Raw genomic sequence first — 55,818 nt, forward strand, 5'->3', positions numbered from 1 at the left:
TTGTAGACCTGCTCGCCGTTGGAGTAGCCCTCGCCGGTGAAGTAGCTGAACAGGTAACCCTCGTAGGGCTCCGGCTTCGGCAGGGCGGGCACCGTGGCGGTGAAGTCGCGGGTCGCGGTGGCCGTGCCGTAGGTGACGGTCGCCGTCAGCGTGACCGTTTTCGACGGCTGCCCGGTCGCGGGGCGGTGTACCTCGCCGCTGGCCGAGATCGTCGCCGGGTCACTGGACACCCACGTTGCCGTCGCGGGGAGGGACACGTTTCCGCGTACGTCATCAAGGTTGTGGATCTTCAGAGCCTTGACCGCTGCCTCCGCGTTGGCCGCGTCGTCGAGTGCGGCCTTGACGGTGACCTGGAAGGTCTTGGTGCCCTGCGAGGCGCCGCGGCGCAGCGTCGCGGTGAGTGTGGCGTGCGCGTCCGGCTCGCCGGCGGCCGGGCGGAAGATCTTCCCGGCGTCGCTGATCACGTCACTGTCGCCGGAGCTCCAGGTGATCTTGGAGCCGTACGGGGCGGTCGCCGGCAGATTCAGATCAGCGGTGAGACCGCTCGTGTCGCCTAGGTCCAGTGCCGCGGCGTCGGCCGTGACCGACTCGGCGTTCGCGGGTGCGGCCAGAGTCTCCACCTCCGCCGGAGCCAGCGCCCGGTCGTAGACGCGGACGTCGCGCAGCCGGCCCTTGAGCAGCCGGTCGCCGTTGTAGTTGGACTTGCCGAAGTAGTTCGCGGTCGTGGTGCCGCCGCCGATCGCGCTCGGCAGGACGCTGATCGAGGTGTTGGTCGCGACCGCGACGCCGTCCTCGTAGAGCGTGCCGGTCGTGCCGGTCTGCGTGTAGGTGACCGTCTTCCACGCGCCGCGGACCAGGTTGTGACCGTCGGCGGGCCGGGTGTTCTGCTCGCCGGTCCAGTTCACCGGCGAGATCGCGCTCCGGTACGCGTTGCCGGTCGCCATCAGGTAGCCGTTGCCGTACCCGGTCGCCGTCTCGGTGTTGCCGAGGCCGTAGAGGAAGTACGGCGTCGCCTGGGACGGGTCGATCTTCACGTCGAACGAGACGCTGATCGAGTCCAGTGTCTTCAGAAGATCGTTCGGGGCCTTGATGTACGTGTCGGTGCCGTTGAGCTCGAGGCCCTGCGTCCCGGACCAGCCCGCGGTGCCGACCACGGCGCCGTCGCGGCCGTTGCCGGACGAGTCGGTCGCGACCGCGCCGCTCGCCTCGTCCAGCCTGTACCAGAGGACGAGGCCGTCGGCGGCGGCCGCGGCGGTCGGCGCGGCGAGCACGCCACTGAGCACGGCCAAAACAGTGAAGGGCGCTAACAATTTAGTACGGCGCGCGAAGCGCCTGCTTATCTGCATTTGTCTCCCTGCTGGAACAGCCGCGCCCCACCGTCCCCAATCGACGGGCGCGTAACGGGGGTGTTGCCAGAGTGTTAGCGCTCACAGCAGTGGCGTCAAGACTTTGTTCCCACGTCGATACATGCGCTAGTGGTCGAGACCGGCCCACTGTCGCCACTGCCGGATCGCCGGGCACAGCTCCTGCTCGCGGGCGTCGGACATCATCCGTACCCACATGCTCTGGTAGGTGACGTCCAGCGCCGGTGCCACCAGGTCCACTTCGAAGAGCATCCGGGTGGCCGAGGTGGCGTGACTCGCCATGGCCATCTCCCGCGCGCCCCGGGCCGCCCTCGGGTCACCGGGCCCGTCGAACGGGAACGTCACGATCAGCGCGATCAGCTCGTAGTAGTCGCCGAACGCGAGCATCCCGGCGGCGGTCGTCAGGTAGCGGACGTGGGTGGAACCGGTGACGGCCGGCGGTTCGGCGCAGAGCACGCCGAGGGCGTGGCGGCGCATCCGCTCGGCGTGCCGCAGCTGCGTGTCGCGCAGCTGCCGACCGGCCGCGGTCGAGGTGAGACGGGTGGCGTCCGGGCGGTCCACCGCGCGCAGTTGCAGCAGGTGCGGCTCGGCGAGATCGTCGAGAAGCAGAGTGGCGATCCGGGCGATCTCCGCGTCGGCCGGTGCGAGCGCCGGGTTCAGCCGGGCCTCCCGTCCGGCGATCGCGATCTTCAGGTCGGTGAGTGCCGCGGCCCGGCCGTCCGGCCCCGCGTCGGTCAGCAGGGCTCGCAGGCTACGGGTGGACCACAGTGCCATTTACCTACGCTACCGCCCGAAGCGTCCGTATTCGAGACTCATCTATGTATCGGTGGCGACAGGCGCGTCCGGCCTGGGTAGCCCTATTCTCGAAGATTCGGCAAGGTCGGTTCGGCAGGGCAGGGGGACACCGGTGGCGGCGGTGAGTGAGAACTCGGTCAGGCTGGCCGTGCTGATCGACGCGGACAACGCGCAGGCGTCGATCGTCGACGGGCTGCTCGCCGAGGTGGCGAAGTACGGGACGGCGCACGTCAAGCGCGCCTACGGCGACTGGACCGGGACCAGTCTGCGCAGCTGGAAGGATCAGTTGCTGGCCCAGTCGATCCAGCCGATCCAGCAGTTCGCCTACACGGTCGGCAAGAACGCCACCGACGCCGCCATGATCATCGATGCCATGGACCTGCTCTACACCGGCCGCTTCGACGGGTTCTGCATCGTCTCCAGTGACAGCGACTTCACCCGGCTCGCCTCCCGGATCCGCGAGTCCGGGCTGACGGTCTACGGCTTCGGTGAACGCAAGACCCCGAAACCGTTCGTGGCCGCCTGTGACAAGTTCATCTACACCGAGAACCTGTACACCGAGAACCTCGCCGAGCCGGAGTCCGTCCGGATCCCCGAGCCGAGTCCGGTGCTGGCCAGTGCCCATCTGCGCGGCGACACCAGTCTGATGAACCTGATCCGCTCCGCGGTCGAGGCCGCCTCCGGCGACGACGGATGGGCTCCGCTCGCCGCCGTCGGGCACATCGTCACCAAGCAGCGCTCCGACTTCGACCCGCGCAGCTACGGATACCCGAAACTGGGCGGCCTCATCACCGCCATCGGGCTGTTCGACATCGACCGGCGCGACTCCGCCGACGGTAAACAGGCCATCATCTGGATCCGCGACAAGCGGCGCTCCGGGAAGAAGACCGCTGAATGACCACCCGCGGGCGGCGCCGCGACGCCGAGGAGAACCGGGACCGCATCCTGCGGGCGGCGCGGACCCTGCTCGCCCGCCAGCCGGCCGCCAGCATGGACGACCTGGCGCAGGCCGCCGGGGTGGTCCGGCGCACGGTCTACGCCCACTTCCCGAACCGGGACGAGTTGCTCGCCGGGCTCGCCGACAGGTGCTCCGGGGATCTGCTGGACGCGCTCAGCCGTACCGACCGGGATGCTCTTGATCCGGAAGTCGCCATGGCCGACTTCGTGCGCACGCTGTGGACCGCGGGCGAGGAGTATCGCCTGCTGATCTCCCTGGCCGAGAGCAACCTGGGCATGGCCGGGATCCGGGAGCTGCTGCTGCCGATCGCGGCGCAGAGCTACGGGCTGCTGGAACGCGCGCGGGCGAGCGGGCGGTTCGCCACGCACCTGCCGCTGCCGGTGCTGAGCTCGGCCCTGCAGGCGATGAACCTGGCCATGATGCAGGCGGTCAACGACGAGCTGTGGACCGACGACGGCACCCGGGCCGCGGTCGCCGTGCTCGTCGCCGCCGGCCTGCCGTCGGCTCTCGCTGAGGAGGCGGTCAAGCGTGCTGCCTCACAAGATGTTGCACAGCGGTGAGCACGAAAACTAGCCTGCTCGGGTGAACACCGCGCTGGCCGTCATCGTCATCGTCTTCTTCGGCGTCCAGGGCATCGCCCGGCTCACCGCCTCGCCGGAGGAGCAGCGCGCCTCGGCGTACCACTTCGGCGTCTCCCTCTCCGAGTACCGCAAGACCTCCGCCCTGATGATCATCGGTGGTCTCGGGATCGCGGCCGGCCTGGTCGTGCCGCCGCTCGGCGTCGCCGCGGCCATCGGTCTCGTCATGCTCATGACGATCGTCGCCGGCCTGCGCCTGCTCTGCCAGGACGGTGCGCTGCGAGTCGCGCTGCCGCTCGCCGCCGCCGTTCTCACCGCGGGAACGCTCGTGTGGTGAGAATTGTCGATGGCGGCTCGGTGAACGCCATTGCGTCCAGCGTGGACGACCGGTACTCACTTCAGAGATGAAGCGTGTTCTCTTCACCGCACTCCTCGGCGCGGCCCTGACAGCCGTCCCGGCGCCCGCCCACGCGGGTTCCTCCGAGGTGCGTTTCGCGACATACAACCTGTCCCTCAACCGGCCCACCCAGGGCCTGCTCCGCGAGCACCTGGCCGACCCGGCCGTCGACGACGTCTACCGCCGCCAGGCCCGCAACGTGGCCGAGGTGATCCAGCGGGCCGCGCCCGACGTCGTGCTGGTCAACGAGTTCGACTACGACCCCGAGGCCGCCCGGCTCTTCGCCGAGAACTTCCTCGCCGTCTCCCAGAACGGCGCGCCCGCCCAGCGGTACCGGTACCGCTACGTCGCCCCGTCGAACACCGGCATCGCCTCCGGCTTCGACCTCAACAACAACGGCGTCATCGACACCACACCAGGCGACGGCTCGTACGGCGACGACTCGTACGGCTTCGGTCTCTTCCCCGGCCAGTACGGCATGGTCGTGTACTCGAAGTACCCGATCGACTTTTCTGCGATCCGCACCTTCCAGCACTTCAAGTGGAAGGACATGCCCGGCAGCCTGCTCCCCGCCGACTTCTACTCGGCCGAGGAGCAGGCGGTCCTTCGCCTGTCGTCGAAGAGCCACTGGGACGTGCCGATCCGCGTCGGCCGCAAGACGGTGCACTTCCTCACCTCGCACCCGACGCCGCCCACCTTCGACGGGCCCGAGGACCGCAACGGGCGCCGCAACCACGACGAGATCCGGTTCTGGGCCGACTACATCACCCCTGGGCGTACGTCCTCGTACATCTACGACGACCGCGGGCGTCGTGGTGGCCTGCGCCCCGGTGCGGACTTCGTGATCGCCGGTGACCAGAACGCCGACCCCGACGACGGCGACTCCACCGGTGACGCCGTCGAGCAGCTGCTCGACCACCGTCTGATCAACAGCCGGCTCGCGCCGGCCAGCGCCGGTGCCGCCGAGGCGGCCACACTGCAGGGCGGCGCCAACCTGACCCACACCGGTGACCCGGCTCATGACACCGCCGACTTCTCCGACACCGCGCCGGGGAACCTGCGGGCCGACTATGTGCTGCCGCGGGCGGGGCTCAAGGTTCGCGGGGGAGGCGTGTTCTGGCCGGTGCGGGCCGACCCGCTGTCGCGGTTGAGCGGTGTGTACGGGGCGGAATGGGCGCCGGTCAACGGCTTCCCGACCTCCGACCATCGCCTGGTCTGGCTCGACCTGAAGATCCGCCGCTGACCCGTTGGCGTCGTCCTGCCGTTTCGCGGCTCGCCCGCCTGCCGTAGCCCGGCCACCTGAAGCGTTACTTCAAGGGTGCGCCGGCTACGGCTCGCGGGCCCGGTGCCCATCATCTCTCGCGGGCGTGGCGCCCATCATCTCTCGCGGGCGTGGCGCCCATCATCTCTCGCGGGCGTGGCGCCCATCATCTCTCGCGGGCGTGGCGCCATCATCTAGAGAAAGGCGCGCCCGGCGGCGAGGCGTTCCGTGGTCAGATTCGGCGTGGCGAGGGCGTGGCCGACGAGCACCTTGCGGTAACCGGTGTGCTCGACCGCCGCCGCCAAGGTCAGGAACAGGTCGAACGCCTCGCCGGATCCCGTCGCACGGGCCCGGTAGGCGGCCGCCGCGGCGCGTAGTGCCGGCTCATCCGGTTCGTGCTCCAGCCCTCGGGCCGTCAGCTGCGCCGCGCCGGTGAAGTCGTCCTCCGCGGCGGCCAGGTCGGCGAGATCCAGGTAGAGCGACCAGTTCCCCGGATCCAGCTCGAGCGCCCGCTCGTAGCAGCGCCGCGTCGCCGTGCCGTCACCGAGATGACGATGGGTGGCGCCACGAACGACCGAGGTGATCATCAGTGGCTCGATCGCGTCGGCCCGGTCGCAGAGTGCGAACGACTCGTCGATCCGGCCGGCGAAGCGCAGCATGATCGCCATCCGGGCCATCTGCTCCGGGACCGGCTCACGGGCGCACACCGCCTCGATCGCCCGGAACCACGGCGTCAGCTTCTCACCATCCAGAGGCTGCCCGGCATCGGCGACGGCGATCGCGGCGTCGCCCATCCCCGTCGGCGACAGGCCCGCGACCAGGTCGTCGTCGAACCAGGGCGCATCCGCCCACGGTACGTCCGGCCGGTAACCGGTCACCCAGGCCAGAGCCGTGGCAGCGGCATCCATGTCGCCGGCCAGACGGGCGAGATAGGCATCAGTCAGGAGCCCGGCGAGACCGACCCGGTCGGCGCCGGTGTCCGGATATTGTTCACGGATCTCGGCCAGCAGCTGATAGGGCTCGAGGCTGCCCGGGTCCCGCACGACCGCACCGGCGGCGAACCTCAGGCCGGCCGCGGGCGAGCCGCCGCAGTGTGACATGACACGTGCCATCGCCAGGTCGCCCTTGATCGACATGGCTTGCACCGTACCGTGGACTGTCCGGTTGTGGGCACTTCGATCCGATGAGCATCGATGAGGGGGAGCCTGGTTCGTCATGGACGTACTTGTGGTGGGCGGCGGCATCGCGGGCCTCGCACTGGCGCGGGCGCTGCGCCGCCAGGACGTCCCGGTGACCGTGGCCGACGACGGTCCTTCAGGTTCGTGGTCAGGTGGCCTGGCGATCAACCTGCCCGGCAACGCGATCGCCGCCTTCGCCGCGCTCGGCCTCGCCGACGGTCTGGCCAAACTCGGCCGCCCCACCGAACGCCGCGAGTACCGGTCCATGCGCGACCGTCTGATCTTCTCCGTCGACGAGGACGCCTTCTGGGGGCCGGAGGCGCGGCCCCGATGCGTACGCCGTTCCGACCTGCTGGCCCTGCTCGCCGACGGCCTCGACGACACCATCCGGCGCCCGCTGCCGGTCACCGCGGTCCGCCCGGTCCCCGGAGGAGCCGACGTCGAATTCGGAGACGACACCCTCCAGCGGTACGGCTTCGTCGCGGGCGCGGACGGCGTCCGCTCCGTGGTCCGGGCCACCGCCCTCGGCGACTCATCCCACGCCGCGGACCTCCCGCGTCGCGGCGACTCGGCTCCCGGGCCGGCGTCTGATTCCATCCCCGGCCTCAGCCCCAGCCCCAGCCCCGGCCTCAGCCCCAGCCCCAGCCCCGGCCCTGGCCTCAGTCCCAGCACCGGCTCTGACCCCGGCCGCGGTTCCGGCTCTGGTCTCGGTTCCGGCTCTGGTCTCGGTTCCGGCTCTGGTCTCGGTTCGGGCCCTGGCTTCGGCTCCGGCCCTGGCTTCGGCTCCGGTTCGGGCCCTAGCTCCGGTTCCGGCCTTGGCTCCGGGGCTCGTGCCGCCGGGCGTGGACGTGTCACGCGACTGGCCCTGCTCAGTTCCGCGAGCTGGCGCTTCATGGCGCCCAACCCCGGCGTCGACTGCTGGACCGTCTGGTCTGGTCCCGGCGGCGCCTTCCTGCTCATCCCGGTCGATGATCATCAGGTCTACGGGTACGCCTCCGCCACCACTGGTGGCCCGGTCAGCGCCGACGAGTCCTGGCTGCACACCACCTTCAAGGACTATCCGGCACCCGTCCGCACCGTCCTGGACAGCATGACCGACCTCTATCACTCCCCGATCGAGGAGATCCGCACTCCCACCTGGTCGAACGGCCGCTGCGTCATCATCGGCGACGCCGCCCACGCCACCGCGCCGGTCTGGGCCCAGGGGGCGGCCCTGGCCGTAGAGGACGCCCTGGTACTCGCCGAACTGCTGGCCACCACCGACTGGGACGACGCCGGAGCCCACTACGAGCGCCTCCGCCGCGACCGGGTCACCCACGTCCAGACCGCGACCGACCGTTTCTCCCGAGCCGCCGCCCTGCCGTCCTGGCTGCGCCACCTGATCCTGCCCGCGATCGGCCCCCGCGCCTACCGCGACACCTACAACCCCTTGCGCCACCCGTTCCCCACCCCTTGACGGGGCCGTACACATGAACAAAGCGCCCAACCCCGGCCCGACCCTCGCTCCCCAACCTGCCGCCCCGCCAATCAGGGCGGCATGCGTGGTGATGTGTGGCGCGCGGGTGGGCGTGGGTCTCCACGCTGCCGGGGCCGGCGGTGTGCGTGGTGATGTGTGGCGCGCGGGTGGGCGTAGGTCACCACGTTGCCGGGACCAGACGGAGTGCGTGGCGATCTGCGGTGCGCCTGTGGGTATTGAGATTGTTGGCGTAGGTCTCCACGTTGCCAGGGCCGGCGGTGTGCGTGGTGATCTGCGGTGCATGGGTGGGCGTCACCACACATCGGACGTGGCGGCGCCCCGAAGATACGAGTCGAGACCGTCGCCATTGTCCAAGATCTGGCCGGTGGCCGGTGGCCGGTGGCTGGCGGTCGGCGGTCGGTCCCGGCATGTGGCGGCTGACAGCGGTCACCTCGCGGTGTGGTGCTGGTGGCGGTCGCCTTGGCGTGGGTCGATGCAGTGACGGTCGGCAGATGGCTGCTGTTATTGCCCGAAGTGCGGATGTTGGCGCCGTAGTCGCCCTAGGTGCGCCGTCAGCGCTGGCTGCCGACGGGCGGTTGCCCAACCGCGATTGCCCGATGTGCGGCCGGTAATCGCCGCCGAGCGATCGACACCGTCCCGCTTCGGCCCTCGGCGAGCGAAGCGGGCGGCGGTGTCGCCCTGAGCAGGCGGTGGTGACCCGAAGCGGGCGGTGGTGACCCGAAGCGGGCGGTGGCGCCGCTCGGCGCCGGCGGTGGTGTCGCCCTGAGCAGGCGGTGGTCACCCGAAGCGGGCAGTGGTGTCGCTCGGCGCAGGCAGCGGTGTGGCCTGAAGCGGGCACCGGTGTGGCCTGAAGCGGGCAGCGGTGTGGCCGGAAGCCGACGGCGATGTCGTCGCGGAAGGTCAGTTGGGGGTGAACAGGCCCTGCAGGCCGACGACGATCGCGATGATGCCGAAGACGGCGACGAGCAGTGCCGGCCCCGCGAGATCGGCCGGCGGCGGTCCGGCGACGCCACCGGGTGCGGTAGCCGCATTGGGGGCCGCACCTCCGCCGAGGCCGTCGGCGGCGTGGCCGGACGAGTCCGGCCCCGACGATCCGCTGGAGACGGCGGCCGGAACCAGGGGCCGGCGCCCGGTCAGCCGCTCCCAGGCGAGGATCACGCCGACGGCGATGCCGACGACCTCGAAGTGGAACAGGTGCGGCCCGGAGATCAGATGGACGATCAGGAAGTATCCGCCCGCGACCAGCGCCACGATGCCGATCAGCCAGCGCCATCCGGCGATGCGGGCGGTGAGACGGGCGATCACCGGGAAGCGTCCGAGCAGCGGGATCGCGAGCAGGAGACCGCCGACGATGTTGGCGGCGTCGAGCAGCAGAGCCATCAGCATGGCGTTGAGTCCTTAAATGAGGCGTCCCACCGTGAGCTTAACTTGGAGCGCTCCCAAACGCAGAGTCCGAGGCCGCTCGGTGGACCAGTGGGCGGGTCAGCCACGTGGCGAGCAGGGCGACGACACACAGGGCGGCCAGGCTGAGGTAGCCGGCGCGGAACGATCCTGTGACGTCCTTCACGACGCCCAGCGCGTACACGAAGACGAAGCTCCCCAGATTGGCGCAGAAGTTGCCGAAACCGCTGATGAGCCCGGCATTTCGATCGCCGAGGACCTGCAGCGGCAAGGCGAACAACGGCCCGAAGTAGACCTGGATCGCCACCGAGATCAGCGCGACCACACCGAGTAGCCCTGCCATCCCCGGCGCGTACGTGAGCAGGCTCAAGCCGACGGTGAGCACGGCCAGGGAACCGCCGATGACCAGGAGCGGCCGGTTGATCCGGTCGGACAGGTAGCCGCCGAGGTAGTTGACCGGCGCGCTGATCGCCGAGGCGACGGCGGCGACGAGTCCGGCCGACGCCAGCGATTGGCCACGATCGACGACCAGGTAGGTCGGCAGCCAGAACGTGAAGCCCTGCGCCACGGCCAGCCGGGTGAACTGGATGACGCCGGTGAGCTGCACGATCCTCTGCCGGATGAGACCCGGCAGCTCGGCGAACCGGACCGGGTCGGTGCGTGGTCGCTCGGGGGCCGGCCCGGCGAGGAACCGGTAGAGCGCCAGCGCGAGCAGGCCCGAGCAGGCGAACAGGATGAACAGCAGACGCCAGCCGAGCGGGCCGACCAGGAGCGGGCCGACCGCGCTGAGCAGGATGTTCGACGAGAACCCGCCGACCACGTAGAGGCCCATCGCGGTGGCTCGCCGGCCGGGTGGGAACAGTTCGGTCATCAGCAGCATGCCCGGCGTGAACACCAGGGCGCGGAAGAACCCGGCCAGTGCCTGATCGATCAGGAGCAGTGGGTACGAGTGGAGCACGGCGAAGAGCGCGGCCAGCAGGTTCATCCCCACCAGCCCGATGACGAACAGCCGTCGCGGGGTGAAGCGGTCGGCCAGGTAACCGGACGGGACCTGCATCAACGCGTACGTCAGGTTGCTCGCCGCGGCCAGCGTGCCGGCCTCGGTGAAGCTCAGGCCGAGATCGCTGCGGATGAGGGGCAGGAACAGGCCGATCCCGCCGAAGATCAGCCCGATCGTGCTCTGGCAGACGACCAGGAGGGTGATGACCGGTCGCCGGGCCCGGGTGTCGCTGATCGTCATCCGTGGATCGTAGGCACGTTTCCGGCGGACCGAGATGTCGTACCCGGCCGCTAGCGTGTTCCCATGCCCGATCCTGTCGACGTCCCCGGTTATCTCGCCCGTCTCGGCCTGCCCGAGCTGGCCGGCCACGAGCCGAGCGTGCCGGCTCTGCGTGCGCTGCACCGGGCGCATGCTGAGCGGGTGCCCTACGAGTGCCTGGAGATCCATCTCGACCGGCCGACGACGATCTGTCCAGCGGACTCCATCCGGCGCATCGTGAGCGGCCGCGGTGGTTACTGCTATCACCTCAACGGCGCCTTCTCGACGCTGCTGCGGGCGATGGGATACCAGGTCACCCGGCACGTCGGCGGGGTGCAGGGGCATGCCGATCCGGCTCCTGACATCTCGGCCAACCACCTGGTCCTCACCGTCTCCGATCTGCCGTCGACCGAGTCGCCGGACGGCTCCTGGCTGGTCGACCTCGGCATGGGCGACGGCCTGCACGGTCCACTTCCGCTGGTCGAGGGCATACATGAGGACGGACCTTTCCGGTACGCCCTGCGCGCCTCCGAGGCGACGCCGGGTGGGTGGAGGTTCGACCATGATCCGTCGGCCGCCTTCCTCGGCATGGATTTCCGGGCTGAGTCCGCCCGCATGTCGGACTTCCAGGAGAGGCATGTCGAGCTCTCGACCTCGCCGGATTCCGGCTTCGTCCGCGTGGCTCTGGCCGCCCGGCGGGACGCGACCGGCGCCGACGTGCTGCGGGGCCTGACATTGACCCGGATCGGTGCCGAGCCGGCCCGTTGCGAGCTCCGTGATTCAACGGCTTATTTCGATGCGCTCGCCGACATTTTCGGCATCGTCCTGTCGCCGGAGGACAGGGCTGTTCTCTGGCCACGGGTCACCGAGGCGCATGAACGCTGGGTCCGGTCGCAGGCCGAGGTCACGGCGGAGGCGGCCGTGGGATAGGTGGGATTTGCCAATGCGAATGAGCCTCTGATTAGGTAAGGCTTACCTTATCGAGTTAACGGAGGTTCAGGCGTGGGGGCACGCGTGATTCAAAATGTCTGAAATAAGTTCCGTAGTCCTTGCCGAGAAGGTCGACCTCGATGAACTGGCGAAGGTGTACCGACGTGTGCACGCCGCCGACCTGCACCTGACCGACCACAGCGAACCGTCGTTAGAGGACCGTCTGCGCTGGACCGCTGAGGCGCCCGGCTTCCAGGCGGCACTTGCTTACGTGGATGGTGAGCTGGTCGGGACCGTGATGGGCTGTCCACTGCCGCCGGAGACCCTGTGGTGGCGCGACCTGACCGATGTGAACGATCCCGGCCTGGCCGTCGAGTGGGAGGGGCGCACGTTCGCCATCTGCGAGGCGTTCGTCGACCCCGCCTATCAACGGCACCGGCTGGGCGTACGCATGGTGGCTGATCTTCTCGATCAGCGGAAGGAGGAGCGCGTCTCGCTGGCGGTGGCCGAGACCAACACCCGCGTGTGGCACGCGTTGCAGCGGCTCAAGTTCCTGCATGTCGGCGACCTGATCCCGTTCCCCGGCTGGCGTTCGCACCGCATGCTGGTCCGCGACCTGCCGCTGAGCGCCTCTCGCTGAGCGATCGCCCGCAAACCCGGCGGGGACACCCTCTGCGATGAGCCCCGCCGGGTGAGCACTCGGACTGCCGTGGGCAGAGGACTCCCGCCGGGTGAGCACTCGGACCGCCGTGGGCAGAGGATTCCCGCCGGGTGAGCACTCGGACCGCCGTGGGCAGAGGATTCCCGCCGGGTGAGCACTCGGACCGCCGTGGGCAGACGATCCCCGCTGGGCGAGTGCTCGGACCGCCGTGGGCGCGGCCGTTACGCGGTTATCCGCGAGGGGATAACTCACCGGCGAAGACGAACGAACGGCGAGGACGAACCGTGTTCAGGATGCGGCATCGGCCGAGCGTGGCCGTGCGCCCGGTCCGGGGCGGGGCTGGATCTCCCGCTTCTTCTCCACGAGATGGCCGTCCGCGCAGGTCACGGCGAGGTGCAGTTCGGCGCCGCAGTCGCGGTGGGCGTACTCGATGGGTGGTCCCTCGGGGTCGGCGAGGTAGCGGTTGCCCCATTCGGCCAGCGCGATCATGACCGGGTAGAGGTCAAGGCCCTTCTCGGTGAGACGGTATTCGTGACGGACGCGGGAGCCGGGTTCCCGGTACGGCTCGCGGCGCAGCACCCCGTTCTCGACCAGGGAGCTCAGCCGGTTGGTGAGGACCTGGCGGGGGATGCCGGTGCGTACCCGCATGTCATCGAAGCGCCGGATGCCGGAGAACACCTCGCGCAGCACCACGAGGGCCCACTTCTCGCCGAGGATGCCCATGGCCCGTTCGACGGTGCAGTTGTCGACAGACCAGTTGAGGGCGGAGGGGGCGCCGGACCGGTCGGGGGCGGCGGGGGCAGCGGCGGAGGGAGAAGCGGCCGGAAGGGGAGAGGCGGAGGGAGGCGGCATGTGAGGAAGGCTAAGTCTCGTTGACAGATGCAGCAAGCCTCTGCAAGCCTGCATCCATGACGCAGACCCAGGAAGCCGCCCGCACCCGTACGTTCGGCTGGACCGATCCGGCCGAGCACGCGAGTCAGCTCGGCCGCCGCAGCGGGCTGGAGATCCTGAACGCCATGTCCAGCGGCGAGCTCCCGCCTCCGCCGATCATGCACCTGATCGACGCCGTGGGCATGCGGGCCGTGGAGGGCAGCGTCACCCTCGAGCTGGAGCCGCAGGAGTTCCACTACAACCCGCTCGGCTCGGTGCACGGCGGAGTCCTCTCCACCCTGCTCGACACCGCGGCCGCCTGCTCGGTGCACAGCACCCTGCCGGCCGGGGTCGGCTACACCAGCATGGACCTCAACGTGAAGTTCCTCCGCCCGGCCACCATCGCCTCCGGCCGGCTGACCTGCACCGGCACGGTGCTGCAGCGCGGGCGGCGGACCGCGCTCGCCGAGGCCCGGATCACCGACTCGGCCGGCAGGCTGATCGCCCACGCCACCTCCAGCTGCATGATCTTCGAGATCCCCGGCGCCTGACCCGCGCCTCACTCCGGCGGGTCCTCGCCGACCAGGCCGTCGATCGACTCGCGGATCAGGTCGGCGTGACCGGTGTGCCGGGCGTACTCCTCGATCATGTCGACGAGCATCCGGCGCAGGCTGGGCGTACGCCCGTCGGGCCAGGTGAAGTCGGCGGGATGGTCCAGGCCGCCCGCGGCCAGCGCCTCCGCGATGTTCGCCCGCGAGCGCTCCACCGACTCCCGCCAGAGCGCGTAGAGCTCGCCGGGACTGTCGGCGGCGGCGCTGCGCCATTCCCAGTCGGTCTCGGCGTCCCAGTCCACGTCCTTCCACAGGGCCGCCGGCTGCCGGCCGAGCCGGATCGAGAAGTACATGTCCTCGCACAGGGCGAGGTGCTTGAGCAGTCCCCCGAGGGTGATCGTGCTGGCCGCCACGGTGACGGCGAGGCCGGCCGCATCCAGTCCGCCGCTCTTCCAGGCGAAGATGCGGCGCTGACGTTCCAGCGCGCCGATCAGCGTCTCGGTCTCGGTGCCGGCGGCGGGTGGTCCCATCGGAATCATGACGGCACGCTAACCTCGCTTCCGGACGTTCTACTTCCGGAATGTGGGGACGTTTCTGTGGAGAGCCCGACCGCGCGGGCGCTGATGGCGTTCGAGGCCGTCCAGGGCAGCCCCGGCATCACCGCCGACCGGCTCGCCGAACGCCTCGGCGGCATCTCCGAACGCGCCGCTCGCCGCTACATCGCGATCCTGCGCGAGGCCGGCATCCCGATCGAGTCGGTGCGCGGGCCGTACGGCGGCTATCGCGTCGGTCGCGGCGCCCGCCCGGCCCCGCTGATCTTCACCCAGTCCGAGGCGCTCGGCCTGGTCATGGCGGTTCTCGACGGCCACCACGCGGCCGGTGACACGTCCGACCCGGTGGGCAGCGCGCTCGGCAAGATCGTCCGGGTGCTGCCGGAGAGCCTGGGCGCCCAGGTCGAGGCGGTCCGGCGCACCGCGGCGCCGGCGCCCGACCCGGGCGCTGCGCGGCCCGACCCCGAGATCACCTCCCGGTTGGTGCGGGCTTGCGCTCAGAATCTGGTCGTACGGGTGAGCTACCGCTCCGAGGCCGGCAACGAGTGGACGACCGACGCCGACCCGTGGGCGATCGTGGTCCGGTACGGCCGGTGGTACCTGCTCTGCCACGCGCACAGTGCCGATGCCCGCCGTGCCTACCGGATCGACCGGGTCACGGCGGTGGAGGTCCTGGCCGCCACGTTCCTGCCACCGGCCACTCTGGACCCGGTCGCCGTCCTCGACGAGCACCTGGCCACCGGCTGGGAGTACCACACCGAGATCCTGATCGAGGCGACTCCGGAGCGGGTGGCGGCCATGGTCGGCTCGGCTCTCGGAACCCTGCGCCCCGGCCCCGAGCCCGGCACCACGGTTCTGACCGGTAGCACCAGCAGCCCGTACTGGTATGCCCGCCAGCTGCCGGCCCTCGAGGTCCCGTACCGGATCCTCGGCGGGCCCGAACTGCGTGAGGCGGCCCGCCGGATCGCCGGGCGCCTGCTGACGGCGGCCGGAGCCGGCCCGGAGCAGGTTCGGCCTGCCTGAGACCCGTCTGAGGACCGCCGAGACCTGCGGAGACCTGCGAGACCTGCCTGAGGTCTGCCGAGACCTGCGGAGACCTGCGAGACCTGCCTGAGGTCTGCCGAGACCTGTGAGACCTGCCAGGCCTACCTCACCAGGGAGGACGACGCCGGCTGGCTCGACCTCCGTCCGGCGGCGATGAGTCGCTGCCGGAAACCGGCCTGCCGGGGCACGCGTGGCCCGTCCGCCGGGTGAGCGGCAGGCGGGTGACCGGCAGGCGGACGTTCCGCGTGGCCGGTGTCCAGACGGCCGCCGCTCAGAAGGCCGTCGGCTCGGGGACCGGCGGCTCGCGGCGGGCGAGGGTCGGCGACGGGGGCGCGCGGGTCGGCGAGACGGCCGCCGAACCAGGCGCTGAAGCCCGCGGCGGCGAGGCCGGCCACCTCGACCAGCAGGAGGCCGGCGTTCACGGTCCGGTCCGGATCGCGGACGCGCATCAGGGTGAGGACGGCGAAGGTGATCAGCACGCCGGCGTCGAGCAGCAGGGCCAGGACGAAGATCCGGGCGGCCGGCCCGGCCGCGGTGGCCGCGTCGAAGCCGGCGGTCAGCGTGGCGAGCAGGCCGCCACCGAGGCCGGCCACCAGGTTCCAGAACGCGACCGTGCCGATCAGGGCGGGTGCCCCGAGCAGGGTGGCCAGGTCGAAGACGAAGGCCGTCCAGAACAGGCCGAGCGGGAACATCAGCAGCAGTGGCTGCATCCCGTGGCCAGCGATGCGGAGCCGGCTCTGCATGCGGCGGTCCCCCTGCCGTGCTCGGCGGTGTCATCTGACCCTCCCAGCGTCGACGGAAAGGAGCGGATACGGGCCGTTCCAGGCGGGTGAATCCCTGTGCGTGCGGGTGAATCCGGACAGCCGGTGCGCCCTGGACGAGCTGCCGACTCCGGAGAGTCACAGGGCGGTCGACGCATGGGAGGCGGAAGCCTCAAGGCGGGGGACCGCGTGCCGATGGTGCCTGGGTCGAGCTCAGCCAGGGAGGTGCCGCGTCGTGGAGCGCGATTCCCTGGGTACGGCCCAGCGGTCCCGCCGGCAGTCGTTGCGGGCCTCCGCGGCCTACGGCGCGGTGCCGGCGGTGCTGTCGTCGGCCTACGCGATCGGCACCTGGAGTTCTCCGCACCGGAGCCCGATGCTGCTGGTCGCGGCGTTGATGATCGGCTTCTCGGCGCTGGCCTGGGTGGCCGCCCAGTGGATCTCCCGGACCCGGTGGTGGATCTGGATCCAGCAGGCGGCCGCGGGCGTGAGCCTGGCGGGTTCGGCAGCGCTGAGCGTGCTCGACGGTGGGGTGGCCGGGCCGCTCGGCACGTTCATCCCGCTGTCGGTGGTGCTGATGGCGGTCGTGGTGCCACCCCGGATGTTCCTGGTGACGGCCGGGTCGGGCGCTGTCGCGTACGCCGTGGTCCTGCTCTTCGGCGACACACCGCCCGCCGGGTATCCGCTGGTGCATTCCCTTGCCTTCGCCTGCATCGCGTTCCTGTGCCTGCGGCATTCGGCCGTGCTCGCGTCGCTGCGGCGGCGGCTGGCCGACAGCTCGCGCACCGATCCGCTGACCGGCTGCCTGAACCGGCGCGGGTTCGACTCCTCCGTGGCGGCCGCGATGGCCGAGGCGGAACGATCCGGCACGCCGGTCACCCTGGTGCTGCTCGACCTCGACCACTTCAAGGAGGTCAACGACACGTACGGCCACCGAGCCGGCGACGAGCTGCTCGCGTGGACCGGTCAGGAGTTGCGCGCCGACCTGCGGGCGCGGGACGCGGTGGGGCGGCAGGGCGGCGACGAGTTCGCGATGCTGCTGCCGGGAACCGGCGCGGCCGACGCGGAAGCCGTGGTGGAGCGGCTCCGGGAGCGGCTGCGGCCGTGCGCGCCGGGCAGTCTCGGTCATGCCACGTTCCCGGAGGACGCGAAGGACCTCAGCGAGCTGCTGCTCGTCGCGGACCAGCGGCTCTATCAGGACAAGGCGGCCCGTGAGCGGCGGGCGCCGTGCGCCGAGTCGGTGGCTCGCGCGCGAGCCGGGATCCGGCCGTCCGGTCCGGTGCCGGAGGTGGAGGCGCGGGAGCGGCGGCGGCACTCGATCGCCGATCCGGGCTGGATGTCGATCACACAGACCTGCGTGGCGATGATCTACGTGGCGCTGGTGGCCGGTGACCATCCGCACCGGACGGGCATGATCGCGCTGTCGGTGTGGGGGTTCGTCACAGGGGTGGCGCTGGTCGCCGGCGCCGACTGGGTGAGCCGGTCGCGGCTGGCGCGGCCGGTGATGCTGGCGTTCGCGTTCAGCGCGTTCGTGAGCTGCGCAGCGATCGCCACGCTGGACGGTGGGGTGGACCAGCCGCTCGGGATCGGGGTGCTGATCTCGATTCCGCTGCTCATGCTCGGCATGCGTCCGGAGGTGGCGGGGCCGGTCGCGGTCGCCGCGGGTGGGCTGTACGTGCTGGTCGGGCTGCTGGTCGGCGATCCGGGTGGCTGGTTCCTCGTGATCCAGCTGCTGGGGACCGCGGCCGCGGCGACCGCCTGTGCGTTGCAGGGCCGCTCGGCGGCCCGGCAGCGGCGGCTCCTGACCCGGCTGTCGCGGGTGGATGTGCTGACCGACGTGCTGAACCGGCGCGGGTTCGCCGAGAGGTTCGCCACCCTGATCGAGGAGGACCGGGCCGCCGCGCTGCTGGTACTCGACCTGGACCGGTTCAAGCAGCTCAACGACGCCTACGGGCACGCGGCCGGTGACGAGTTGCTGCGCTGGGTCGCGGCGACGCTGCGGGAGCGGGTGCGGCCGGAGGACGTGGTGGGCAGGCTCGGCGGTGACGAGTTCGTGGTCCTGCTGACCGGTGGCGACGCCTTCGCGGTGGCCGCGGACCTCCGTACGGCCCTGGCCGCGCGGACCGGCGCGAGCATCGGCGCCGCGGTCCTCGGTGTGGACGGTGACGACTTCGACAGCCTCTACGCGGTCGCCGACGCACGCCTCTACGAGCAGAAGAAGCCCGTCCCGCGATACGTCCGAAGCTGACCCCGACCTGCGGAAGAAGCTGATCCGGGCCTGAGGAGGAAGCTGACCCCGACCTGCGGAAGAAGCTGATCCGGGCCTGGGGAGGAAGTCGATCCGGGCCTGGCGAAGAGGGCAACCGATCGGCACCCGGTGATCAACCGGGGCGGCACCGGAGGCGATCCCAGAATGGGGTCCCTCTTTTCAGATCGGACCTGTCGTATGAAGCGTGTTCTGCTCCTGCTCGCCGCGGTGTCGACGCTGGTGGTGGCACAGCCCGGCGTGGCTCTGGCCGCCGCCGGCAGTGCGAAGGCCTATGCGTTCATGAGCCAGGCGCACGGCGACGCCCTGATCGCCCGCTGGAACCCTTGTGGTGGCGCGCTGGACTACCGGGTCAACCTGGACCGGGCCCCGAAGAACTCGCTGGCCGAGGTGAAGACCGCGTTCAGCCGGATCTCGGCGGCCACCGGCCTGACGTTCCGTTATGCCGGGACGACCGACGTGATCCCGCAGGCGGGCAAGGGCTACAAGGGAACCTATCCGGCGGGCACCGAGCTGGTGATCGCGTGGGCCACGCCCGGCAAGCACAGTAAGTGGCTGCCGTCCGGTGCCCGTGCGCTCGGCATGGGCGGGGGCGCCTGGCAGACCGCGTACACCGCGTCCGGCGGCAGGGCGCTGCGGATGGTCGAGGGCTCGGTGGTGCTCAACGCGACCGCGCTGAAGTCGATGGCCCGCGGATTCGGCGGGTCGTCCGGCGGCACGACCGGGGCGGTGCTGATGCACGAGATCGGCCACGCGATCGGCCTGGCCCACCCGGAGCAGAACGACCGGAATCAGATCATGTATCACACCATCACCTCGAAGAAGGCGGTGTGGGGCGCCGGCGACCTGACGGGTCTGCGCAAGGTCGGCAAGACCGCCGGATGCCTGTACGACCAGCGGCCGGCGTCGGTCAAGAAGTAGAGACCTGGTGGAAAGGCCCCATGCGTCGCAGTTTTCACCAGTGTTGCCCAAGGTGAACAAGTGATTACGGTCGATACATGCGGGCCTTCTTCCTGGCACTTCTACTGGTTCTCGCGGGGTTCGTCGCGCCGGCTCAGCCGGCCGCGGCAGCCGTCTCCGACGCCGCCGGCCGCGAGATCGTGCTGCGCGGCTTCAACGTGTCCGGCAGCACCAAGCTGTACGAGAACGGTCTCCTCCCGTTCCGCAGCACCGCCGACGCGGCAACCGCCGCGTCGCAGATGCGCGAGCTGACCGGCGCCAACGCGATCCGCTTCCTGATCAGCTGGGAGGGGGTGCAGCCGGCCCGCGACCGCATCGACACGGCGTACCTGGACCGGGCCGCCGACCAGATCCGCCAGTTCACCGACCGCGGCATCCGGGTGCTGCTCGACTGGCACCAGGACCTCTACTCGGCGCACCTGTTCGACCCGGACAGCTGGTACACCGGCGACGGCGCACCGAAGTGGGTGATCGACGCCGGGACCTATCCGGACGAGTCCTGCGGCATCTGCTTCCTGTGGGGGCAGAACATGATGAACAACGGCGCGGTCCGGTCGGCCGTGTACGACTTCTGGCGCAACCGTTACGGGGTGCAGGACGCCTATCTCACGCAGGCGCGCGCCGCTCTCACCCATCTGCGCTCCCGGGTGGATCTCGGCATGATGCTCGGCGTCGACCCGTTCAACGAACCGTTCGACGGCGGTCTCGACGGCGCCTCCGGGACCACCTGGGAGACGACCTACCTGATGCCGTTCTACCAGCGGTTCCGTGCCGTGATGGACACGGCCGGCTGGACCGCGCTGCCGCTCTACGCCGAGCCGCTGGTCTTCTGGAACACCGGGTTCTTCGAGCAGGGGGGCCTGTCCACGGCCGGCACGCTGGGCAGCCGGTACGTCTTCAACAGCCACTACTACGACGGCAGCCGGATGACGCTGGACCCGAGCGCGGCCGGCGACGGCACGTACAGCGCGGCGATGAACCGGATCCGGGACCGCGCCACCGCGCTGGGAACCGGCGCCTTCGTCTCCGAGTTCGGCAACGCGGTGTCCGGGACGAGCAGCAGCGCCCGCACCCCCTGGATGGTCCGCTCGATGTATCAGGGGCTCGACTCGCGGCTGTCCGGTGCCTCGTTCTGGAACAACGCGGCCCGCTCGGGCCCGGTGCTGTCGGCCACCCAGTGGCACTGGGACGTCTACAGCGGCCGGCACCGCGAGCTGATGAACGGCAACCCGGACAAGGTGCAGACCGCCGGGGACGCGTGGAATGAGGAGGATCACTCGGTGATCGCGAACGGGACGTTGCGGCTGGACCGGCGGGTGCTGGACCGGTTGTACCCGAGTGCGGTCGCCGGCCGGACGGTCGCGTTCGCCTACGAGGATCTGGCGCGCGACGGTTATGCGGGCGCGGGCCGGCAGCAGGCGTGGCTCACGGTGCCGTCCCGGCTGCCGGCGATCGCCGGGCTGGTCGCCGGGCGGCAGTACGGCGTGCTGGTCTGGCGTAGGCCCGCGACCGCACCGGGTGCGCCGACCGAACTCCACCTGCCCGGGTCGTTCCCGTCCGCCCGTACCGCCGTGGTGTCCGATCTGGGGGTTGTCGCCGGGATCCCGGCGACCGGACCGATCTCGGTGACCACCGAGGTGGGTGCCTCCACGGCCCGGCGGCTGTTGCTGGACGCGGGCGGCTCGGCTCCGGGGGCGCCGCACGTGGCGCTCGTGGTCAACGCCGCGGACGTGGCGTCGGTGCCGGCCGCCACGCTCACCGCCGCCCGCACCGAACTGCTGGCCTGGGCGGCGGGTTTGTGATTCCGCTTCATCTATGAGGTGACATCTGGGACTGTGGCCGCCACCCGGCCGGCTGGCATCCTGACTCGATGAACGTCCAGGTCCTGCCGATCACGTCCGCGGACGTGTCCCGGGTCGCGCACTTCCTGCACGCCAATCTCAACACCCGGATCAGTGTCGATCTGTGGGCACGCACGCTGACCCCGCCGTGGAAGTCGACGGCGCCGAATCACGGTTTCATGCTCCTCGCTGCCGGCATCGTCGTCGGTGTCTATCTGGCCTTCTACGCGGAACGGTCGGTCGGCGGGGTGCGGCACCGGTTCTGCAATCTGGCCGGCTGGTGCGTGCTGCCGCAGTATCGCCTGCTCAGCGTCAAGCTGTTGCGGGCGCTGCTGAGACAGGAGGGTTACCACTTCACCGATCTGTCGCCGAGCGGCAACGTCATACCGATCAACGAGCGCCTCGGATTCCGGCACCTCGACAGCACGCTGCTGGCCGTACCCAATGTGCCCTGGCCATCCCTGCCCGGCCGGGGCCGGGTGGTGACGTCGGATCCACGCCGTATCGAGGACCTGCTGGCCGGTGAGGATCTGCAGCTCTACGTCGATCACCGGGAGACCGCCGCGGCCCGTCACGTGGTCCTCGCCGATCGCGGAGGCGTCTGTTATGTGGTCTTCCGGCACGACCGGCCGAAGGGCCTGCCGCTGTTCGCGTCGCTGGTGCACGTCACCGACCCGGCCGTGTTCCGCCGGATGTTCCGGCCGTTCACCCGGCACCTGCTGCTGCGGTACGGCATCCCGGCCACCCTGCTCGAGCCGCGCGTCGCCGGGTTCCATCCGCGTGCCGCGGTCCGGGTGCCGACCGCGCGCCGCCGGATGTTCCGTAGTGACACCCTGCAACCGCAGGATATCGATCTGCTCTACAGCGAGCTGGTCTGCGTTCCTTTCTGAGTGGGAAATTGTTGGCTCGGTCACGGTGTCATCGGAATTTCGGCTCCCGGACACATTGCGCGGGTACCACTTCACACATGACCGACCCGCGTTACGAGATCGAGCGAACCAACCGGCGGACGGGATCCTCCGTCCATCTGCACCTGATCGGCGCCTTCGACCGGGGCGCCGATCGGGTTCTGCGCGTCGGTATGCGTGATGCCTTCGCCTCCGGCCGCCGCGGGCACCGGGTGGTCGTCGACATGAAAGGCGTCGATTCGATCGGCAGCGAATGCCTCGAACTGTTGCTGATCGGCTACACCCGGGCACTGCGGTGCGGTTTCGGATACGAGATCGCCGGCCCGCGCGGTCACGTGCGCCAGGCGCTCGCCCTGACCGGCCTCTACGCGGCCGACGACCAGCCGGCCGGCGACCGCATAGGGGTGTCCTGACGGATCAGTGGACGAGTGTGACCTTGCCGGTGTCGAGGTCGTAGCGGGCGCCGGCCACCTGGGCTCCGCTGTGCGCGATGATCTCGCTGCGTGTGACGAGGGCGGAGACCTGCGCCCGGATGTTGGCCAAGACACCCTTCTCCACGCCGTCCGGGTCGTCGGCGTACGGCTCGAGGATCGGCCGTAGCGCCTCCACGATGGAGGCGATGTGGCCGGGGGCCTCGCCGCCGGTCCGGATCGCGTTGAGGGTGGCCGAGACGGCGCCGCAGCGCTCGTGTCCGAGGACGATGACCAGCGGCGGCGCGAACTCCTCCACCGCGTACTCGATGCTGCCGAGCAGGATGTCGTCGACGACGTTGCCGGCGACCCGGTTGTCGAAGAGGTCGCCGACGCCCTGGTCGAACAGGATCTCCGGGGCGACCCGGGAGTCCGCGCAGCCCAGGATGACGGCGAACGGGTGCTGACCCGCGGCGATCTCGCGGATCCGTGCGGGGCTCTGGTGCGGGTGTTTGCTGTGGCCGCTGACGAACCGCCGGTTGCCGGCGAGGAGCTGCTCGAGCGGGCTGCCCGCCGGGTGCGAGGCCTGGGCTGCCGAAGCGAGGGTGATCGATCCGGCGAGGGCGCCGCCGGCGGCGAACAGCGACCGCCTGCGGAGCGTTGAGTCCAGCATCATGTTCTCCAAACAGTGAGGGACGGGGATCATCATGCTCCTGGTGATCAAGTCCGCCTATGTGACTATCGCCATCAGGACAATCTGCAATCCACATTGACGGCAAATAGGACACAAGCCGCATTTGCTGAGTCGGCCGCGAACGCTTCGGGGATGCCGGGGTTGTTCCCCCGGACGCGTGACGCGAGAAAGAGCCGACATGGCTTATGTTCTTTCAGTGGGTGTCACGCCCCGCCGCCCGGCCGCACCCGGATTCTTGCGCCGGGCCGTTTTTCGTCCCCGGAAGCGGATTCCATAACGGAATTTGTCGTCCATCCGACCGGTGCTCCGCGGAAACATAATCGAAATGAATCACCGGGAAGTGGGAATTGCCGAGATCGACTTGAATGGCGTGCGGGCCATCGCGATATGGTCGTGCCGCTCCATTTCTGGTGGCGAAATTCCCCATTGCTGAAAGGCGACGACCTTGGCTGCCGCCGTCATGATTCTCACTTCCGTCGTGCTGGCCACGTTCGCGGCGGTGACCCTCTGGTGGACCATGCACGCGTGGCGTACCCCGGAGACACTCGCCGCGACGCGCTTCGCCGAGCCGGACGGTGACCACCGGCTGACGTTCTCCCTGCTGCTGCCGGCCCGGCACGAGCAGGCCGTGCTGGAACACACCATCCAGCGCCTGCTCCGCTCGACCCACCAGGGCTACGAGATCATCGTCATCGTCGGGCACGACGACCCGGACACGGCCGCGGTCGCACACCGGGCGGCGGAGAACGCGCCGGGCCGGGTGCTGGTCGTCACCGACCACAACGAGGTGAAGAACAAGCCGCGCGCCCTCAACACCGCGTTGCCGTATGTGCGTGGTGATGTCGTCGGGGTCTTCGACGCCGAGGATCAGGTGCACCCGCATCTGCTCGAACACGTCGACCACGCGTTCCGCTCGACCGGCGCCGACGTCGTCCAGGGCGGCGTCCAGCTGATCAATTTCCACTCCAGCTGGTACAGCCTGCACAACTGCCTCGAATACTTCTTCTGGTTCCGCAGCCGCCTGCACCTGCACGCCCGCAAGGGCTTCATCCCGCTCGGCGGCAACACCGTCTTCGTGCGCACCGACGTGCTGCGCACCGCCAACGGCTGGGACGGCACGTGCCTGGCCGAGGACTGCGACCTCGGCGTGCGCCTGTCCAGCCGGGGCGCCAAGGTGGTCGTCGCCTACGAGGCGTCCCTGGTCACTCGCGAGGAGACCCCGGACAGCATCGGCAGCCTGCTCAAGCAGCGGACCCGCTGGAACCAGGGCTTCCTGCAGGTCCTGCGCAAGGGGGAGTGGCGGCGGCTGCCGACGTTCGGGCAGCGGCTGCTGGCCCGATACACCCTGGTCGGCCCGTTCCTGCAGGCGTTCTCCGGCGTGGCGATCCCGATCGGGGTGGCCGCCGCGATCTTCGCCGACCTGCCGATCGGCATCGCCCTGGCCACCTTCGTGCCGGTGGTGCCGATGGCCGCCAACATCGTCTTCCAGACGGTCGGCCTGCGCGACTTCGGCCAGCAGTACAACCTCAAGATCAAGCCGATCCACTACGCCCGGCTCATCCTCGGCGCCTTCCCGTACGCCCTGGTCCTGAGCGTCGCCGCGTTGCGCGCCGTCTGGCGCGAATACACCGGCCGGCGCAACTGGGAGCTGACCGCCCACGTCGGCGCCCACCTGACCAGCAGCAACGCCAACGCCGAGGTCGGTGCCGCATGACCACCACCAGCGAGCCGAAGACCACCGCGCTCATTCCCAAGGCACGCGGCAACGCGGTCGAGACGCAGCCGACGCGGGCCCTGGTCCCGGATCGAGATCAACAGCCTTCGTGGGTACGCCGACGCGAGCTCAGCGGCGGTGAGGGGTTACTCGCGGGCGGTCTGACCGCGCTGGTGCTCGTGCTCCTGACGGTCAACATCACCGGCTTCCCGATGGCCAGTGACGACGAGGGCACCTACTACGCGCAGGCCTGGGCGGTCGCCACCGGCAAGGGCCTGGCCCACTACACGTACTGGTACGACCATCCGCCGCTGGCCTGGATCCAGCTCGCCGCCCTGTCCTGGATCCCGGACGTCTTCGGTGTCGGCGGTCCCGCAGTCACGGCCGGCCGGGTCGCCATGATCCCGGTCGTCGCCGCGAGCCTGCTGATGGTCTACCTGATCTGCCGCCGCCTCGGCATGGGCATCCGGACCTCCGCGATCGGTCTGCTGATCTTCGGCCTGTCCCCGCTGACCATCACCATGTACCGCGAGATCTACCTGGACAGCTTCGCCGTCGCCTGGATGCTCGGCGCGCTCGCCCTGGTGCTGTCCCCGCGCCGCAACCTGTGGCACTACACCGCCGCCGGGGCGGCCACCGCGGTCGCCGTGCTCAGCAAGGAGACCATGCTGGTCACCCTGCCCGCAGTGTGCGTGGCGCTGTGGCAGAACGCGGCCCGCAGCTCGACCCGGCCGTGGGCGGTCGGCGGCTACCTGAGCGGCCTCGTGCTGGTCGGCATGTTCTATCCGCTCTACGCGCTGCTGCGCGGCGAGCTGTTCCCCGGCCCCGGACACGTGTCGCTGATCGGCGCCTGGCAGTTCCAGCTGGCCAACCGCTCAGGTACGGGCAGCGTGTTCCAGGCCGGCTCGGGATCGTACGACCTGATCCAGTCCTGGCTCTTCTACGACCCGGTCATCCTGATCGCCGGTCTGCTCGCCACGGTCCCGGCCCTGTTCGTGCGCCGGCTGCGCCCGCCCGCGGTCGCCGCCGTCATCCTGGTGCTGGTCGCCGTCCGCCCCGGCGGCTACCTGCCGGCCATGTACGTCGTCCAGATCCTCCCGTTCTTCGCCATCGTCGCGGCCGGGATGATCGACGTCATCGCCCGCGCCGTGCCGAACCGGCAGCGCTGGTGGCGGCCCGCCCTGGCGACCGTGGCCGTGCTGCTCGCCGTCATGCTGATCGGCCCGCGCTGGGTCGCCGGCAACCACCGCAGCCTGACCGCCGACGACAACGCCGGCTACACGGCCGCCGCCGAGTACCTGCGCACCTCCGTCCCGGACCGGGCCGGCACCACCGTGGTCGTCGACGACGTGCTCTGGCTCGACTGCGTGCAGGCCGGATTCCCGGAGGACCAGGTCATCTGGTTCTACAAGCTCGACCTCGACCCGGCCGTGCAGGCCCGCCTGCCGAACGGCTGGCGCGACGTCGACTACCTGGTGTCCACGCCCGCACTGCGCCAGGACCCCAGCTCACTGCCGCTGGTGACCGCGCTGCTGACCAACTCGACGCTGGAGGCCTCGTTCGGCCCGGCGGACGGGCGCATCGAGATCCGCCGTATCAACAAGGAGACCCCTTCATCATGACCACCCAGGCTCAGGGCCGGGCGGCCGTCGGCATGCCGCACCAGGCCACCGTCACCCCGGGGGAGAAGACCCTCTCGCTGGACCGGTACCGCCGGCTCGGGCGCACCCGGGCCGTGCTGCCCGGCGAGATCGGGGTCCGCCCGGCGCCGGGGACCCTGCGGCAGAGCCTCATCGTCCCCACCTACAACGAGCGCGACAACGTGCCCGCCCTGCTGGCGAGGCTGGCCGCGGCCCTGCCGCACGACGACACCGAGATCGTGTTCGTCGACGACAGCACCGACGGCACCCCGGAGGTCATCGAGGCGCTCGCCGCCGACTACCCGATCGCGATCACCGTGCACCACCGGGAGAACGGCGCCGGCGGTCTCGGCGGCGCGGTGGTCGAGGGCATGCGGATCGCGCGCGGCGAGTGGATCGTCGTCATGGACGCCGACCTGCAGCACCCGCCGGAGATCGTGCCCGACCTGATCGCGGCCGGTCTGCGCGACGGCGCCGACCTGGTCGTCGGCAGCCGATACGCGCACGGCGGCAACACCGGTGGTCTCGCCGACGGATACCGCAGGCTGGTGTCCCGCGGCTCGACGCTGCTGGTCAAGACCCTGTTCCGCAACCACCTGCTCTCGGTCAGCGACCCGATGAGCGGGCTGTTCGCGATCCGGTCCAGCTCGCTGGACGCCTCCTCGCTGCGGCCGCTGGGCTACAAGATCCTGCTCGAACTGATCGTCCGCAACCGGCCCGGCCGGATCGTCGAGGTGCCGTACGGCTTCCAGGCCCGGCACGCCGGCGAGTCCAAGTCGACCGCCGCCGAGGGCATCCGCTTCCTCAAGCACGTCGGCGTCCTGCGCTTCGGCCTCGCCCGGCTGCGGATGCTGGCGTTCGCGCTGATCGGGCTCTCCGGCCTGCTGCCCAACCAGGCCGTGCTCTGGGCGCTGCTGCACCTCACCGACATGCACTACGCGGCCGCCGCGGTGGCCGCCAACGTGGTGGCGGTCGGCTGGAACTTCGTCCTGACCGACACGCTGCTGTACCGCAACCACCGGCGCAGCGGCCTCGTCAGCCGGTCGGCCCGGTTCTTCCTCATGGGCAACGCCGACCTGCTGCTGCGCATCCCGATGCTGACCCTGCTGGTCAGCGGCCTGCACCTGGGCGTGCTCGCCGGCAACCTGCTGACCCTCGTCGCGTCCTTCGTCGTCCGATTCCTGATCTCCGACAGGCTGATCTACCGAGCGGGAAAGAAGCCATGACCCAACCTCGACCGATGCTGAGCCGGCGCAACCGGCTCCACATAGCCCAGTTCCTGGTGCTCACCCTCGTACTCTTCCTCGGTCTTCCGGAACGTCCGGCGTCAGCCGGCGCGAACCTGATCGCCAACCCGGGCCTGGAGAGTCTCGCCGGTGACGGCTTCCCGGTCTGCTGGGAGCAGTCCGGGTGGGGCGCGAACGGCCACACCTTCGCGGTCAGCACGGACGCGCACTCCGGCGCCCGATCGATGTCGGTCACGCTGACCACGGCCGGTCAGGGCGACCGCAAGGCGATGATGCTCGAGGACACCTCGTGCGCGCCCAACGTCACGCCGGGCCACCAGTACGACCTGTCCGTCTGGTACAAGACGAGCACGCCGAACACGGTGATGACCGTGTTCCGGCACGACGTCCAGCAGGGCTGGGTGTACTGGACCGACCTGGCCAGCCTCGCGGTGGCCGCCGACTGGACGAAGCAGACGGTCCGCACCCCGCAGATCCCGGCGAACACCGACCAGATCGTCTGGGGTGTCACCATCTACGGCAACGGCACCCTGAAGACCGACGACTACACCATGGTCGACGCCACCCAGACGGTGCCGGACGCGTCGTGCAGCGCCGGTGACAAGTGCGTCAAGGGCGACTGGCAGGTCATGCCGTTCCAGTCGTCGGTGCGGGCCATCCACGCCGTGGTGCTGCGCAACGGCAACGTGCTGCTGATCGCCGGCTCCGGCAACGACCCGGCCGCGTTCGCCGCCAAGACGTTCACCACCGCCATCTACAAGCCGGGGACCGGGCAGTTCACCGCGGTGCCGACGCCCGAGGACCTGTTCTGTTCCGGGCACGTGCAGCTCAAGGACGGCCGGGTGCTGGTCATGGGCGGCAACAAGGACTACCCGGCCGCGGACGGCAGCCACGGCTACAAGGGGCTGAAGAACTCGTACATCTTCGACCCGGCGAACAACACCTACACCCGGGTCAACGACATGACCGCCGGGTCCTGGTACCCGTCGGCGACGGCGCTCGGCAACGGTGACGTCATCTCGCTCGGCGGTCTCGGCGAGGACTCGCACGGCATGGTCGCCACCCAGTATTTCGACGAGTCGGAGAACCGCTGGCTCGGCCTCAACGAGGCGAACCAGACGTGGAACTTCTGGGGCCTCTACCCGTCGATGATCCTGATGCAGGACGGCCGGCTCTTCTACACCGGCAGCCACGTCTTCGGTAACGGCACGCCCGGCACCGGCTCGTCGATCTACGACTACGGGGCGAACACCATCACGCCCGTCAACGGCCTGCGCAAGAAGGACGAGCGCGACCAGTCGATGAGCGTGCTGCTGCCCCCGGCACAGGACCAGAAGGTGCTGACCATGGGCGGCGGCAACATCGAGACCAACCCGGACGCGCACCGGCTCACCGACCTCATCGACCTCAAGCAGGCGACCCCGGCCTACACCGCCGGCCCGTCGATCCCGCAGGGCACGCTGACCGGTGGCGTCGCGCAGACCGGCGATCAGGGCAAGATGTACGTCTCCGCGGTCCTGCTCCCGGACGGCAAGGTGTTCGAGACCGGCGGTGCGCTGCACAACCGGGCCGACCCCGTCTACGAGGCGTCGATGTACGACCCGGCCACCAACACGTTCACGCCGGGCATGGCCACCGACCCGGTGCCGCGCGGATACCACTCGTCGGCGTTCCTGCTGCCCGACGGCCGGGTCATGGCGGTCGGCGACAACCCCGGCAACGGCACGTTCGACATGCGGGTGTCGGTCTACTCGCCGCCGTACCTGTTCAAGGGCGCCAGGCCGCAGATCACCTCGCTGTCCAGCGCGAACTGGGCGTACGGCAGCTCGAACACGATCACCGTGGACGGCCCGGTCCTGAAGGCGGAGCTGATCCGCCCGGCCGCGGTGACGCACTCCAGCGACCCGAACCAGCGGTTCGTCGACCTGCCGATGACCGTGAACGGCAACTCGATCGACCTGAACCTGACGAGCAACCCGAACCTGGCGCCGCCGGGCTGGTACATGCTGTTCGTGGTCGGCACCAACGGCGTCCCGTCGGTAGCGAAATGGGTGAAGATCGGATGAGCCGTACACGTCTCGCCGCAGTGGTCCTGACCGCGGTGGCCGTCGCCGCCGGTGTGAGCTGGGTCGGGCTCGACTCCCGCGATCCGGGGACGATCCGGACCACCTCGGTCGCCGCCCGCGGTGTCCTGCCCACCGTCTCGCCCAGCGCCGGGGGACCGGCCGCCGCCACGAAGGGTGCCGGCACCGCCACGACCCCGGAGAAGGCCGCCAAGACGACGAAGCCGGTCAAGCACGCGACCCCGGCGCCGTTCGTGCAGACCTTCGCCGGTCAGCCCGGCATCACCCGCCAGAAGCCCAAGCGCAAGCCCACGGCCCCGGTCAGGGTGGCGCCGACGGTCGACGGCTGCGACCGCAACTACGGCACCATCGCGCATTGCGTCCCGGTCCGGTTCCCGGCGGGCGTCACCGACAAGTGTGTCTGGCTGCGCGAACACGGCTTCAAGAACCTCAAGGTGGCCGCGAAGGACTCCCAGAAGCTCGACTCGAACCGGAACGGGGTCGCCTGCGACGAGTAGCCGTCCGGCACGACCGGGAGCCGGTCCGGGACACGCCCATCGTGACCCGGCCCGGCTCCCCGCCGTTTATCCGTCGCGGGATCGGGGCCGCTGTGTGATCGTGGGCGGATGCCGCAACCGATCTTGCGCACCGAACGGATGCTCCTGCTCCCGCTCACCGACGAGCACCTGGACCTGGAGGTGGAGCTGGACTCCGATCCCGAGGTGCTGCGCTATCTCTACGGCCGGACCCGCACCCGCGACGAGGTGGCCGAGGCGCACCGGCGGCGGATGGAGCTGGGCCGCCGGGTCGACGGGCTCGGGTACTGGGTGGGGTTCGGCCCGGCCGGTGACTTCATCGGCGTGCTGATGCTTCCGCCCCTGGACGAGCCGTCGGCCGCTGAGCTCGGTTACCGGCTGGCCCGCGCCCAGTGGGGTAAGGGATACGCCACCGAGGCCTCCCGCGAACTGCTGCGGCACGGCTTCGAGACCGTCGGCCTGGAGCGGATCATGGCGCAGACCATGACCGTCAACGCCGGTTCCCGTGCCGTCATTGCGAAGGTCGGTCTGCGTTACGAGCGCACGTTCTTCCCCGACTTCCCGCCGATCCCCGGATCCGAGGAGGGCGAGGTCGAGTACGCGATCGCCCGTGCGGAATGGTTCGCCCACATGCCCGAGGGCGGTGTGCGCTGATCTTCTGGGAGACTACGTCACCGCGGGGGTCGGATGCGGGCCGGACGGGGATGGCGATGAGCGGGCGAGACGCCTGATGGCGAGCGTCAAGGTGCACTTCGACCTGCCGCGTGAGGACACCGACTGGCCTCCGGTCGACGTCGAGAGCCTGTGGGCCGAGACCGTCTCCGACGATGTGGTACGCCTGGCCAACGTCCCCTGGTTCGTGCGCGGCATCGCCAACGGCGACCTGGTGCGGGTACGCCCGGACGCCGACGGGGTGCTCTGGGCCACCGAGCACGTCGAGTGGTCCGGCAACTGCACGATCCGGGTCGTCCCGTTCCGCAGCGGCCCGCTGCGCGGTTCCCGGCAGCGGGTGCTGGACGCCTTCGAGCCGTTCGGTGTCACCGGCGAGGGCATCCAGCAGTACGGCCTGGTCGCCCTCGAGGTGCCGCCGGGCGCCGACCTGGCCGGCGTGCAGCGTGTGCTGCGGGCCGGCGCCCGTGACGGTTGGTGGGACTACGAGGAGGGCTGCGTCGGCGAGGAGTGGACCGCCGCCGCGAAGGAGCGCTAGCGCCGGCTCCGTCAGCGCCGGGCTCTGTCAGGGCCGGGCGAAGAACTCGGCGAACGGCTCGACGAGGGATGGATTCGCCCGTGCCAGGCCGTCGTGGTTGCTGCCCCGGATCTCCAGGGTGCGGGCGTTCGGTATGGCCTCGGCCAGCGCCGCGTGGATCTTCGGGTAGTAGGGCGGGCCGCTGGCTCCGCATACCAGCAGCACCTCGGCGGTGATGCCGGCCCACCGGGAGGCGGGCCCGCGGAGCTCGCTGATCGCCTGCGACTCGTCCAGGGTCATGGCCACCAGGTCGCCCATCGTCCGCCCGATCGGCGTGCGCATGAACAGCTTGATGATCGCCACCTGCATGCCGACCGGCAGCTTGGACGAGGGCATCTGCGGGTTGAGCCCGGCGCCCGTCAGTGCCAGGGCACGGGGGTTGTCACCGGCTTTCGCGGCGGCCCGCGCGGCGGGCAGCCAGTCGGTCGGGAACATGCCGTCGACCGGCAGCGGCACGTCGTAGACCGCGAGCCGCGTCATCGGAACCTGCTGACGGGCCGCCTCGATCGCGACGACCGCGCCGCCACTGTGGCCGAGCACATTGGTCGCTCCGGTGTGCGCCAGCACCGCGGCCAGGTCGTCGACGTCCTCCTGGATCGAGTAGGGCTCGCTGCGCGGCGGCGCGTCGGCCCGGCCCCGCCGGTTGTAGAGGTGGACGGTGAACCGGTCGGCGAGCCGGGCGGCCAGCCGCCGGTAGATGTCGATGGTCACACCCCCTCCGTGCGCCACCACGATGTCCGGCCCGGCGCCGGTGGTGTGCAGGCGAAGCCTTGCGCCGTCTCTCGCCTCGATCATCTGACTGCCTCCCACATCTGACTGCCTCCCGCATCTGACTACCGGTGATAAACCGCGAACGCTGTTTGCAGTTTACAGTAGTGCACGTGACCGACGCACCCTCGATTTGGCTCCGCCCGGAACGTGGCAGCCGCGGACCGCAACCCACCCACAGCCGGGACGAGATCGTGGCGGCGGCCGTCACGCTCGCCGACGCCGAAGGGCTGAACGCCGTCTCGATGCGCGCCGTCGCCGCCGCCCTCGGGACCGGCGCGGGCACGCTCTACCGCTATCTGTCGTCCCGCGACGACCTGCTCGACCTGATGACCGACCGGGTGGTCGCCGAGCTACGGCCCTACCCCGAACCCGGGCCGGACCCGATCGCTTCGCTGCTGGAGCTGGCCGGCCGGCAGCTCGGCCTCTACCGGCGGCATCCCTGGCTGATCGAGCTGCTCGGCCGCGCGACCGGCATCGGCCCGGAAGGCCTGGCGTTCTTCGACCACTGCCTGCGGGTGCTGACGCCGGTACGCTGCGCGAGCGCCGCCAAGTTCGAGGCGCTCGCCATGACGACCGGGGTGGTCACGCTGTTCGTCCGCAGTGAGCGGTCGGCGCCGCCGCCCGCGTTCACCGGGCTCGACCTCACCCCGTACCCCCATCTGGTCGCCTCGTTCGGGCAACCGGGAGTGCCCCGCGCCGATCTGTTCGAACGGACCCTGCGCGGGCTTCTCCACGCCCTCCTCGAAGAGGAGTAGGGCCGTCAGGCCCGCTTCCAGCCGCCGCAGCCGGCCGAGAGGAAGGCGGTGTCGCCGGACCGGACGGTGACCGTGGCCCGGGTGCCCGGCGCCACGAACTTCGCCTCCAGCGCCTTGCCCGCGCCGGACTGCCGTTCCCAGTAGCAGCCGTCCTCCTCGGCCGCGGTGTAGGTGCCCGGTTCGACCAGCTGGCCGACGCGGTGCAGGCCGTCACCGACCGTGGTGCCCGCCGGGCCGCCCTCGCGCTGGATGAGCTGGCGCCACTTCTGCGACAGCGGCTGGTCCGGGCAGAGCACGAGCGCCCCGATCAGCTCGTCGGACCGCTCGGTCGTCATCTCGTAACCGGGCTTGAGATAGTCCTCGGCCGGGTTCACGTCGGCGCAGATCGCGAAGAGGCTGGAGATGTCGTCGTCGGCGTAACCCGTGGCCCGCAGGGCGGTCTCCTCGCGGTCGCCGGCCGGGGTGACGATCTCCTGCGGACTGCCGTCGACCGCGATCACGTCACAGAAGTAGCCCTCCGCCTCCCAGGCCTGGCTGAAGTCGTGCCGGCCGGTGCGGTCCGCCTTGATGGTGAACTCCTTGCGCGGGCCGACATTGCTGGCCAGGAAGCAGCTGACGTCGACCGAGCTGCCGTCGTCCGGGCCGGATTCGGTGGTGATCCGGCCGGCCGGCGTGACCACGGGCGGGGCCGCGGCCGGGATCGTGGTCGCCGGATCGGTGCTCGCGGCGGCCGGCTCCGGGTCGTCACCGCCGGTCAGCAGGAAGAAGACGGTGCCGCCGACGGCCAGCAGCGCGGTGACCAGGGCGGCCGGGAACAACCAGGCGGCACGGCGGGGCTGCGGCGCATGGTGGTACGACAATTCGGGGCTCCCCGGGGGGTCGGGAGGATCAATGCATCAGCATGTATGTCCTGTCCCCGCGGGGCCAGAGTCCGTTCGGATGGTCTCCACGCCCCGTTCACGGGGGGTGACTCGGTGCCGGTGATTGGATATGGGGTCCCTAGGATCGTCACCATGGGTTATCCAGCTGAAGGGCCGATCACCGCGGTGCGGGTGGAATGGACCGGCGCGCGGTACCGGATTCATCTGGTGCGCGGCGCCGGTGGCGGGATCAGCGTCGTCGACGGTGGTGCGCGACCGGCCGAGGTGATGGCGGCGCTGACCGCGCAGGGTGTGTCGGCCGAGGACGCGGAGCATTGCGTCCGCGAGGTGGAGCCGGGCTTCCGGGCCTGACCGGCCGGCCCGCACACGCGGGCCGGCCGGCTGTTAAGCCGCTCGGGAGTCTCCGCCGCTCGGGAGTCTCCGCTGCTCAGGAGTCTCCGCTGCTCAGGAGTCGAACGAGAAGCCGAAGGCGTTGGCCGCCTTCAGGATGAAACCGTCCCGCCCGCCGTTGCGGTCGGAGCGGGCGATCGCGTTCCGGATCACCTGCACGGCGGGATACAACACCGGCTCCGGCGGGACCGGCAACGGCTTCTTCTTGGCCATCTTCACCCGGGTGCGGACGGTGTCCTTACCGTCCAGCAGGTCGAGCATCACGGTCGCGCCGTAACGCGTGGCGGCGACACCGAGGCCGGTGAAGCCGCTGCTGTAGGCGACCTTGCCGCCCATCGCCCGGCCCTGGAACGCGGCCAGCTGGGTGCACATGTCGATCATGCCGCCCCACGCGTGGCTGAACTTCACGTCCCCGAGCTGCGGGAACGTCCGCATGAAGTGGTCGGCGAGCCGCGCGAACGTCTCCGGGTTCTGGTCGTGCTCGGGCCGGATCGCGCCGCCCCTGTGGTAGACCACGTCGTAGCCGCCCCACAGGATCCGGTTGTCGGAGGTCATCCGGTAGTAGTGGAACTGCCGCGAGGTGTCCGAGATGCCGAACCGCTTCGTCCAGCCGATCGCCGCCACCTGCTCGTCGGTCAGCGGCTCGGTCATCAGCACGTAGTCGTAGACCGGCACGGTCAGCAGCCGGTTGCGCTTGAGCAGAGACGGGAAGCCGTTCGTGGCCAGCGCGACCTTGCGGGCACGCACGCTGCCGGCCCACGTCGCCGCGCGTACCGAGGAGCCCTGGTCCTTGATGTCGGTGACCGGGGTGTTCTCGAAGATCCGCACGCCGAGCCTGAGGCAGGCGGCCTTGAGGCCCCAGGCCAGCTTGGCCGGGTGCACCAGCGCGGCGCCCTCGTGCTGCATGAGGCCGGCCCGGTAGAGCGGCGACCTCACCAGCGCGGTCAGCGCCTCGCGGCCGTAGAACGTGGTGCCGTCGGTGACCGCCTCGCGCAGCTCGTCGACCTGATGCGGTTCGGTCGCGACGGCGAGCACGCCCTCCTTCTGGAACTCGGCGTCGATGCCGTGCCGGGTCAGGGCGGCCTCGAAACCGGCGAAGTTCTCCGCGGCCAGGGCGTCGAGGATGGGCAGCTCGTCGGCGAAGTGCCGGCGCCCGTTCTCGGTGCCGTGGGTGAGGCTGGCCTCGACGAAGCCGCCGTTGCGCCCGCTCGCGGCCCAGGCGATCTCGTTGCCCTCGACCAGCACGACGTCGAGCGACGGGTTCGTCTCCTTGGCGATCAGCGCCGTCCACAGCCCGCAGTAGCCACCGCCGACGACCAGCAGTTCGGTCTCGGTCGAGCCGTTCAGCGCCGGCTGGGGGGCCGGCCGACCCGGGTCCTCCAGCCAGAACGGGGTGCGAGCGGCGCCGGCTAGGGCCTTGCGGATGCGCTGCTCGTCGGTGCGGATGGCCAGATCGTAAGCGGGGGGTGTGGCCGCCATGGTGAGTCCCTTCAACTCTCTCGAGATCTCCGCGGGTGTCGGCCGATTGGAGATCTCGTGAACAGATGAAACCGCTCCCCGCACGCTTATGTCAATGCGTTGACATAAGGAGGACCTATGGTGGTGTGGTGCCTGGAGTGGAACGTGTGCGCAGCGTGGGGGCCCGACGCCGGAAAACGCGGACCGGTGTCGTGCTCACCGCGGACATGATCGTCGACACAGCTCTGCGTCTGATCGACGCGCCTGGCGGCGACAAACTGAGCGTCCGCCGCCTCGGCGCCGAGCTGGGTGCCGACCCGACCGCCGTCTACCGCTACTTCCGTGACATGGACGCGCTGCTGCTCGCCCTCGCCGACCGGCTGATCGGCGACGCGTTCGCCGAGTTCGTGCCGCGCGAGCACTGGGCCGACTCGCTGCGCGACCTGGCCGCCTCGCTGCGCCGGTCGATGCGGCTGCACCCGCGGCTCGCGCACCTGCGGGCGATCCGGGTCACCGCCGGCCCGCACGAGATGCGGGTCGTCGACACCGGCATCGGCATCATGCTGAGCGCGGGGTTCGCCCCGGCTGACGCGGTCCGGCACTACCGCGACTTCGTCGACACGGTGCTGGCGGTGGCAGCGGTCGACGCCGCCGAGCTGACCCCCGGGCAGGAGGCGGCCGAGCAGGAGGCCTGGTCCCGGGTCTACACCTCGCTGCCCGCCGAGAGCTATCCGAACGTGCACCTGGTGCGCGAACACCTGCCGTCGATGTACAACTCGGCCTTCCCCGGGACCATCGACAAGCTGATCGACGCCCTCGTCCACGCGGCACCTTCGTCAGGCGGTTCTCAGGCCGTGCCGACCCCCGCGTAGGCGCCGAACCGCTCCGGGTGGCCGACGGCCTCACCCGGCTCGGGGCGCCACAGCGGAATGTGCACCAGGCCGGGCTCGACCAGCGGGAAGCCGTCGAACCAGGACGCGATCTCGGCGTGCGACCGCAGCACGATCCCGGTGCCGGTGCGTGACGACAACTTCTGCGCCTCGATCACCTCCGGTGGCTGCCCGTCTGCCGTCGCGTGCGAGATCACCAGATGACTTCCCGGGCCGACGGCGGCACGCAGCCCGGCCACGATCCCGGCCGGATTCGCCTCGTCCGGAACGAAATGCAACACCCCCGCCAGGAGTACGGCCACCGGCTGCCCGAAATCGATCAGTCCGAGCTCGGCCGTGGCACTGAGCACGAGCTCGGTGTCCCGCGCATCGGCGAGGACGACCCCGGTGGCGGGGACATCGGCCAGGATGGCCCGGCTGTGCTCCACCGCGACCGGGTCCACGTCGACGTAGACGACCGCCGAGCCCGGCGCCTCGGCCTGCGCGATCTCGTGCACGTTGCCGGTCGCCGGGATGCCCGAGCCGATGTCCAGGTACTGGCGCACCCCGGCCCGGGCCAGGAACCGCACCGCCCGTTGCAGGAACGCCCGGTTGGCCCGCATCGTCGCGCCGATGTCCGGCGTCATCGCCTCGATGTGGCCGGCCAGCTCCCGGTCGACCGGCAGATGATGCGAACCGCCCAGGAAGTAGTCGTACACCCGGGCGGCGCTCGGCCTGCTCGTGTCGATCCCGTCCGGCACCCAATCCAGATCAGTCATGTATGAAGATCTATCACCCGGCTGTGCCGTACCGCTGTCTCACCGCGATCGAGACAGCGATGCGTCCCAGCCGGAAAGATCCGGCACCGCCGGTCGGGTCACTGGTAGCCGAACATCTTCGCGGCCAGGTCGGTCATGATCTCGGTGGCGCCCGCGCCGATGCCGAGGATCCGGCTGTCCCGGTAGTTGCGCTCCACCTCGGACTCGCGCATGTACCCCATCCCGCCGTGCAGCTGGACGGCCTCGTCGACGACGAACTTGCAGGCCTCGACCGCCGCGTTCTTGGCCAGGCACACCTCGCCGATCATCGGCTCACCGGCGGCGTGCCGCTCGCCCACCCATCGGGTGTACTGGCGGGCCAGGTCGATCCGCTGCTTCATCAGGACCAGCTTGTGCCGGACCACCTGGCGGCTGATCAGCGGCCGGCCGAAGGTCTCCCGGGACCGGACGTACTCCAGGGTGAGGTCGAGTGAGCGCTGGGCCACCGAGTAGGCGTGCACCGCCGCGATGATCCGCTCCGACACGAAGGCCTGCCCGATCAGCGCGAACCCGAAGTTCTCCGGGCCGACCAGGTTCGCGGCCGGCACCCGGCAGTCGGCGAACGACAGCTCCGCGGTGTCCGAGCAGAGCCAGCCCATCTTGTCGAGCTTGCGGGACACGGTGAAGCCTGGTGTGCCCTTCTCGACCACCAGCATGCTGATCCCGGACGCGCCGGGGCCGCCGGTGCGCACCGCGGTGGTGACGAAGTCGGCCCGAATCCCGGAGGTGATGAACATCTTGGCGCCGTTCACCACGTACACGTCCCCGTCGCGGACCGCGGTGGTGCGCAGTGAGCCCACGTCCGACCCTGCCTCCGGCTCGGTGACGCCGAGTGCCCCGATCATCTCCCCGGCCAGGGTCGGCCGGACGAACCGGTCGATGAGCGAGGCGTCGCCGGAGGCGATGATGTGCGGCAGCGCGATGCCGTGGGTGAACAGCGAGGCGTGCGCCCCGGACGAGCCGCCGGCCTCCAGGAACGCCTCGGTCGCCACGACCGTGTCGATCGTGTCGCCGCCGTCGCCGCCGTGCTCCTCGGCGAACCCGATGCCGTAGAGGCCGGCCTTGGCCAGCTGGGCGTGGATGTCGCGGGGAATCTCGCCGGCCCGCTCCCAGTCGGCCAGGTGAGGGTGGATCTCACGACCCGTGAACTGCTTCATCGAGTCGGCGAGGGCGCGGCGTTCAGGGGTGTCGTACAACTAACTCTCCTTTGAGCGGGCACGTTCGACGAGGGTGGACGGGTCACGGTGGCCGAGCAGGATCGCGGCCGCACGCTTCCAGCGGCGGATGAGCAGCTCTCGGCGGCCCAGGTCGCCACTGACTATGCCGGTCATGGCGAGTCCGGTGAGGACTTCGTAACTGAACTCGACCACGGTCGGCACGCGGGGGTCGCCGGGCGAGCTCTCGCTGAGCAGCGCGCGCGCCCGGTCGTGCAGGACGGCGAAGATCTCCTTCTCCACCGGCAGGAGCGCGGTGCGCACCTCGGCGTCGGTGCGGGCCGCGTTCCACAGCTCGAGCGCGGCCCAGAACAGCGGCGAGGAGAAGTGCCGCCAGATGATGTCGATCAGCGCGTCGAGGCGGTCGGCCTCCTCCGGGATCGCGGCGAGCTCGGCGGTCAGGGCCTCGGCCCGGCGGCCCGCGACGTAGTGCACCGCGCCGACCAGCAGATCCGCCTTGGTCGGGAAGTGGTGCAGCAGCGTGCCGCGGGGCACGTCGGCGCGGGCCAGGACCTCGGCGGTGGTGGTCTCGGCGTAGCCGCGCTCGACCAGGCACTGCACGGTGGCCTCCAGGATCTTGCCCCGGGTGGCCTCACTGCGTTGTGCCTGCGTTCGTTTCACGGCATTTACCGTACGGCTTGACGGTTAGTTGCGTCCATACAGCTTGTTCTCAGTGATCGCCGGGCTATTGCCGTGACCCAGGTCACCCCCTTACCGTCACGTCAGACTGTTAGGGGAGCGTCGATGCCCGCTGGGAAACTCACCCGTCTGCGTGCCGGGCTCGCGGTCGCGCGGGCGGCCGCCGGTTCGGTGCTGAGCCGTGCCCGGCCGGAGCCCGTCGCGCCGCCGGCGGCCCTCGAGCCGCCCCGCCGGTTCGTGCACCCGGGCAGCGTCCAGACGACCGTCGCGGCCGGTGCGGAGCGGGTGTTCGCGGTGCTCGTGGACCCGGCGCGGATGCCCGAGTGGGTGCTGCAGCACACCGGATGGATCGACGGGCAGCCGGCCGAGTTCGCCGAGGGAGTGCGGTTCAGGCAGCGGATCAGGCTGATGGGGGTGCCGAGCGAGGTCCGCTGGACGGTCACCGGCGTGGTGCCGGGGCGGGCCGTCTGGTTCGAGGGCACGGCGCCGATGGGCATCGCGGTCGGCTTCTACCTCTGCGTCACCCCGGCCGATGGCGGCGGGTCGGTGGTGCGGTTCGACGGCGGTGTCGAGGGCGGTTCCGCGGACGGGCCGATGGGGGCGATGGTCGCCCGCAACCTCGTGGACGCCATGCGCAAGAGCCTGGACGAGCTGGGCCGCGTCGCTGCCACCGGCGGCTCGTCCGGCGTCGGCGGGCCATCCGGCAAGTCCTCCGTGGGCGCGTCGTCCGGGCGTACCGCCGCGGGATCCTCGTCTCGGCCGGCGACCGTGACCGGACCGCCCGGCCCCAAGCCGGCACCGATCGTTTTCGGTCGAACCGGGGAGGAGATCGATGCCTGGACCCCGGTGATCGTCGGGGTCGGGCAGGTCTCCGACCGGTCCACCGAGCCCGAGGGCGGCGATCCGGTCTCCCTGGCCGTGCGGGCGCTGCGACTCGCCGCCGACGACAGCGACAACCAGGAGATCCTCAGAAGAGCAGACCTTGTGGGGTACGTCGCCAGCGTCTCGTGGCAATACGGGGACGGTGCCGCGCTGATCGCCTCTGAGCTGGGTGCCGCCGCAGCGTCGACCGTGCAGACCACCATCTTCGGTGGCGACGGCTCGCTCCGGCTGCTCAATGACGTGGCCGCCACGATCGCTTCCGGTCACGCCTCGATCGCGTTGGTCGGCGGGGCGGAGGCCTCCTCGACGGCGGCCGCCGCCGAACGGGCCGGGCGGACGCTGGACTGGCCGGTACAGCCCGACGGCACGGAGCCCGGCCGGATCGTCGGCGGTGACGCCCCGGCCAACAACGACCCGGAGACGGCCGCCGGACTGGTCGCGCCGATCTACCTCTATGCGCTGATCGAATCGGCCCTCCGTACCCGGCTCGGGATCGGCGAGCGCGAGCATCGGGAGCGGATCACCCGTCTCTGGGCCGGCTACTCGGAGATCGCCGCCCGTAACCCGCACGCCTGGCAGCCGGCCGTGCACACCGCCGGGCAACTGGCCGGGCCGACCGCCGCCAACCGGATGATCTCCGCCCCGTATCCCAAGCTGCTCACCGCGAACTTCCAGGTCAACCAGGGCACCGGCATCATCGTGTGCAGCGCGGCGGCGGCCACTGAGGCCGGGATCGACCAGGACCGGTGGGTGTTCCTGCACGCCGGGGCGCACGCCACCGACGAGTGGTACGTCACCGAGCGCGCCGACCTGGCCTCGTCGCCGGCCATCAGGGCGGTCGGTGAGGCCGTCCTCTCGCGTGGCGACGTGACCATCGGCGACGTCGAGCACATCGACCTGTACGCGTGCTTCCCCTCGGCGGTGCAGGTCGCGGCCCTGGAGCTCGGGCTGCCGATCGACGACCCGGAGCGGCCGCTCACCGTCACCGGCGGGCTGACCTTCGCGGGTGGGCCGGGCAACAACTACTCCAGCCACGCGATCGCCAACCTGGTGCCGCTGCTGCGATCAGATCCGGACAGCTACGGGTTCGCGACCGCCGTCGGCTGGTACCTGACCAAGCACGCGGCGACCCTTCTCTCGGCCCGTCCGCCGCGCCGGGAGTTCCGTGACCTCGACGTCGATCATCGTCTGGCGCGGCCACCCGCTCGCCGGGCGCTCGGCTCCTACACCGGGCCGGCGGTTCTCGAGGCCTACACGGTCCCCTACGGCCGCGACGGTGTCGCCGAGGCGGCGATCGTCACCGCGATCACTCCGGACGGCGATCGCGTCGTCCTTCGCATTCCCGAGATCCCGGAGATCGACGGCCTGGTGGGACGTTGGATCGACGTCGTCGGATCCACGTTCACCGACACGGGCGGAGCGGAGGCCGAGCTGCCGCCGCCTCCGGATCCGCCGCTCGTCGTCGAGTGGCACGGGCCGGTCACCGTCTTGCGGCTCAACCGGCCGGCGGTTCGTAACGCCATCGATCTGACCACCGCGCGGGCGCTCGAGAAGGCCGTCGACGCCTTCGAGGCCGACCCGGAGGCCCGGGTGGCGGTGCTGACCGGCTCGGACACCGTGTTCAGCGCCGGCATGGACCTCAAGGCCGCCGCCCGCGGCGAGTATCCGATCACCGAGGGCCGCGGCCTGCTCGGGATCACCGCGAAACCGCCCGCCAAGCCGCTGATCGCCGCGGTCGAGGGGGCGGCCCTGGCCGGCGGTTGCGAACTCGCGCTCGCCGCCGATCTGATCGTCGCCGCGGAGGACGCCGCCTTCGGCATCCCCGAGGTGAAACGCGGCCTGGTCGCCGCGGCCGGCGGGGTGCTCCGGCTCGCGCGGAGCCTGCCCCGCAGCACCGCCCTGGAACTGGCCCTGACCGGTGAGCCGATGCCCGCGCGCCGGCTGCACGAACTGGGGCTGATCAACCGCGTCACGTCACCGGGCAAGGCGTTCGACACCGCGCTGGAACTCGCCCAGGACATCGCCGCGAACGCGCCCCTCGCCGTACTGCTCTCGAAACGCATCGTCGACGAACACCGCGACTGGGGCGCCGCGGAGGCCTTCGACCGTCTCTCCGACATCGCCGGCGAGGTGATCGGCTCCGCGGACGCCCAGGAGGGCATCCGCGCCTACGCCGAGAACCGACCCCCTCAATGGAAGGTCTGAAGTGTGAGCACGCTGCGAGCGGTTCTGCGGATGCACCAGATCGGGATCGTCAACCTGCTACGCCCGGATCGCCTGGTCAAGGCGGCCGGCAACAACGCCAGACTGGGCCCGCAGGCGGCCCTCACCGAGAAGGCCGCCACCGAGCACCCGGACCTGCCCGCCATCACCGACGAGAAGGGCACCTGGACGTATCTGCAGTACTTCCAGCGGTCCAACGCCCTCGCGCACGCCCTGCGCAAGGTCGAGCTTCCCGAGAAGTCGATCATCGGGGTGCTCGCCCGTGACCATCGCGGCCTCGCGCTGGCGATCGCCGGCACCGCCCGGGCCGGGCTGCGGCTGGCGATGCTCAACACCGGCCTCGCCGCGTCCCAGCTGGCCGAGGTGATCAAGCGGGAGAACGTCCGCTTCCTGATGTACGACAGCGAGTTCGCCCCGCTGGTCGACGGCCTCCCGGACGACCTGCCCCGGTACCTGAGCTGGGAGGACGACGGTTACGTCCGCCCGGCCGGGCTGCTGTCGGTGGAGGAGTTCACCGCCGCCGAGCCCACGACCGTCCCGCTGCCCGTCCCCGAGAAGCCCGGCGGGTTCATCATCCTGACCAGCGGCACCACCGGCCTGCCCAAGGGCGCGCCGCGGACCAAGGTGTCGCCGCTGGCCAGCGCCGTGATCGCGGACCGGATCGACTTCCCCCGGCAGGGCACGGCGGTGATCGCCTCCCCGCTGTTCCACGCCACCGGATTCGGCGCCTGGACGGTCGGGTTGTCGCTGGCCAACCACGCGGTGCTGCTGCGCCGCATCGACGCCGAGGGGATCCTCGCGGCCATCGCGCAGCACCGGGCGCACATGCTGGTCGCCGTCCCGACGATGCTCAACCGGATCCTCGCGCTCGGCCCGGACGTCATCGCCAAGTACGACACGTCCTCGCTGAAGACGGTGTTCCTGGCCGGGTCGGCGCTGCCGCCCGACCTGTGCGTGCGCTTCCAGGACGTGTTCGGCGACGTGCTCTACAACGTCTACGGCTCCACCGAGGTCGCCGTCGCGTCGGTCGCGCAACCCCACGAGCTGCGCAAATCCCCGGGTACGGTCGGCAGGCCCCCGGTGACCGTGCGCGTCGCGCTCTACGACGCCGACGACAAGCCGGTCACCGAGGTGGGCGCCAAGGGTCGCGTCTTCGTGCGCACCGGCATCCCGTTCGAGGGCTACACCGACGGGCAGCACAAGCAGATCATCGACGGGTACATGGCCACCGGCGACCAGGGGCACTTCGACGACGAGGGACTGCTCTACATCGACGGCCGCGACGACGACATGATCATCTCCGGCGCCGAGAACGTCTATCCGCTCGAGGTGGAGAACCTGCTCATCGCCCGCGAGGACGTCATGGACGCCGCGGTCATCGGTGTCGACGACGCGGACTTCGGCGCCCGGCTGCGCGCCTTCATCGTCCCGACCGAGGACTCCGCTCGCGACCCGCAGGAGATCCGGGAGTTCGTCCGCGCCAGCCTGGCCCGCTACAAGGTTCCCCGCGACGTGGTGTTCATCGACGAGCTGCCCCGCAACCCGACCGGCAAGGTGATCCGCCGCGAACTCCCCACCGGCCCCCTCGACGGCGTCTGATCCACCTCGCGTGGTGCGACCTCTCAGCCGGGTCGCACCACGCGAGGTCGGCTGATCTCGATAGAGTGCCGGGTCATGGCCAGGTGGACGCTTCCCGCGCTGCTCGTCGCCGGGCAGCTGATCTACTGGCCGGGGTGGCTGCTTCTCGACGGCCGGCCCGTGGCGACCGGCCGCGCGATCGGTGTGACCGTGCTGTGCCTGTTCATCGGGGCGGCTCTGGGGTGGCGCCGGGAACGGCCGGTGCCCGTTCTCGCGGCGGTGTTCACCGCCTGCTGCGCGGCCATCCTGGTGGCGCCGGCCGAGCCGCAGTGGGGCGACCCCTACGACGCGGTGCTGGTCATCGGGATAGCCGAGGTCATCGCCCTGTTCAGCGTCGCGGTGCACTGCACGCTGCGGGTCGCGCTGTGGTCGCTCGCCGCCGTGGCGGTCCTCGACGGCGTGGCGACGGCGGCCGAGACGGTCGCGGCCGCGGATCGGGTGAACCCGGGCGAGGTGGCGGTCTACGTCGCTTTGTCGCTGGCCGGGAGCGGTCTGATCATCGCGCTCGGACGACGGCGGGCCCGCTGGAACGGCGAACGTGCCGAGGCCGCCCGGCGACTCGCCGCCGCGCAGAGGGCCGGGCTGGAGGCCGCCGACACCGAGCGGCGCCGTCTCGCCCGGGAGCTGCACGACGTGACGGCACACCACCTGACCTCGATCGTGGTGAACTCGTCGGCCGCAGAGATGCTCGGTGAGCAGCGGCCCGAGCTGCGGGCCGAGGCGCTGGACTTCGCGGCCCGGACCGGGCGGGAGACGCTGGCGGCGCTGCGTCAGCTGGTGGCGATCATGCCGTTCGGCGGGCAGCGCGACGACACGCCCTCGCTCGCCGACCTGGCCGGCGGGTTCCGGGAGCTCGGCCAGCGGATCACTCTCGAACTGCCGGACGGCGATCCGCCGCCGGAGCGGGCCGAGGCGGTGTACGGCATCGTCCGGGAGGCACTGACCAACACCCTGCGGTACGCGCCGGGCGGTGAGGTGCTGGTCCGGTACACGCCGGCCGAGCTGCTCGTCGAGGACCACGGCGGCACCGGGACGACGGCCGGGCTCGGCGGTGGCCGGGGTCTCGCCGGGATGCGTGAGCGGGCCGAGTCGATCGGCGGCGCCTGCGAGGCCGGGCCGGTGAGCGGGGGCGGCTGGCGGGTGATGGCGGTGTTCCCCGAGGCGGGGGCCGCACGTACGGCGTACCCGCGAAGAATCGACCGCACGTCCCTGGATGCCGCGGCCGTCGCGCTGATGCTGCTGGCGCCGGTCGTCGGTGTGGTGATCGCCCTCGAAGAGGGCATGACCCCGGTCCAGACCGTGCTCGTGCTGCTGGCGAACCTCGTGCACGCCGTGCCGCTGCTGTGGCGCCGCCGGGCGGCCTGGTGGGTGCTCGGCGCCGTGGCGCTGACCGGCGCCCTCGGCCCGCTGCTGACCGTCACCGGCCAGGTGAGGCCCGGCCTGTTCTACGTGTTCCTGTTCGGCGGCGCCGCGGATCTCGCGGCGGTGCACGCGGTCGCGTCGTGGGGCGCCCGGCCACGGCTGAGCGCGCTCTCCATACCGGCCGCGGCCGTGCCCGCGGCGCTGTGGCTCGCCCTGACGATCGTGATCGTGTCGCCTGACGACGAGTCGGGCGTCCTGATGAACGCGACGCTCGGGGTTCTGATGGCGTTGCTGTTCACGGTCGTGTTGTCGGTGCTGATGGTGGGCCCCTGGGCGGTGGGGCATGCTGCCCGCCGCCGCCGGGACCGGCGCTGGGTCCGCGAGGAGGGCGGGGTGGCGCAGGAGCTGGAGCAGGCCGCGTTCCGGGCCCTTCTGGAGCGGCATCGGATCGCCGCCGGGCTGCAGGAGGCCGTGCTCCGGCACGCCGCCGAGGTGCCCGGCGCCGCCGAGCGCGGCGACCTCACCGGAGTCCTGGCCGCCGCGCGGGAGGCCCTGACCGCGATGCGATCCTTGCTGGACGGCCTCGGCACCCGTGCGCCGTCCGAAGCGGAACCCGCCCGACCGGAGGTGTCGTCATCGCGATCCGAGTGATGGTCGTCGACGACCAGGTGATGGTCCGGGCCGGGCTGGCGGCCATCGTCGGCTCCCAGCCGGACATGGAGGTGGTCGGCGAGGCCGGGGACGGAGCCGCCGCCGTCACCCTGGCCGCGACGGCGTTGCCCGACGTGGTCCTGATGGACGTGCGGATGCCCGGCGTCGACGGGCTGACCGCGACCGCCCGTCTCACCGGCGGGCCCAACCCGCCGCGGGTGCTCGTGCTGACCACGTTCCACCAGGACGAATACGTCTTCCAGGCACTCCGGGCGGGCGCGTCGGGCTTCATGCTCAAGGACGCGGAGCCGACCGACCTGGTGGCCGCCGTGCGTACCGTCGCGGCCGGCGAGGCGATGCTCAGCCCGGTGGTGACCCGCCGCCTGATCGACGCCTTCGCCGCCGGCACTCTCGCGGCGCCGCCCGAGCCGGATCCGCGCATCGAGGCGCTCACCCCGCGCGAACGGGACGTGCTGACCGCCATCGCGCAAGGCCTGTCGAACGCCGAGATCGGCGCGCTGCTCGGCATCACCACCGGAACGGTGAAAGTCCACGTCAACGCGCTTCTCGGCAAGATCGGCGTGCGGGACCGGGTGCAGGCCACCATCGTCGCCTACGACACCGGGCTGGTCAGTCCGGGCTCCGGCCGCCACCCCGGCGGCGATCTCCGCGTTTGACCGTATGTGAGCTTCTGGCGCCGTGCCGCGATGATCGCCCTGGTGGTGACCCTGCCGGCCGCCGCGATCGCGGTGGCCGCGACCACCCGCCGTACCGGCCGGCCGTCCCCTGCCGTCTGGGTCACGCCCAGCCCGCCGCCGCTGACGGTGACGGTCGCCCGGTACGGCTTCGAGGGCCCGCGGCCGTGGGCCGACGTCTCCCGGTCCGGCCACGACCTGACGCCGTTCACCGGTAACCGGGCGCGGCCCCGCCGGATCCCGCACGGCGCCGGGCGGGCGGTGCAGTTCCCGCCACCCTGCACGGGGGAGCCGTGTCCGCGAATGATCCTGCGGGTGCTGAGCCGGGACAGCCTCAACCCGGGTGCGGAGCCGTTCAGTTACGGCGCCTCGGTGCGGTTGTCACCGGAGCACACCACGGACGGGCAGAACGTGATCCAGAAGGGCTACGCCGCCGAGGGCAGCCAGTTCAAGCTGCAGATCGACGGGCGGGCCGGGCACCCGAGCTGCGTGCTGGTGGGGGAGGACTCGCGGACAATCCACGTGGTGGTCGCCGACGTCGGGGTGGCCGACGGCGCCTGGCACCGGATCATCTGCCGCCGCGGCCCGGCGGAACTCGTCATCCTGGTCGACGGCGTGTCCCGCTCGGCCACGCCGATCCCGGCGGAACTACGCATCGAGAACGTGATGTCGCTCAACATCGGCGGCAAGAGCGCCCACAGCCACAACGATCAGTTCCACGGCGCCGTCGACGACGTGTGGATCACCAGACCGTGAGGTCAGTGCGGTTTCAGCAGCGCGTCGACCAGGTCGCGCAACGGCGGGACGAGGTCCTCCTCGGTGGCGGAGGCGAGAGGCTCAAGACCTGATTTGGTACGCAGGAGCGCGATCCCGGCGGCGGCGGCGAGCACCACCTGGGCGCGTAGCAGCATCCCCTCGTCGTCAGCCGAGCCGCCGACGGCCGCGGCGAGGCGTTCGGCGTACGACCGGAGGAGGTTGAGCCGGATGCGGTCGGCGCCCTCGTCGCCGGAGGAGCGCAGCAGCAGCACCAGATGGTGGGGCAGGCCCTTGGTGCACGGGCCGGCGATCTGCCGGGCGATGGCCTCGGGCGTGCGGCTCAGCGGCGAGTCGCCGGTGGTCCGCTTCACCTCGTCGACGCTGCTGGTGAGGCAGGCCTCGAAGAGCCCTTCCTTCGACTTGAAGTAGCGGCTGATCAGCGCGACGTTGACGCCCGCGTCGTCGGCGATGTCGCGGACCGTGGTGGCCGAGTACCCGTCACGGGTGAACCGCTGAAGCGCCGCATCGAGCAGCAGCTGCCGGGTCTTCGCGGCGTCGCGGCGCCGTGGTGTGGTGGCCGCCCGCTCGTCCTCGAGATCTGTCACAGTCCTCCCTCCGCCGTGTTGTGCCAGCTTATCCGCCGGATCGATGTGACGTAAACGGCTGTTGACCCGCTAACCCGTACGCCGGTACGGTTTTGAAGTCAACGGATGTTTACTAAGCGACGGGGTGCACCGCATGACCACGCTCGCGGAGACGTCACGGCGATCATGGGCGCACTGGATCGTCGTCGCGATCGTCGGCACGGTCCTCGGCGCCGAGTTGCTCCTCGGCTGGCCGGCCCTGGCCGACGCCCTCGATCACCTGCGCGCGCCGGAGCCCGGCTGGCTGGCCGCGGCGCTGCTCGCCGGGACGGCCGCCATGCAGGCGTACGCGCGGATGCAGCGCCACCTGCTGCGCTCGGCCGGTGTCCGGGTGTCGCTGCTGCGGCACACCGCGCTCGCGTACGCCGCCCACTCGCTCAGCGTCACCCTGCCCGGCGGCCCGGCCTTCTCCACCGCGCTCAACTACCGTCAGATGCGCCGCTTCGGGGCCACGCCCGCGATCGCCTCCTGGTGCATCGCCCTCTCGGGCATCCTGTCGGCCGCCGCGCTCGCCGTCATCACCGCGTTCAGCACGGTCACCGCGGGTGGCGCCGCCGATTGGCACACCTTCGCGGCCCTGGTCGTCGCCGCCGTGCTCGCCACCGTCGGGGTGCGCCGTCACCCGGAGATCCTCGTCGTGGTCGCCCGATCAGTCCTGGGCCCGGTCAACCGGCTGCGCCGGCGTCCCGGCGGCCACGGCCAGGAGAGGGTGCGCGGGTTCCTCGAGCAGTTGCGGGCCGCCCGGCTGAGCCCCGGGCACGGGGCCGCCGCGGTCACTTTCGCCCTGCTCAACTGGCTGCTCGACGCCGCCTGCCTGTGGCTGTGCGCGATCGCGGTCGGTGGCGGCACGATCAGCGTGGGCCAGCTGCTGCTCGCCTACTGCGCGGGGATGGCCGCCGGGTCGATCACCATCGTTCCCGGCGGCCTCGGCATCATCGACGGCGCGCTCGTGCTCGGCCTGCTCGCCGGTGGCATGGGCACCGAGCTCGCCGTCGCGGTGGTCGTGCTGTACCGGCTGATCACACTCGGCGTCATCGTCGGCGTGGGCTGGCTGTCCTACCTCGCCATCCGCTGAGCGTTCAGGCGAAGTCGCGGTACTTCAGTTTCGCCTTGCGGCCGTCGGGGTGGTGCCAGACGATGCCCTCCGACCACGGGCGGCTCATCAGGAACGCCCGCAGGGCCTCCAGCTCGCGCGGAGCGTCCAGCCGCTCGGCGTCGGCGTGGGCGATCAGCGCGTGTCCGCGTACGCCCTCGGGGTTGCCGTTGATCTTCTCCCCGATCAGCTCGTAGGTGCCCGGCTCACGCTCAGCCGGTGCGGCCGCGAGCGCCTCGGCGTGGTAGCGGGCGTAGGCGGACTGGCGGATCGGCTCCCAGCCCATGGTCTTGCCGGTGTTCTCGTCGGTGACCACCGGCCGGTAGTGCGGCGGCCGCGGACGGCCCGGCCGGACCTCACGCCGGGCCCACCAGGTGCCGTCGGTGTCGAGGAGCACGCAGGTGCCGTCGTATTTACGGGTGGCGACCCCCTCGCCGTCGAGCACCCACTGGCACTCCGGATTGGCCTCGGGCAGGACCCGCTTGCGGTCCTCGGGATCACGCTGGAACAGCGTGGGGGTCTTTTCCATGAACGTCATCTTCGCAGCACGACAAAACGGATTTCAGTACCCGTTCATCTATGATCATCGATAATGTGGCGCATGCGAACCCTCTCCCTCCGCGTACTGGTGACCACCGTCGCCGCCGCCGTGCTCACCGGCGCCGCCGCCACCCCGGCGCACGCCGCCGCACTGCCGTCCTACGCAACGTGGATCGCCGACGTCGAAGCCGTCACCGACCAGGCCGCCGACTACCTCGACGCGCGGCTCCCCGCCTCCGGTGCCCGGGCAGCCATCGTGCTCGACATCGACAACACGGCGCTGCAGAGCAGATACAAGCCGTACGACGCCACGCCCGGTGTGCTCGCCCTCGCCCGCCAGGCCCGCGCCGACGGCGCCGCGGTCTTCTTCGTCACGGCCCGCCCGGAGATCATCGAGGCGGCCACCGAGATCAACCTGAGCGTCGTGGGATACCGCTGGACCGGCATCTACACCCGGCCCACCTTCGACTTCTCCGACAACCAGACCCTCAAGACCAAGGCTCGCACCGACATCGAACGCCGCGGCTACACGATCGTCGCCAACATCGGCAACAGCGCCACCGACCTGGGCGGCGGCCACGCCGAACGCACCTTCAAACTGCCCGACTACGACGGCCAGCTGGACTAACCCCCTCAGGCCCGGGCCCGGCGGAGGTCCCCCGCCGGGCCCGGGCCGCCCTGTCACATTTCCCCGTTATGGTGCGGGTCGTGACCGTTGCTCCGTCGTTCTCAACGCGGCCGCTGCCCTGGGACCGCCCGCTGTCCCCGGTGCTTCCCGCGGTGCTGCTGCTTTCTGCGGTGCGGTCGTGACCGCGGTCCAGGGTCAGACGCTTCGTCAGCTCGGGCCCACCGTGTACCTGCCGTCCGCGGTCTACTCCACCGGTCTCGGCGCCGTCGCCCCGGTCATCGTGCTGACCGCCACCGGCCTCGGAGCGTCCCCCGCCACCGCCGCCGTGGTCGCCGGACTGCTCGGCCTGGGCCAGATCACCGGTTCCCTCCCGGCCGGCGTGCTGATCTCCCGGATCGGCGAGCGCCGCACCATGCTCGCCGCCGCCGGACTGGCCGTACCGGCGCTACTGGCCTGCATGTACGCCCCGGACGTGCTCCTGCTCGGCGCCGCCGTCGCGTTGCTCGGCCTCTGCGGTTCGGCGTGGGCGCTGTCCCGGCACGCATACCTCACCGAGGCCGTCCGCCCCGAACTGCGCGCCCGAGCCATGTCCACCCTCGGCGGCGTGGGCCGGATCGGCACCTTCAGCGGCCCGTTCCTGGGCGCCGGAGCCATGCACGTGGCCGGCCTCGACGGCGCCTACATGGTGGCCATAGCCGGCGTCGGCCTGGCCACCGTCATCCTCGTCCTGCTGCCACCGGTCCCGCACGACCGGGCCGTACCACCCGGCGCCGACCGCCCCGGCCTGTGGCCCGTGATCCGAGCCAACCGGCACACCCTGCGCACCCTCGGCGCCGGCGTCCTCCTGGTCGGCGCGCTCCGGGCCTCCCGCCAGACGATCCTGCCGCTGTGGGGCGCCTCCCTCGGCCTCGAACCCGCCACCATCGGCCTCGTCTACGGCATCTCCGGCGGCATCGACATGCTGCTGTTCTACCCCGCCGGAAAACTCATGGACCAGTACGGCCGTCGCGCCGCCGCAGTGCCCGCCATGACCCTGCTCGGCCTCGCCCACATCCTGCTGCCCCTCGCCTCCGGCGTGGTCGGCCTCACCGCGGCGGCGCTGCTCATGGGCTTCGGCAACGGGCTCAGCGCCGGCCTCGTGATGACCCTTGGCGCGGACGCCTCACCCGCCGCCGGCCGAGCCGAGTTCCTCGGGCCCTGGCGCCTCTGCTCCGACGTCGGCCAGGGTGGCGGGCCGCTGCTGATCGGCGCGGTCACGGCTGCGGCAACCCTTTCCGCGGCTGCGGTCGTTGTCGGTGGGTGCGGGGTTTTGGCCGCTTTCTTGTTGAACCGATGGATTCCGTACGGGAGTGGCCGCCCACCAGCAACCTGACCGCCCGCGCAGCGCCCGCCCGCCGCCCGTCACCGGCCTTCTGCCACTCGCCGCTCGCGCTCGCCGCTCGCCGCGACCCGCGCCCGCCGCCCGCGCCCGCCGCTCGCCGCGACCGCTTCCCCGGGGATCTTGTGACTCTTTGGCTGCTCGGGCGGCGAAACTTGACAAGATCGGCGGGTGGCCTGGTTGTTGCGGCCGCGTTCCTGCTGTCTGCCGCTCGCTTTCTGCGGCGCCTGCTTTCTGCGGCGCCTGCTTTCTGCGGCGCCTGCTTTCTGCGGCGCTCGCTTTCTGCGGCGCCTGCTTTCTGCGGCGCCTGCTTTCTGCGGCGCCCGCTTTCTGCTGTGCTCGCTTTCTGCGGATCTTGTGACTTTTTGGCTGCTCGGGCGGCGAGACCTCGCAAGATCGGCGGATGGCCTGGCTTTTGTGGCCTGGTTCCTGTGTCTGCTGGCCGCTTTCTGCTGCGCTCGCCTTTTGCTGCGGTCGCCTTCGGCGGCGCCTGCTTTCTGCGGATCTTGTGACCTTGTGGCTGCTCGCGGGGCGTAGCGGCACAAGATCGGCGGGTGGTCTGGTTACGGCCTGGGGGGCGGAGCCTGGCCGGCGGTCAGTAGGAGGCCGTCTTTGATCAACTGGACGTTCGGGACCTGGGCGTCAGGGGTGTAGGTGACCACGGTCAGCGTCTCCTCGTCGTTGACTCGTAGTTGCTGGCCGGCGGTCAGCACGTGGCCCTCGGCGAGCATCGCGGCGAGCTGGTTCAGAATGGAGGCGGCGTCGCCGATGCGGTCTTCGGGTACGCCCATGACCAGGTCGGGGCGACCGAACTTGATCATGCCGCGGGTGTGGACCGCATGGCCGAAACCGGGGCTGCTCTCGGACTCGGCGATCACGCTGATCTCCCGCACCACGTCGAACGGGCGGTGCGGGTCGAGGGCCGCGATCGGCTCGGGCAGTGACCAGTCGTGAGCGAACGCGTCGAGCACGGCGACCGCCCCGGCCCGTGAGGCCTGGGACGCCACCGCCCAGGCGAGCTGGAGGTGGGTCAGATCGGTCGGGTCCGGCACGCTGACCTGGATCGAGTAACAGCAGGTAGCCTCGTCGATCGGCCCCAGGTCGGGCAGCTCGCGGGCGGCCAGGTTACGCAGCGGGCCGGTGCGGAAACCGTCGACCCACTCGGGGCTGTCCTCATATCGGTGCAGGCGCACCGCCAGCGCGTCGACCGGTGCGCCCGGCGGGATCGCAGCCGCTATGTCCAATGCCGGCAGCACCTCGCCGGGCGCGAAGGCGACCAACAGGACGGCCGCCTCCCGGCCGGTGGGGCGATGAGCGGGGCGCCGCCATGGCTCGACACGAAGATCCACGAACCCATCCTGCCAGCTCATCGACATCAAATCTTGCCGGCATCCGGCCGGGCACGCGGTGCGGCCCGCTACCCGAACGCCGCGGGGGCGAGGTGCCGGATCACCGCCGCACGTCAGAGAAATGTCTGGGCGGGTGTGCTGCTGGGCCGTCTGGGCGGGGTCGTGTGGGTATGGCGTTGGGCGGGCGGGGGTGTGGTGCTGGGACGTCTGGGCGTGTGGGTATGGCGTTGGGCGGGCGGGGGCGTGGTGCTGGGACGTCTGGGCGGGTGTGGTGCTGGGACGTCTGGGCGGGTGTGCTGCTGGGATGTCGGGTCGTGTGGGTGTGGCGTTGGGCGGGCGGGGGTGTGGTGCTGGGACGTGTGGGCGGGTGTGCTGCTGGGATGTCGGGTCGTGTGGGTATGGAACGTCGCGCGGCGGGGGCGTCAGCGCAGGTTGATTTCGGCGGCGAATCGGAGTAGATCGGCCTGGCTGATCGGTAGCTTCTCGGGGTCCCAGGTGATCGACAGGTGACGGTTCTCGGTCTGTTCGATGGTCAGGGAACCGGTGTCCATGTGCAGCTCGGCGCGGTCACCGCGGACGGTCAGCGTCGCGGTGGCGTCCTTCGGCTGGAACGGCTCGCTGTGCAGCTTGACGCAGAGACCTTCGGGCGCCCGGGTCCGGTGTAACTGGTCGGCTGGGGCGAGGCACACCTCGGCCCCGCCGAAATACTGGATGCCCGACAACACGGGCGGCACCCCGACGAACTCGAACGGTGCCTGGCTGGATTGCTTGTGATCGCCGGGAGTCCGGCTCAGCCCACGCGCGAAGCGCAGCATCTCTGACTCGGTGCGTGTGCCCCAGCTCTGCACCTGTGCCCAGAGACCGCTCCCGGACATCCTCCAGCGGACGCCGATGAACCGGTAGCCGGGTTTGGCGCCCACGTAGTCGGTGGTGGTCTGCACTGTCGCTCGCTGCCCGCCGACGTCGGCCGCGTGTTGTTCGGCCGCGTCCTCACTCCACTCCGGTTCCAGCGGCCCGACCTCGGCGGTGAGTACCTGGTCTCTGGTGCCGAACTTCAACATCTCGTTAGGGCCCAGCTGGAAGATCTGGTTGGGGCCGGCGTTGGGCGGCACCCAGTTGAGCATCGTCGAGAAGCTGGCGCTCGGCGTCAGCCCACCGGGCCACTTCTCGGAGGGCGCTGCGGCGGGTGGGACCGAGGCTGCCGGCGCTGGTCGCGAAGCGGTGCCGTCACTTCGCACGATGACGGGCACGGCCAGGGCCGCCATCACCGCGACCACGCCCGCCCCAACGGCTGCCAGCCTGCGGCGGCGCACGTCACGGCGTACCCCAATGTTGATGTTGGTCATCAGGTCTCCGGCCGGGGGCATGGGTGTCGTGGCCCGTTCGTGCAGGGTGGCTCGCAGGTCTTCCTCGAGGTTCATGGCTTCACTTCCTCGCTCGTGGCCGTTGCCAGACCGGTCCGCAACCGGGTCAGGGCCCGGGCGGCGTGCACCCGCACCGTGCTGGGCGAGCACCGGAGCACGTCGCCGATCTGGCGGTCGTCGAGGTCCTCGTAGTAGCGCAGCACCATGACCGCTCGCTGGGCGCGGGAGAGTTCGCCGAGGCGGGACCACAACTCGTCACGTAGCGCCTGCCCCTCGGTGAAGTCGCCGGTAGCGGCCTCGTCGGGTATCTCGCCGGGGCGCTCCCCACTGGAGCGGCGGCGCAGCCAGGACACGTGTGAGCGGACGAGAGCGGTGCGGATGTAGCTGTCTGGCTGGTCGGCCTCGATTCGAGTCCATCTGCGGTACGCCTTGACCAGAACCTCCTGCAGGAGGTCCTCGCCGAGGTGCCGGTCGCCGCAGATCAGATAGGCGAATCGGCGTAGCGAGTCCCCTCGGGCTCGCACGTACTCCTCGAATCCGGTTTGCACTCGCTCTCCCGCCGTCAGCCCCTCGTCATGGATAGGACGCTGTCGCGGGCCGGATCCGCTTACCTCCCGGGGTGGGTGATTCCGGAGGCCAGCTTGACGGGCCGGCCGCCGACGGTGGCCGTCTACGGGCCGGTCAGGGGCTTCATCTCGGCGAACGTGAACGGCGGAGGCCCAGCCGGTCACCGGCGGCGCCGGCGCTCCGAGTCCGGCGTACCGTAGTTCCACCGGAGATATTGATCGGTACGAGCAGAGTAGCGGGACTACAGTGTCGGGCGTGCTCCTGACCTTCGATGTCGGTGTCGACGAGCGGCACACCGTTCAGTTCTCGTTCAACAAGTTCTGGGGTGGCCTGTCCATCACAGTGGACGGCTACGACGTGGTGGACACGGTTCGTCTCGCCTCGGTCGAGCTGGTCAAGCGCTACAACTTCGTGGTGGGGGTGCGTGAGCAGCACTACGTGACGATCGAGCATCACCGGAAACTCATGTTCGCCGGGTTCCGGCCGCAGCCTGTGCTCGCCTACGTCGACGGTGTGCTCGTCGCGCAGGGCGTGGCTTGAGCCAGCAGCGCGTCTACTACCTGCTCACCGCGGTCTCCGGGTTCCTCTTCACGTTCGCGTTCACGCTGCTGCTGGTCTTCCACGTACGGGTGGCCGAACTGTCGCCGGTGCAGCTGGTGCTCGTCGGCACCGTCATGGAGATCACGTGCTTCCTCG

55 protein-coding genes (2 of these 55 cut by a window edge) are annotated in these 55,818 nt (G+C 70.7%); 34 read left to right on the forward strand and 21 right to left on the reverse strand.

What is annotated here, in order from left to right; genetic code table 11:
* A protein-coding gene (locus CLV67_RS23025) for a family 43 glycosylhydrolase (protein WP_203737198.1) crosses the window boundary here: on the reverse strand, positions 1-1,283 show its 5' portion. Its footprint begins 3,523 nt before the window's first position; the window shows 1,283 of its 4,806 coding nt (coding positions 1-1,283); the start codon lies at positions 1,281-1,283; its stop codon lies beyond the left edge, outside the window.
* Between the two features lie 189 nt (positions 1,284-1,472).
* On the reverse strand, positions 1,473-2,138 hold the full coding sequence (locus CLV67_RS23030) for a hypothetical protein (RefSeq protein WP_106321696.1): 666 nt from the start codon (positions 2,136-2,138) through the stop codon (positions 1,473-1,475).
* A gap of 142 nt (positions 2,139-2,280) precedes the next feature.
* On the opposite strand from CLV67_RS23030, the gene CLV67_RS23035 reads away from it, so the two are divergent.
* From CLV67_RS23035 to CLV67_RS23050, 4 genes are all read left to right on the forward strand, one after another.
* Positions 2,281-3,057 (forward strand): NYN domain-containing protein, encoded by a 777-nt coding sequence (locus CLV67_RS23035; protein ID WP_203737200.1) that lies wholly within the window; start codon positions 2,281-2,283, stop codon positions 3,055-3,057.
* Complete coding sequence (locus tag CLV67_RS23040; RefSeq protein ID WP_106321700.1) at positions 3,054-3,677, forward strand: TetR/AcrR family transcriptional regulator; 624 nt, start codon at positions 3,054-3,056, stop codon at positions 3,675-3,677. The genes CLV67_RS23035 and CLV67_RS23040 overlap by 4 nt, the downstream gene beginning before the upstream one ends.
* A 22-nt stretch (positions 3,678-3,699) precedes the next feature.
* A complete protein-coding gene (locus CLV67_RS23045) occupies positions 3,700-4,032 on the forward strand; it encodes a DoxX family protein (RefSeq protein ID WP_106321702.1) in 333 nt (110 codons plus the stop codon).
* A 67-nt stretch (positions 4,033-4,099) separates the two neighbouring features.
* Positions 4,100-5,335, forward strand: coding sequence for an endonuclease/exonuclease/phosphatase family protein (locus CLV67_RS23050; RefSeq protein ID WP_106321704.1), 1,236 nt, complete (start codon positions 4,100-4,102; stop codon positions 5,333-5,335).
* Positions 5,336-5,547: 212 nt separating this feature from the next.
* Here CLV67_RS23050 and CLV67_RS52010 read toward each other — a convergent pair whose 3' ends face one another.
* The gene (locus CLV67_RS52010; protein ID WP_203737202.1) at positions 5,548-6,489 is read right to left on the reverse strand and encodes a tetratricopeptide repeat protein; all 942 of its coding nucleotides are present in this window, start codon (positions 6,487-6,489) and stop codon (positions 5,548-5,550) included.
* 79 nt (positions 6,490-6,568) lie between these two features.
* Between CLV67_RS52010 and CLV67_RS53505 the strand changes: the two genes are divergently transcribed.
* Positions 6,569-7,987: an FAD-dependent monooxygenase gene (locus CLV67_RS53505; protein WP_239166454.1), complete on the forward strand. Its 1,419-nt coding sequence runs from the start codon at positions 6,569-6,571 to the stop codon at positions 7,985-7,987.
* A 921-nt stretch (positions 7,988-8,908) separates the two neighbouring features.
* Here the strand turns inward: CLV67_RS53505 and CLV67_RS23070 are convergent.
* Both CLV67_RS23070 and CLV67_RS23075 read right to left on the reverse strand, forming a co-directional pair.
* Complete coding sequence (locus CLV67_RS23070) at positions 8,909-9,394, reverse strand: hypothetical protein (RefSeq protein ID WP_239166455.1); 486 nt, start codon at positions 9,392-9,394, stop codon at positions 8,909-8,911.
* Between the two features lie 37 nt (positions 9,395-9,431).
* Positions 9,432-10,649 carry an MFS transporter gene (locus tag CLV67_RS23075; RefSeq protein WP_106321708.1) on the reverse strand — a complete coding sequence of 406 codons (1,218 nt, stop codon included), beginning with the start codon at positions 10,647-10,649 and terminating at the stop codon, positions 9,432-9,434.
* A 63-nt stretch (positions 10,650-10,712) separates the two neighbouring features.
* Between CLV67_RS23075 and CLV67_RS23080 the strand changes: the two genes are divergently transcribed.
* Together CLV67_RS23080 and CLV67_RS23085 are read left to right on the forward strand one after the other, a co-directional pair.
* Positions 10,713-11,597 carry an arylamine N-acetyltransferase family protein gene (locus tag CLV67_RS23080; protein ID WP_106321710.1) on the forward strand — a complete coding sequence of 295 codons (885 nt, stop codon included), beginning with the start codon at positions 10,713-10,715 and terminating at the stop codon, positions 11,595-11,597.
* A 94-nt stretch (positions 11,598-11,691) separates the two neighbouring features.
* Positions 11,692-12,237, forward strand: a complete 546-nt coding sequence (locus CLV67_RS23085) for a GNAT family N-acetyltransferase (protein WP_106321712.1) — start codon at positions 11,692-11,694, stop codon at positions 12,235-12,237.
* A 309-nt stretch (positions 12,238-12,546) separates the two neighbouring features.
* On the opposite strand, the gene CLV67_RS23090 is transcribed toward CLV67_RS23085, so the two are convergent.
* The gene (locus tag CLV67_RS23090) at positions 12,547-12,981 is read right to left on the reverse strand and encodes a winged helix-turn-helix transcriptional regulator (protein ID WP_239166463.1); all 435 of its coding nucleotides are present in this window, start codon (positions 12,979-12,981) and stop codon (positions 12,547-12,549) included.
* Between the two features lie 185 nt (positions 12,982-13,166).
* Between CLV67_RS23090 and CLV67_RS23095 the strand changes: the two genes are divergently transcribed.
* Entirely contained in the window at positions 13,167-13,679 is a 513-nt protein-coding gene (locus CLV67_RS23095; protein ID WP_106321716.1) for a PaaI family thioesterase, read from the forward strand.
* Positions 13,680-13,687: 8 nt separating this feature from the next.
* Here the strand turns inward: CLV67_RS23095 and CLV67_RS23100 are convergent, their stop codons facing one another.
* Positions 13,688-14,218 (reverse strand): DinB family protein, encoded by a 531-nt coding sequence (locus CLV67_RS23100; protein WP_203737204.1) that lies wholly within the window; start codon positions 14,216-14,218, stop codon positions 13,688-13,690.
* A gap of 57 nt (positions 14,219-14,275) precedes the next feature.
* On the opposite strand from CLV67_RS23100, the gene CLV67_RS23105 reads away from it, so the two are divergent.
* On the forward strand, positions 14,276-15,253 hold the full coding sequence (locus CLV67_RS23105) for a helix-turn-helix transcriptional regulator (protein ID WP_239166456.1): 978 nt from the start codon (positions 14,276-14,278) through the stop codon (positions 15,251-15,253).
* Between the two features lie 122 nt (positions 15,254-15,375).
* On the opposite strand, the gene CLV67_RS23110 is transcribed toward CLV67_RS23105, so the two are convergent.
* Positions 15,376-16,017 (reverse strand): DUF2231 domain-containing protein, encoded by a 642-nt coding sequence (locus tag CLV67_RS23110; protein ID WP_106321721.1) that lies wholly within the window; start codon positions 16,015-16,017, stop codon positions 15,376-15,378.
* Positions 16,018-16,270: 253 nt separating this feature from the next.
* Between CLV67_RS23110 and CLV67_RS23115 the strand changes: the two genes are divergently transcribed.
* The 5 genes from CLV67_RS23115 to CLV67_RS23135 all read left to right on the forward strand — a co-directional run bounded on the left by CLV67_RS23115 (position 16,271) and on the right by CLV67_RS23135 (position 22,420).
* Entirely contained in the window at positions 16,271-18,280 is a 2,010-nt protein-coding gene (locus tag CLV67_RS23115) for a GGDEF domain-containing protein (RefSeq protein WP_170153962.1), read from the forward strand.
* 198 nt (positions 18,281-18,478) lie between these two features.
* Positions 18,479-19,219, forward strand: a complete 741-nt coding sequence (locus CLV67_RS23120) for a matrixin family metalloprotease (RefSeq protein WP_106321726.1) — start codon at positions 18,479-18,481, stop codon at positions 19,217-19,219.
* Positions 19,220-19,296: 77 nt separating this feature from the next.
* Positions 19,297-21,060, forward strand: a complete 1,764-nt coding sequence (locus CLV67_RS23125) for a cellulase family glycosylhydrolase (RefSeq protein ID WP_106321728.1) — start codon at positions 19,297-19,299, stop codon at positions 21,058-21,060.
* Positions 21,061-21,128: 68 nt separating this feature from the next.
* A complete protein-coding gene (locus CLV67_RS23130; RefSeq protein WP_170153963.1) occupies positions 21,129-21,989 on the forward strand; it encodes a GNAT family N-acetyltransferase in 861 nt (286 codons plus the stop codon).
* A gap of 77 nt (positions 21,990-22,066) precedes the next feature.
* Complete coding sequence (locus CLV67_RS23135; RefSeq protein ID WP_106321730.1) at positions 22,067-22,420, forward strand: STAS domain-containing protein; 354 nt, start codon at positions 22,067-22,069, stop codon at positions 22,418-22,420.
* Positions 22,421-22,424: 4 nt separating this feature from the next.
* Here the strand turns inward: CLV67_RS23135 and CLV67_RS23140 are convergent, their stop codons facing one another.
* Both CLV67_RS23140 and CLV67_RS54290 read right to left on the reverse strand, forming a co-directional pair.
* On the reverse strand, positions 22,425-23,093 hold the full coding sequence (locus CLV67_RS23140; protein WP_239166457.1) for a carbonic anhydrase: 669 nt from the start codon (positions 23,091-23,093) through the stop codon (positions 22,425-22,427).
* Between the two features lie 348 nt (positions 23,094-23,441).
* Entirely contained in the window at positions 23,442-23,573 is a 132-nt protein-coding gene (locus tag CLV67_RS54290; RefSeq protein ID WP_275414916.1) for a hypothetical protein, read from the reverse strand.
* Here CLV67_RS54290 and CLV67_RS23145 point away from each other — a divergent pair.
* The 7 genes from CLV67_RS23145 (at position 23,572) to CLV67_RS23175 (ending at position 31,518) form a co-directional block, all read left to right on the forward strand.
* Positions 23,572-24,825, forward strand: coding sequence for a glycosyltransferase (locus CLV67_RS23145; protein ID WP_106321732.1), 1,254 nt, complete (start codon positions 23,572-23,574; stop codon positions 24,823-24,825). The genes CLV67_RS54290 and CLV67_RS23145 overlap by 2 nt on opposite strands.
* Positions 24,822-26,447: an ArnT family glycosyltransferase gene (locus CLV67_RS23150; RefSeq protein ID WP_106321734.1), complete on the forward strand. Its 1,626-nt coding sequence runs from the start codon at positions 24,822-24,824 to the stop codon at positions 26,445-26,447. The genes CLV67_RS23145 and CLV67_RS23150 overlap by 4 nt, the downstream gene beginning before the upstream one ends.
* The gene (locus tag CLV67_RS23155; protein WP_239166458.1) at positions 26,444-27,691 is read left to right on the forward strand and encodes a glycosyltransferase; all 1,248 of its coding nucleotides are present in this window, start codon (positions 26,444-26,446) and stop codon (positions 27,689-27,691) included. Before CLV67_RS23150 ends, CLV67_RS23155 begins: the two co-directional genes overlap by 4 nt.
* The gene (locus CLV67_RS23160; protein WP_106321736.1) at positions 27,688-29,778 is read left to right on the forward strand and encodes a galactose oxidase early set domain-containing protein; all 2,091 of its coding nucleotides are present in this window, start codon (positions 27,688-27,690) and stop codon (positions 29,776-29,778) included. Before CLV67_RS23155 ends, CLV67_RS23160 begins: the two co-directional genes overlap by 4 nt.
* On the forward strand, positions 29,775-30,293 hold the full coding sequence (locus CLV67_RS23165; protein WP_146169264.1) for a hypothetical protein: 519 nt from the start codon (positions 29,775-29,777) through the stop codon (positions 30,291-30,293). The genes CLV67_RS23160 and CLV67_RS23165 overlap by 4 nt, the downstream gene beginning before the upstream one ends.
* Before the next feature lie 108 nt (positions 30,294-30,401).
* On the forward strand, positions 30,402-30,965 hold the full coding sequence (locus tag CLV67_RS23170) for a GNAT family N-acetyltransferase (RefSeq protein ID WP_106321740.1): 564 nt from the start codon (positions 30,402-30,404) through the stop codon (positions 30,963-30,965).
* Between the two features lie 76 nt (positions 30,966-31,041).
* A complete protein-coding gene (locus tag CLV67_RS23175; RefSeq protein WP_106321742.1) occupies positions 31,042-31,518 on the forward strand; it encodes a DUF4265 domain-containing protein in 477 nt (158 codons plus the stop codon).
* Between the two features lie 27 nt (positions 31,519-31,545).
* Here the strand turns inward: CLV67_RS23175 and CLV67_RS23180 are convergent, their stop codons facing one another.
* The gene (locus tag CLV67_RS23180; protein ID WP_106321744.1) at positions 31,546-32,352 is read right to left on the reverse strand and encodes an alpha/beta fold hydrolase; all 807 of its coding nucleotides are present in this window, start codon (positions 32,350-32,352) and stop codon (positions 31,546-31,548) included.
* An 86-nt stretch (positions 32,353-32,438) separates the two neighbouring features.
* On the opposite strand from CLV67_RS23180, the gene CLV67_RS23185 reads away from it, so the two are divergent.
* Entirely contained in the window at positions 32,439-33,083 is a 645-nt protein-coding gene (locus CLV67_RS23185) for a TetR/AcrR family transcriptional regulator (protein ID WP_203737206.1), read from the forward strand.
* 5 nt (positions 33,084-33,088) lie between these two features.
* On the opposite strand, the gene CLV67_RS23190 is transcribed toward CLV67_RS23185, so the two are convergent.
* Positions 33,089-33,943, reverse strand: a complete 855-nt coding sequence (locus CLV67_RS23190; RefSeq protein WP_146169265.1) for an Rv1352/Rv1906c domain-containing protein — start codon at positions 33,941-33,943, stop codon at positions 33,089-33,091.
* A 153-nt stretch (positions 33,944-34,096) separates the two neighbouring features.
* Here CLV67_RS23190 and CLV67_RS23195 point away from each other — a divergent pair, with 153 nt between their 5' ends.
* On the forward strand, positions 34,097-34,315 hold the full coding sequence (locus CLV67_RS23195) for a hypothetical protein (protein ID WP_106321749.1): 219 nt from the start codon (positions 34,097-34,099) through the stop codon (positions 34,313-34,315).
* Positions 34,316-34,408: 93 nt separating this feature from the next.
* Here CLV67_RS23195 and CLV67_RS23200 read toward each other — a convergent pair whose 3' ends face one another.
* Complete coding sequence (locus tag CLV67_RS23200) at positions 34,409-35,833, reverse strand: NAD(P)/FAD-dependent oxidoreductase (RefSeq protein ID WP_106321751.1); 1,425 nt, start codon at positions 35,831-35,833, stop codon at positions 34,409-34,411.
* Positions 35,834-36,024: 191 nt separating this feature from the next.
* On the opposite strand from CLV67_RS23200, the gene CLV67_RS23205 reads away from it, so the two are divergent.
* Positions 36,025-36,684 carry a TetR/AcrR family transcriptional regulator gene (locus CLV67_RS23205; protein ID WP_239166459.1) on the forward strand — a complete coding sequence of 220 codons (660 nt, stop codon included), beginning with the start codon at positions 36,025-36,027 and terminating at the stop codon, positions 36,682-36,684.
* Here the strand turns inward: CLV67_RS23205 and CLV67_RS23210 are convergent.
* From CLV67_RS23210 to CLV67_RS23220, 3 genes are all read right to left on the reverse strand, one after another.
* Positions 36,660-37,460, reverse strand: coding sequence for an SAM-dependent methyltransferase (locus tag CLV67_RS23210; RefSeq protein ID WP_106321755.1), 801 nt, complete (start codon positions 37,458-37,460; stop codon positions 36,660-36,662). The two genes, CLV67_RS23205 and CLV67_RS23210, sit on opposite strands and share 25 nt — an antisense overlap.
* 98 nt (positions 37,461-37,558) lie before the next feature.
* On the reverse strand, positions 37,559-38,695 hold the full coding sequence (locus CLV67_RS23215; protein ID WP_106321757.1) for an acyl-CoA dehydrogenase family protein: 1,137 nt from the start codon (positions 38,693-38,695) through the stop codon (positions 37,559-37,561).
* Positions 38,696-39,334, reverse strand: coding sequence for a TetR/AcrR family transcriptional regulator (locus CLV67_RS23220; RefSeq protein WP_106321759.1), 639 nt, complete (start codon positions 39,332-39,334; stop codon positions 38,696-38,698). It abuts the gene before it with no gap.
* Positions 39,335-39,457: 123 nt separating this feature from the next.
* Between CLV67_RS23220 and CLV67_RS23225 the strand changes: the two genes are divergently transcribed.
* The 5 genes from CLV67_RS23225 to CLV67_RS23245 all read left to right on the forward strand — a co-directional run bounded on the left by CLV67_RS23225 (position 39,458) and on the right by CLV67_RS23245 (position 47,559).
* The gene (locus CLV67_RS23225) at positions 39,458-42,439 is read left to right on the forward strand and encodes a type II toxin-antitoxin system Rv0910 family toxin (protein WP_106321762.1); all 2,982 of its coding nucleotides are present in this window, start codon (positions 39,458-39,460) and stop codon (positions 42,437-42,439) included.
* Between the two features lie 3 nt (positions 42,440-42,442).
* Positions 42,443-44,056 carry an AMP-binding protein gene (locus CLV67_RS23230; protein WP_239166460.1) on the forward strand — a complete coding sequence of 538 codons (1,614 nt, stop codon included), beginning with the start codon at positions 42,443-42,445 and terminating at the stop codon, positions 44,054-44,056.
* 75 nt (positions 44,057-44,131) lie between these two features.
* Positions 44,132-46,108, forward strand: a complete 1,977-nt coding sequence (locus CLV67_RS23235; protein WP_106321764.1) for an ATP-binding protein — start codon at positions 44,132-44,134, stop codon at positions 46,106-46,108.
* Positions 46,108-46,785 (forward strand): response regulator, encoded by a 678-nt coding sequence (locus CLV67_RS23240; RefSeq protein ID WP_211304158.1) that lies wholly within the window; start codon positions 46,108-46,110, stop codon positions 46,783-46,785. Before CLV67_RS23235 ends, CLV67_RS23240 begins: the two co-directional genes overlap by 1 nt.
* Positions 46,786-46,791: 6 nt before the next feature.
* Positions 46,792-47,559 carry a LamG-like jellyroll fold domain-containing protein gene (locus CLV67_RS23245; protein WP_106321768.1) on the forward strand — a complete coding sequence of 256 codons (768 nt, stop codon included), beginning with the start codon at positions 46,792-46,794 and terminating at the stop codon, positions 47,557-47,559.
* 2 nt (positions 47,560-47,561) lie between these two features.
* On the opposite strand, the gene CLV67_RS23250 is transcribed toward CLV67_RS23245, so the two are convergent.
* The gene (locus CLV67_RS23250; RefSeq protein WP_239166461.1) at positions 47,562-48,164 is read right to left on the reverse strand and encodes a TetR/AcrR family transcriptional regulator; all 603 of its coding nucleotides are present in this window, start codon (positions 48,162-48,164) and stop codon (positions 47,562-47,564) included.
* A gap of 133 nt (positions 48,165-48,297) precedes the next feature.
* On the opposite strand from CLV67_RS23250, the gene CLV67_RS23255 reads away from it, so the two are divergent.
* The gene (locus CLV67_RS23255) at positions 48,298-49,278 is read left to right on the forward strand and encodes a lysylphosphatidylglycerol synthase transmembrane domain-containing protein (protein ID WP_106321770.1); all 981 of its coding nucleotides are present in this window, start codon (positions 48,298-48,300) and stop codon (positions 49,276-49,278) included.
* Between the two features lie 4 nt (positions 49,279-49,282).
* Here the strand turns inward: CLV67_RS23255 and CLV67_RS23260 are convergent, their stop codons facing one another.
* On the reverse strand, positions 49,283-49,825 hold the full coding sequence (locus CLV67_RS23260; RefSeq protein ID WP_106322036.1) for a hypothetical protein: 543 nt from the start codon (positions 49,823-49,825) through the stop codon (positions 49,283-49,285).
* A gap of 72 nt (positions 49,826-49,897) precedes the next feature.
* Between CLV67_RS23260 and CLV67_RS23265 the strand changes: the two genes are divergently transcribed.
* Together CLV67_RS23265 and CLV67_RS23270 are read left to right on the forward strand one after the other, a co-directional pair.
* Complete coding sequence (locus CLV67_RS23265) at positions 49,898-50,464, forward strand: HAD family acid phosphatase (protein WP_239166462.1); 567 nt, start codon at positions 49,898-49,900, stop codon at positions 50,462-50,464.
* A gap of 178 nt (positions 50,465-50,642) precedes the next feature.
* Positions 50,643-51,836: an MFS transporter gene (locus CLV67_RS23270; RefSeq protein WP_106321774.1), complete on the forward strand. Its 1,194-nt coding sequence runs from the start codon at positions 50,643-50,645 to the stop codon at positions 51,834-51,836.
* Between the two features lie 569 nt (positions 51,837-52,405).
* On the opposite strand, the gene CLV67_RS23275 is transcribed toward CLV67_RS23270, so the two are convergent.
* From CLV67_RS23275 to CLV67_RS23285, 3 genes are all read right to left on the reverse strand, one after another.
* On the reverse strand, positions 52,406-53,212 hold the full coding sequence (locus CLV67_RS23275) for a hypothetical protein (protein ID WP_146169266.1): 807 nt from the start codon (positions 53,210-53,212) through the stop codon (positions 52,406-52,408).
* 401 nt (positions 53,213-53,613) lie between these two features.
* Positions 53,614-54,612, reverse strand: a complete 999-nt coding sequence (locus CLV67_RS23280) for a hypothetical protein (protein WP_106321778.1) — start codon at positions 54,610-54,612, stop codon at positions 53,614-53,616.
* The gene (locus tag CLV67_RS23285) at positions 54,609-55,103 is read right to left on the reverse strand and encodes a SigE family RNA polymerase sigma factor (protein ID WP_106321780.1); all 495 of its coding nucleotides are present in this window, start codon (positions 55,101-55,103) and stop codon (positions 54,609-54,611) included. The genes CLV67_RS23280 and CLV67_RS23285 overlap by 4 nt, the downstream gene beginning before the upstream one ends.
* Positions 55,104-55,377: 274 nt before the next feature.
* Between CLV67_RS23285 and CLV67_RS23290 the strand changes: the two genes are divergently transcribed.
* Complete coding sequence (locus CLV67_RS23290; protein WP_106322038.1) at positions 55,378-55,662, forward strand: hypothetical protein; 285 nt, start codon at positions 55,378-55,380, stop codon at positions 55,660-55,662.
* A protein-coding gene (locus CLV67_RS23295) for an MFS transporter (protein ID WP_106321782.1) crosses the window boundary here: on the forward strand, positions 55,659-55,818 show its 5' end (the start). 1,064 nt of this gene lie beyond the right edge of the window; the window shows 160 of its 1,224 coding nt (coding positions 1-160); its start codon is at positions 55,659-55,661; the stop codon falls past the right edge of the window. The genes CLV67_RS23290 and CLV67_RS23295 overlap by 4 nt, the downstream gene beginning before the upstream one ends.

Origin of the sequence: Actinoplanes italicus, from assembly GCF_003001815.1 — a bacterium.
Taxonomy (GTDB): Bacteria; Actinomycetota; Actinomycetes; order Mycobacteriales; family Micromonosporaceae; genus Actinoplanes; species Actinoplanes italicus.

Bases quoted from the DNA above. Each gene is read 5' to 3' on its own strand.
- CLV67_RS23275 (WP_146169266.1), bottom strand. From the start codon at position 53,212: ATGAGCTGGCAGGATGGGTTCGTGGATCTTCGTGTCGAGCCATGGCGG.
- CLV67_RS23260 (WP_106322036.1), bottom strand. From the start codon at position 49,825: ATGGAAAAGACCCCCACGCTGTTCCAGCGTGATCCCGAGGACCGCAAG.
- CLV67_RS23080 (WP_106321710.1), top strand. From the start codon at position 10,713: ATGCCCGATCCTGTCGACGTCCCCGGTTATCTCGCCCGTCTCGGCCTG.
- CLV67_RS23075 (WP_106321708.1), bottom strand. From the start codon at position 10,649: ATGACGATCAGCGACACCCGGGCCCGGCGACCGGTCATCACCCTCCTG.
- CLV67_RS23100 (WP_203737204.1), bottom strand. From the start codon at position 14,218: ATGATTCCGATGGGACCACCCGCCGCCGGCACCGAGACCGAGACGCTG.
- CLV67_RS54290 (WP_275414916.1), bottom strand. From the start codon at position 23,573: ATGACGGCGGCAGCCAAGGTCGTCGCCTTTCAGCAATGGGGAATTTCG.
- CLV67_RS23180 (WP_106321744.1), bottom strand. From the start codon at position 32,352: ATGATCGAGGCGAGAGACGGCGCAAGGCTTCGCCTGCACACCACCGGC.
- CLV67_RS23095 (WP_106321716.1), top strand. From the start codon at position 13,167: ATGACGCAGACCCAGGAAGCCGCCCGCACCCGTACGTTCGGCTGGACC.
- CLV67_RS23110 (WP_106321721.1), bottom strand. From the start codon at position 16,017: ATGCAGAGCCGGCTCCGCATCGCTGGCCACGGGATGCAGCCACTGCTG.
- CLV67_RS23210 (WP_106321755.1), bottom strand. From the start codon at position 37,460: ATGACTGATCTGGATTGGGTGCCGGACGGGATCGACACGAGCAGGCCG.
- CLV67_RS23280 (WP_106321778.1), bottom strand. From the start codon at position 54,612: ATGAACCTCGAGGAAGACCTGCGAGCCACCCTGCACGAACGGGCCACG.
- CLV67_RS23050 (WP_106321704.1), top strand. From the start codon at position 4,100: ATGAAGCGTGTTCTCTTCACCGCACTCCTCGGCGCGGCCCTGACAGCC.
- CLV67_RS23240 (WP_211304158.1), top strand. From the start codon at position 46,108: ATGGTCGTCGACGACCAGGTGATGGTCCGGGCCGGGCTGGCGGCCATC.
- CLV67_RS52010 (WP_203737202.1), bottom strand. From the start codon at position 6,489: ATGTCGATCAAGGGCGACCTGGCGATGGCACGTGTCATGTCACACTGC.
- CLV67_RS23200 (WP_106321751.1), bottom strand. From the start codon at position 35,833: ATGGCGGCCACACCCCCCGCTTACGATCTGGCCATCCGCACCGACGAG.
- CLV67_RS23155 (WP_239166458.1), top strand. From the start codon at position 26,444: ATGACCACCCAGGCTCAGGGCCGGGCGGCCGTCGGCATGCCGCACCAG.
- CLV67_RS23135 (WP_106321730.1), top strand. From the start codon at position 22,067: ATGACCGACCCGCGTTACGAGATCGAGCGAACCAACCGGCGGACGGGA.
- CLV67_RS23085 (WP_106321712.1), top strand. From the start codon at position 11,692: ATGTCTGAAATAAGTTCCGTAGTCCTTGCCGAGAAGGTCGACCTCGAT.
- CLV67_RS23145 (WP_106321732.1), top strand. From the start codon at position 23,572: ATGATTCTCACTTCCGTCGTGCTGGCCACGTTCGCGGCGGTGACCCTC.
- CLV67_RS23195 (WP_106321749.1), top strand. From the start codon at position 34,097: ATGGGTTATCCAGCTGAAGGGCCGATCACCGCGGTGCGGGTGGAATGG.
- CLV67_RS23150 (WP_106321734.1), top strand. From the start codon at position 24,822: ATGACCACCACCAGCGAGCCGAAGACCACCGCGCTCATTCCCAAGGCA.
- CLV67_RS23125 (WP_106321728.1), top strand. From the start codon at position 19,297: ATGCGGGCCTTCTTCCTGGCACTTCTACTGGTTCTCGCGGGGTTCGTC.
- CLV67_RS23120 (WP_106321726.1), top strand. From the start codon at position 18,479: ATGAAGCGTGTTCTGCTCCTGCTCGCCGCGGTGTCGACGCTGGTGGTG.
- CLV67_RS23170 (WP_106321740.1), top strand. From the start codon at position 30,402: ATGCCGCAACCGATCTTGCGCACCGAACGGATGCTCCTGCTCCCGCTC.
- CLV67_RS23090 (WP_239166463.1), bottom strand. From the start codon at position 12,981: ATGGGCATCCTCGGCGAGAAGTGGGCCCTCGTGGTGCTGCGCGAGGTG.
- CLV67_RS23225 (WP_106321762.1), top strand. From the start codon at position 39,458: ATGCCCGCTGGGAAACTCACCCGTCTGCGTGCCGGGCTCGCGGTCGCG.
- CLV67_RS23030 (WP_106321696.1), bottom strand. From the start codon at position 2,138: ATGGCACTGTGGTCCACCCGTAGCCTGCGAGCCCTGCTGACCGACGCG.
- CLV67_RS23175 (WP_106321742.1), top strand. From the start codon at position 31,042: ATGGCGAGCGTCAAGGTGCACTTCGACCTGCCGCGTGAGGACACCGAC.
- CLV67_RS23265 (WP_239166462.1), top strand. From the start codon at position 49,898: ATGCGAACCCTCTCCCTCCGCGTACTGGTGACCACCGTCGCCGCCGCC.
- CLV67_RS23040 (WP_106321700.1), top strand. From the start codon at position 3,054: ATGACCACCCGCGGGCGGCGCCGCGACGCCGAGGAGAACCGGGACCGC.
- CLV67_RS23130 (WP_170153963.1), top strand. From the start codon at position 21,129: ATGAACGTCCAGGTCCTGCCGATCACGTCCGCGGACGTGTCCCGGGTC.
- CLV67_RS23165 (WP_146169264.1), top strand. From the start codon at position 29,775: ATGAGCCGTACACGTCTCGCCGCAGTGGTCCTGACCGCGGTGGCCGTC.
- CLV67_RS23140 (WP_239166457.1), bottom strand. From the start codon at position 23,093: ATGATGCTGGACTCAACGCTCCGCAGGCGGTCGCTGTTCGCCGCCGGC.
- CLV67_RS23235 (WP_106321764.1), top strand. From the start codon at position 44,132: ATGGCCAGGTGGACGCTTCCCGCGCTGCTCGTCGCCGGGCAGCTGATC.
- CLV67_RS53505 (WP_239166454.1), top strand. From the start codon at position 6,569: ATGGACGTACTTGTGGTGGGCGGCGGCATCGCGGGCCTCGCACTGGCG.
- CLV67_RS23255 (WP_106321770.1), top strand. From the start codon at position 48,298: ATGACCACGCTCGCGGAGACGTCACGGCGATCATGGGCGCACTGGATC.
- CLV67_RS23160 (WP_106321736.1), top strand. From the start codon at position 27,688: ATGACCCAACCTCGACCGATGCTGAGCCGGCGCAACCGGCTCCACATA.
- CLV67_RS23070 (WP_239166455.1), bottom strand. From the start codon at position 9,394: ATGCTGATGGCTCTGCTGCTCGACGCCGCCAACATCGTCGGCGGTCTC.